We start from the raw sequence: 57,671 nt of genomic DNA, 5'->3' as shown, positions 1-57,671 counted from the left end.
ACCAATACTTCTTTACGGTATCTGCAGCAAAAACCCTTAACCCAACTGGTGCAACACATCACCAATAGTGTAGACAGTGCCGAGAAAGAACAGGGCAAACTGCCTTTAATAGAAGTACAGAATTTTGTTTTCAGCAAGGTAAAAGTCAATTACGACGACCAGGTTTCGACCACCAGGGCGGTTGCCGATGTTAACGACCTCGGTTTGGTTAACCTCAAGGTTGATTTAACCAACAGTAAATACGCCGTTGATGATGCACATTTAAACCGGTCGGACATCCTTTTTGCTTTCAAGCCGGCACCCAGTAACGATTTAAAAAAAGTAAAAGATACAGTTGTACCTGAAAAATCGACACTTGGACTCATGATTAAAAACATCAGTCTGGCCGATAATAATGTACAATTTGATAACCTTGGCGCTAAACCAGTACCAAAGGTAATGGATTTTAACCACCTTAAAATAGCCGGACTAAATTTAGGAGCCAGCAAGGTAACTTATAGTGCTGCCGGCATAAAAGCCAATGTAAAAAATGGCTCGTTAAAAGAAAAAAGCGGCTTTGTGCTAAACGAGCTTAAAGGCGATGCGGTGTATAACGACAAGCTGATTAAACTAAGCAATTTTGTGCTCAAAACCCCGAATACAACCATCGATAATGCTACCGAGCTTAATTTTACTTCAATGGATGACCTCACCAAACATCCTGAACGGGTAAAGCTTAACCTCGCCTTTAAAAACACCACCATTGGTTTAAAAGATGCGGGTTATTTCAGCGATGCAGTTCCGGCCAGTTACCGCAATGAAAAAATAAAACTTCATGCCGATGTTAATGGTTATTTAAACAACCTTAATATTCCACGTTTACAAATCAGCGGATTAAAAAATACGCAGATTGACATTAGCGGAAAGGCAAAAGGACTGCCTGATATTAAAAAAACCTTTCTCGATTTAAACATTAAGAAACTACACGTTACCAAAAGTGATATCCTGGTGGCTGTTCCTAAAAAATCACTCCCTCCTACTATTGAATTACCCAATGTGATCGATGCAAAAGGTAATTTTAAAGGATCGATGACTGATTTTAACACCAACATGAACATCCTGACGGATATGGGCGGTGCCAATGTTGTTGCCGGAATGAAAGGCCCAAAAGGTAAGGAAAGTTACCAGGCTGATATTAGCCTGAATAATTTTAACGTAGGCCGCCTGTTAAAAATGCAACCTAAACTGGGTCGTGTTTCAGCAAAAGCCCGGGTAGCGGGTAGCGGTTTAGACCCCAAAAAAATTAATGCAAAGTTTAATGCAAAAGTGTTAAGCGCCTACTACAATAAATATACCTACCGCAACTTGAATATGGCCGGTACCTATGCCAACCAGAAGGTGGCGGTAAAAAGCAGCATGCCCGATAGTAATGCCAATTTCGCCCTTGATGCAAAAGTTAACCTGGCTGGTAAATACCCAAGCGTAAAAGCTGATTTAAATTTAAAACAGCTTAACCTGCAGGCTTTAAACTTTAGCCCTACAGTGTTGAGTGCGGCCGGTTTGGTGAAAGTAGATTTAGCTACTGCTGATGCCGATTATTTAAATGGATCGGTTGATGTTACTGGTCTGCAGGTAGTAAAAGATAAGCAGCGGATTAATGTAGATACCATTTCTGTACGTGCCAAAAGCACGGCTACGGAAAATGAACTCACGCTGAAATCTGAAATCCTATCCGCCAAAATTGACGGTAAATACCAGCTAACCAAGGTTAGCAATGCCATTATTAACGAAATAAACAAATATTACGCTTTTGGCACGGTTACCAAAGTTCCCGATCAGCGCCTAAGGTTTTTTGTGAACCTGTACGATTCCAAACTGTTAAAGAGTTTTGTACCCGAATTAACTGTTTTTAAGCAATCGCAGTTTTATGGCTTAATCGATACCCAAAAAGACAGCCTGCAGATTAAAGGTAATTTCCCTCAGGTAGTATATGGCGATTTTAAAGTAGATACCACTGTTTTAAACATCAATAACGATAATAATAAATTAGATTACAGCTTAACGGTTAAAAGTTTACAAAGCCCATCCATTGCACTTTTCAACACAGAGGTAAATGGCGGTGCTGCCAACAATAATTTGGGTGTAAATATTTTCTTACGCGACAGGCAGCGCAAAAACAAATATGTTATTGGCGGTAATTTCCAATCGATTAACAAAGATTTTAAATTCACGCTCGATCCGCAAAAACTCCTGCTTGATTACCAGAAATGGGTGGTTTCGCAAGATAATTACATTCAGTTTGGCGCTTCGGGCATTTTGGTTAACCAATTTCAGATCAGCAACAGCGGCCAATCGCTGGCGATCAACAGCAACCCTACTGAGCCCAATGCACCTTTAACGGTTGAGTTTAAGGATTTCCAGCTTGAGACCCTGACTAAATTTGCAGAAACCGATACCACTCTGGTAGGTGGCCGCTTAAACGGTACGGCCAATGTGAAAGACCTGGCCAATACCCCAAAATTTGAGGCTAACCTGACTATCGATCAGCTGCGTTACCAAAAAGACGAGCTGGGCACTTTGCGTTTAGCCGTAAACAACAATACCGACAATGCCTTTGAAGTGAATGTAGCCTTAACAGGTGTACATGAACTGCGGGCAAACGGCTTCTATTACACGGCTCCCCAGAGCGCGCTTGACCTGACTGTTAATATCGATAAGATTGAAATGAAAAACATAGAAAGTTTATCGGCTGGTCAACTTAAACGAGGCACAGGTACACTAACCGGGGCACTAACCGTTAAAGGGGCATTAACGGCGCCGAAAATACTGGGCGATTTAACTTTTAACAATGCTGGCTTTAATGTGGCCTATGTAAACTCTTATTTCAGGATGCCGAACGAGAAGATTTCGTTCACCGAAGAAGGGATCAGCTTTAACAATTTTACGCTAATCGATTCTTTAAACCAGAAAGCTACCATTAACGGAAAAGTTTACACCAGCGATTTTAAAAATTACCGTTTCGGCCTGGATATCAAAACCAACAATTTCAGGGCCTTGAATTCGACCGCAGCGGATAACGACATGATCTATGGAACGGTTTTCTTAACCAGCAACATTAAAGTGCGCGGCGACCTTAACCAGCCCGATATAAACATGAACATCAGGGTAAACAAGGGAACTAAATTTTTCTTTGCCCTGCCGGCCAACGATCCTTCTATCATCGACCAGGAAGGCATTGTTCAGTTTATAGATGAAGATGCGCCACCGTTTAACGGCAAAAGAGCATTGAAAGTAGATAGCATCAGTAAGGCACCAATTAAAGGTTTAAATTTGGTTGCCTCAGTAAATATAGATCCTGAAGCTGAACTTAACGTAGTAGTAGATCCGGCCAATGGCGATAACCTGAACGTTAAGGGCGATGCCGATTTAAATGTGACGATGGATCCTAGTGGAAAAATCAGTATGACAGGCCGTTACGAAATTGTTGATGGTTCGTACAACCTTACCCTGGCCGTGGTTAAAAAAGAATTTAAACTGGTTAAGGGCAGTACCATTATCTGGACCGGGGAGCCTACCTCAGCCAATGCCAATATCACTGCTTTATACGAAGTAAACGCTGCTCCTATCGATTTGCTTAACCAGCCAGATCTTTATGAAGCCAGAACGAAACTACCTTTTCAGGTTTATTTAATGATGAAAGGCGAGTTGTTAAAACCTACCATTTCATTTAAACTCGATTTACCTGAGAACGAACGTGGTGCCTTAAGCGGTCAGGTGTACACCAAGCTGATTAACGTAAACCGCGATGAAAGTGAGTTGAACAAACAGGTTTTTGCCTTGCTGGCCTTAAACCGGTTCATTGCCAACAATCCCTTCCAGAGTCTGGCCGGTGGAGGTGGTGGGGTTTCTACGCTCGCCCGATCGAGTGTAAGCCAGCTTTTAACCGAGCAGCTCAACAATTTAACCTCCGATTTAATACAGGGCGTCGACCTCAACTTTGGGGTAAACTCATCAGAAGATTACTCAACCGGTTCGATGCAACAAAAAACCGATTTAGAAGTGGGCTTATCTAAAAAGTTACTCAACGATCGGTTAACGGTTACTGTAGGCAGTTCGTTTGCCCTCGAAGGGCCACAGGCGGCAGGAGAAAAATCGACTAATATAGCCGGAAATGTGAATGTAGAATACGCCCTCTCGGCCGATGGGCGCTACCGCTTAAGGGCGTACCGCCGTAACCAGAACGATGTTATCGTACAAGGGCAGATTATCGAAACCGGATTAGGTTTTACCCTCGTGGTAGATTACAATAAATTTAGAGAGATATTCCAGAAGAAACGAATCAGAAGAATAAGAAACATTGAACAGAAAGCACAGGATGAAAAAACTAACTAGACCGCTTTTATTTGTATTGGCCTGTTTAGTTTGGGCTTGCAGCAGTACCAAATCTTTAAAACCAGGACAGATTTTGTACACGGGTGCCGAAGTAAAGATCAATCCCGATTCTTCGGGCAAAATTGATAACGAAAAGCAAATTAAAAATGACCTCGAAGCGAAGACCAGGCCGCGACCTAACAGTTCTTTTTTAGGGATCAAATTCAAACTTGGTATTTATAACCTTGCTGGGGAGCCTACAAAACCCAAAGGTTTCAGGAACTGGCTACGCAGAAAGGGAGAGGCCCCCGTGCTGTTGAATGATGTAAAACTGAAGTACAACAATGATGTATTAACCAGCTACCTCATTAGCGAAGGCTACCTGCAGGCCACCGTTACCGGCGATACAGTGGTTAAAGATAAGAAGGGTAAGGCCATTTATACCGCCGTTACCGGGCAACGCTATAAAATCAATCGCGTTACCTTTCCACCCGATACCGGTGTGTTAACGCGAAATATCAATGCCAATAAGGATAAAACCCTGTTAAAGGTTGGCGACTATTACGATATTGATACTTACAAAAACGAGCGGATCAGGATTGATAATGACCTGAAAGAAATCGGTTATTTTTATTTCAGTCCAGATTATTTAATTATACAGGTTGACAGTACCATTGGCAAAAACCTGGTCAATGTAACCTTAAAGGTAAAAGATATTGCGCCTGATGCTGCGCTGAAACCTTATACCATTAAGAATATCAATATCTACCCTAACTATACCTTGCGCAGGGACAGTGTTTTAAGAAGGCTAAAACCGCAGGTATATAACGATTTTAACATTTACGATAACCGCAATACCTTTAAGCCTAAACTTTTCGATCGCCTGGTATTTTTTCAAAAAGGCGAACCTTACAACCGCAGAGACCATAACCAATCGCTGAACCGGATGGTAAATGTAGGCGCTTTTCAGGATGTGAGGGCTGAGTTTTTGCCGGTAGATAGTTTCAGGAACAACCAGCTTGACCTGAATATTTATTTAACCCCTTTAAAGAAAAACTCGCTGACCTTCTCGGTTACCGGAACCAGTAAATCGAATAATTTTGTGGGTTCTGAAGTGAAGGTTACCCAAACCACCCGCAACCTGTTCAGAAATGCCGAACAACTTGATATCAGTGTGAGCGGTGGTTTTGAAACACAGACCAAAGGAACCTCGTTGGGCAAAAATTCATTGTCGTTTACAGCCGAAGGAAAGCTGACCTTCCCGAGGTTAATTGTTCCATTTTACAAACCCAACAGCACCAATGCCTTTATTCCGAGAACCATTACTTCCCTTTCGTACCAGATGCTGAACAGGGGCTCTGAATATACCTTACATGCCATCAAAGGGGAGTATGGTTATAACTTTAAGGAAAACCAGTATAAGGAGCATAATTTTAACCCGATTTCGATTAGTTATGTTTCAACCAGTTTCCCTTCCGATACTACCGAGGAAAGAATCTATACACAAAATCCTTTATTAAGGTCTACATTAGAAAATCAGTTTATCGTCGGCAGCAATTACAACTTCACCTATACCAACCAGATGGAAGATAACCGCCGGAACAACACCTATTTTTATGGGGCTTTAGAAACCGGCGGAAATGTTTGGGGATTATTTACCTCCAAAAATGAAGAAGGGAAACACACCATTTTTAATACTCCGCTCAACCAGTTTATCAGGGCGGAGGCCGATCTGAGGGATTATTACAAAATCAATAAAAACCTGATCTGGGCCAACCGTTTAAATTTAGGTTATGGCTTTGCCTATGGCAACAGCACCTCGCTACCTTTTGTAAGGCAATTTTTTGCCGGTGGCAGTAACGATGTTAGGGCCTTCCCTGCCCGTACTTTGGGGCCTGGCACCTATAAAGTTCCGGATGATGCCATTTTTGCCGACCAGGGTGGAGATATTAAGCTGATGCTCAATTCGGAGTTACGTTTTAAAATCGTGAGCATACTATATGGCGCGTTATTTGTTGATGCAGGTAATATCTGGCTTAGAAAAGAAGACCTGGGAGAACCTGGCAAACCGGAAACGGCAAGGCCTGGATCAGGCTTTAAACTTAAAAATGCACTGAACGAGCTTGCCGTGGGTACTGGTGCAGGTTTAAGGGTTGATGCCAGTATTTTTGTAGTGCGCCTGGATGTGGCCTTCCCCGTTCGTAAGCCATATTTACCGGAAGGACAGCGTTGGGTATTTAACGACATTGATTTTGGAAATAAAGACTGGCGCAGGCAAAATTTAATTTTTAATATTGGGATAGGATATCCTTTCTAGTTTTAAAATGAAAAGAGTAAGAGTATTACATAAAATCAAATATTTTTTTGTTGCCATTTATCACCTCTTTATAGCTGCTGGTAAAGGCTTTATGGAAGACCGGGTAATGAAACTAAGCGCCTCACTGGCCTATTACACCATCTTTTCGCTTACGCCGCTTATCATTATTGTACTTTCGGCTGCCACTTTGTTTTTTGGCGATAAAATGCAAACCAGAGACAAGTTTTTTATGGAAGTTACCGAACTGGTTGGAAAACCTGCAGCTACCCAGATACAGGGCTTTGTTGATCATGCGAACAAAACAGGACAATCTACCATCGGTTTAATTATCGGTATTGGTACTTTAATTATAGGTGCAACCGCTATTTTTATCGAAATACAAGACAGCATTAACCTGATCTGGAAAGTAAAGGCTATGCCCAAAAAAGGTTGGATCAAAATGCTCACCAACCGGTTACTTTCTTTCTCGCTCATTGTATCAATGGGCTTTTTGCTACTCGTTTCGTTGGTGATTAACAGTATTGTGGTAGGGCTTGGCGATAAACTGGTTGCCCTGATTTCGGAGAGCAAAGTAGAGGATGTGATCCCAGTTGCCAATGATACCATGGCCCTGCTCATTTACATTTTGAACAATGCACTGACCCTTTCGGCAGTTACTGCAGTATTCACCATTATCTTTAAGGTACTGCCAGATGTAAATATTAAATGGAAATCGGCCATCATTGGCGCATTATTCACCGCAGTATTGTTTAGCCTGGGTAAATATTTAATTGGCATCTATATCGAAAAAGGAAGTACCGTTTCGGCATTTGGTGCAGCTGGTTCTATTATCATTATCCTGCTCTGGATTTACTACACTTCTATTATCCTCTATTTTGGTGCAGAATTTACACAAGCCTACGCCGAAAAATTCGATGGCGGCATATCGCCAAGTAAGTATGCCGTATTTACCAAGATCACCATCGTGGAGAAAAAGGTTGATGTACTACCACCGCAGCACCCTGAAGATACGGTTAACCTGCCAAAAGAGTAAAAATAGAATTGTGTGAATGAATCCTATCGGTTGGTGTCTCATCAACCGGTACAGGGACCACTAAGTTGTTAATCTGGTTTGTCTCTCACCAACCAATAAGGGAATTCAGCTCAGCCATGATCGTCTTGCTGAACTTGTTTCAGCATCTAATAATTGAAAGATCCTGAAATAAATTCAGGGTGAGGCAACGCTAAAAGTCAGGCTTTTTTAAACCTGACTCTATTATTATGCTACTTCAGTAATTACTTTAGGCTCTTCCGTCACCTCATCTTTCTCGATACGCAGGTTCTTGATAATATGCTGCTGCCTGTCTGGTGTATTTTTACCCATGTAATATTCTAACAGGCTTTTAATGGTCTGATCTTTTAAAATTACAGGATCAAGGCGAATATCTTTTCCGATAAACAGGCCAAACTCATCCGGCGAAATTTCTCCCAACCCCTTAAAACGGGTAATCTCTGGTTTATTGCCCAGTTTTTCTATCGCATTTTTACGCTCTTCGTCGCTGTAACAGTAAATGGTTTCTTTTTTATTACGCACCCTGAAAAGTGGTGTCTGCAAAATATAAACATGCCCCGCTTTTACCAGATCGGGGAAAAACTGCAGGAAGAAAGTCATCATCAGCAAACGGATGTGCATACCATCCACATCGGCATCTGTAGCGATAACGATATTGTTATAGTGCAGGCCATCCAAGCCATCCTCAATATTTAAAGCATGCTGCAGCAGGTTAAACTCTTCATTTTCGTATACCACTTTTTTGGTCAGCTCGTAACAGTTTAACGGTTTACCCTTTAAACTGAACACCGCCTGGGTATCTACATCACGCGATTTGGTGATTGAGCCCGAAGCCGAATCTCCCTCGGTAATGAACAAGGTAGTTTCATAACGTTTTTCGTGTGTGCTGTTGAAATGTACCTTACAATCGCGAAGTTTTTTATTGTGTAACGAAGCCTTTTTAGCCCTGTCGTTAGCCAGTTTTTTAATGCCCGCAATATCCTTACGCTCACGCTCCGATTGCATAATCCTTTTTAAAAGGGCATCGGCAACATCAGGATTTTTATGCAGGTAATCATCAAGTTCTTTTTTAACAAAATCGTTAATAAAAGTAGCTACCGATGGTCCTTCAGGCCCCATGTTTTGAGAGCCCAGTTTGGTTTTGGTCTGCGATTCGAATACCGGCTCCTGCACACGGATAGAAATGGCCGCAATGATCGACGAGCGTACATCCGATGCCTCAAACTCTTTCTTAAAAAACTCACGCACAGTTTTCACCACTGCCGCCCTGAAAGCTGCCTGGTGTGTTCCGCCCTGCGTAGTATGTTGTCCGTTAACAAACGAATGGTAATCTTCGCCGTACTGCTGCCCATGGGTCATGGCGATTTCGATATCGGGACCAACCATGTGAATGATCGGGTACCTGATTTCCTCTGGCTTATTAAATTTAGAAAGCAGGTCGTACAGGCCTCTCTCCGAAAAATATTTCTGGTTATTAAAATTTATGGTTAAACCTGTATTTAAGAAAACATAGTTCCAAACCATGCTCTCTACAAAATCAGGAATGTAATGGTAATTTCTGAAAATACTTTCGTCGGGATAAAAAGTAATCGCCGTACCGTTACGTTGTGTAGTATCGATTACCGGATTTTCATTTACAATTTCGCCTTTAGAAAATTCTACTTTTTTGGTTTTTCCATCGCGGTACGATTGAACGGTAAAACTGGTAGAAAGCGCATTAACGGCCTTAGTACCTACCCCGTTTAAACCAACAGATTTTTGAAAGGCATTGCTATCATATTTACCACCGGTATTGATTTTACTCACGCAATCGATCACCTTGCCCAACGGAATGCCCCGGCCATAATCGCGAACATTTACCTTTTGCTCAGATAGCGTAATTTCGATGGTTTTCCCTGTTCCCATTACAAACTCATCGATAGAGTTATCTACAATTTCCTTTAACAGAACATAAATGCCATCATCCTGTGCGGAGCCATCACCAAGTTTACCGATATACATACCCGGACGTAACCTGATGTGCTCTTTCCAATCCAATGAGCGGATACTGTCGTCGTTATAAATTACTTCTGCCATAATGTGTTATCTGTTTATCAATCAAAACCCGTTTCGGGCTATGCTGCAACAGCGCCCAGTGGCCCAGTTACTTTTTAATCAAATTGATAATTGTTGTAGGAATAGATCTGATGCTGTTTTTACAGTTTTCAGAAATATTATACAATAATAGATTTATTCTGCGAGGCAAGCAAAAGAAAGTTTCAACATGCTGGGGAAGATGCTTTGGTCGATAGTCAATAGTTTGATCGTTCATGGCCCGTTGGTTTAACCTTCCTGAAGAATCTGCTAAATATTCACTTAAGAAATTATTGTACACTACCAACCACGAACCATCAACTATAATCGTGAACCATCAACCATGACCATGAACCATCGACTAATATACCTCTCCCAATCTTACCTATTACATAATTTCCCTATCTTCATCACTTAATTTAAATATCCTTATTCATGCAACAGAAAAAGCAACTTTCGCTATTCGATTTATCCATGATTGTGGTAAGTCTGGTTATTGGCATGGGCGTTTTCCGCACACCGGTAAATGTGGCCGCCAAGGCGCAAATTCCGGAGTTGTTTTACCTTGCCTGGTTTATCGGAGGTTTTGTGGCTTTTTGCGGGGCATTAACCTATGCCGAAATCGGCTCACGTTTTCCGGTAACCGGGGGTTATTACAAAATATTCTCAGCAGCCTATCATCCTTCTATCGCCTTTGCCATTAACTGCATTGTAATTATTTCGAGCGCCGCATCGGTAGCCGCCATATCCATTATCGGGGCGGAATACCTGAGCAAGATTATTCTACCTCCGGCCATGCAAAACGAAACCTACCGGGTGGCTATGGCCATTACTACGATCCTGGTATTTTATTTCATCAACCTGCTGGGTTTAAAGGCCAGTTCCAAAACCCAGAATGTGTTAACGGTTATTAAAATCGGGATGATTCTAACCCTCATCTGTGCCATATTTTTTGTGGGGAACATCCCAACCGCCACTCCCGTTTTTAAAACCAACAACGGCTCCTTACCCAGCTGGACCGATTATGGCAAAGCCCTGGGCTTATGTTTAATCGCTGTATCTTTTTCTTATGCCGGTTACGCCCAAACCATCAATTTTGGCGGCGAGGTTAAAGAAGCCAAAAAGGTAATTCCGCGGGCAATTATTATCGGTTTAACCATAATTGTTATCCTGTACCTGGCCATTAATTACGTGTATGTTCAGGTTATTGGTTTCGAAGAACTGAAATCGGCAGAAAGTATAGCAGCTATACTGGCCGCCAAAATATTCGGACCAGCAGGCTTTAATGCCCTTTCGATTATTATTTTTTTCTCGGTAATGGGCTATGTTAATGTAAACTTGCTGAGTAACCCCCGGGCAATGTTTGCTATGGGTGAAGAAGGTGCCTTACCCAGGATTTTCAGCCGTATGAATAAAAAAACGGAGGTCATAACCTTAAGCCTGAGTGTTTTTACTGTTGTTGCCGTGGTGATTATTTTCTATGCCAAAACTTTTGATAAGATTTTAAACTATACCATCTTTTTAGAAAGTATTAGCATGGCCAGTTCGGCAGCCACCATTTTTATTCTGCGTAAAAGAACTGCACATCTTGATAAAAAAACCATCTATACTGTGCCATTATATCCTATATTGCCTATTATATTTATTGCCGCTTATACTTTTGTGGCCCTGAGCATTTACGCCGACGATCCCAATGCTGCATTAAATGGTTTATATATTTTTATTGGCTTTCTGGCGATTTATTTTGTGAGCAGATGGCTTAAAAAATAAAGGTATATTTTATTTGAAACTGACGATTTACCTTTGGGCTGCTCTGCGTGGCGAATGGGGTTTTAAGTTTGGACCACAGGCCTTACCCAATAAACCTGATTGGAATGAACATGAAGCGCAGCGAAATAAAATGGAAAGCAGGGCTGATTGAACCTATAAACACAGGAACCTGCTTTTCAAAAAAAAGAAATGAATTAATTTTAAGCTTTTTTAATGAATAAAACACTCTCACCAAAACAAGAAATTGCTTATGCTGCCGGTATGATTGGCTGGAGCACGATGACCAATATTATCATCGTTATGCTTCCTTATTTCTATCTGCCGCCAAGTAATGCCGGCTTACCGCCTTTGGTGCCGCAGCTTGTTTTACTGGGTGCATTTAATATCCTTTCCATTATTGCGGCCTCGGGCAGATTGGTTGATGCCATTTACGATCCCTTTATTGCGTCTAAAAGCGATGCCAGCACCAATAAAAGCGGCCGCAGGATGCCTTTTATGAAATGGGCTATTGTTCCGGCGATGCTGTTCTGCGGACTGGTTTTTTACCCCATCCAAAAAACAGAAAGCCTGCATAACGCCTGGTGGTTAACCATTACGCTTTGCTTATTTTTCATATCGGTTACTACCTATATTATTCCGTATAATGCTTTACTGGCCGAAGTAACCAATACACCAAAACAGAAAGTTAAGCTATCCAGTTACCAACAGGTAGGTTTTGTGATCGGGATTATTTTATCAGCCTGTACGAATAACTTTGCCGACCTGGTTGAAGCCCATTTTCATGTAGCCAACCGCAGTGAAGCCATCCAGACTGCAATTTGGGGTTTGTGTATCTTATCCGGTATAATGATGTTATTGCCCATTTTTTTCATCAACGAAAAGGAATTCTCAGTTGCCAAACCTACACATGTTCCTTTGTGGCCGGCAATTAAAAGTACCTTTAAAAACAGTAATTTTAAATATTACTTAATATCTGATTTTGCCTTTTATACCGCATTGAGTATTATATCGAGCGGTTTATTATTCTTCTGTACCGTTTTACTGGGTTTACCGGAATCAGAAGGAGGCAAATTTATGGGGGCCATGGTTATGGCTTCGCTGTTATTTTATCCACTTGTTAATTTTGGTTCTGCTAAAATTGGTAAAAAACCTTTTGTATTGCTTGCCTTTGGTGTATTGTGCTTAATCTTTGTGACCATTTTCTTTTTAGGTAAATTACCCTTTGGTCCGTACACACAGATTTATATGCTGGTATTATCGGCCTCTTTCCCCTTAGCCGCCCTTGGCATTTTACCCACAGCGATTCTGGCCGATATTGCCCAGAAAGATACTTTAAAAACAGGTGAAAACCACGAAGGAATGTTCTTTGCCGTGAAATACCTTTTTGTAAAACTCGGCCAAACATTGGGCATCGCCATTTTCGCCATGCTTACCGTTTATGGCAAAGATCCCGGCAATGATTATGGTTTAAGGTTAAACGGCGTGGTAGGTTTTGGGCTCTGTTTAATTGCGCTGTTGGTTTTCAGCAGGTTTAAAGAGGAGAAATAGTCTAGAGCTGGGAGAATAAACAACCGAAGATCCTTAACCAAGCAGTTACTGTATTATTCACAGTTCTGATTTTTTTTGGAAAGCAATTTCTGTGCTGCTTAGGTTACAGCAGTCCCGCCCTTTGCTTAATCCCGATAAAGTAAAACTGTAAGTTAAACCATCCTTAAATCGGGATAACGCTGTTGGTCGGGTTTATTTTACTACTGGTAGCAGCAATATTTCAGCCACCTAATCCATATTAAAGGAGAATACTCCAATTGTTTGATAAAAAATAAAAGTACCGTAGGTTCACTCCATCCCGATAGGATGGCAATGAAATGCGGGATCTGCTAAAATGATTTTGACCGCATAAGACACATCAAAACTTAGTATACTCATCGCGTAAAATACATTAGCGGAGCAATGCTCACAAACATCGCTCCGCTGTAATACACTCATTTACAAATTAATATCCCGGGCTTTGTTTCAACGCCCCCTTACTCCTATCGATCTGATCCTGCGGTAAAGGGAAATAATCATCTCTGGCTTCGATGGTAATGCCTTTTAAATAGCTGAAGTACCCGCCTTCAAAAGAAAAATAACTTTCGAGGGTTTGTTTGGCTATGCCCCAACGCACAAGGTCAAAAAACCGGTGGCCTTCCATGGCTAATTCCAATCTCCGTTCAAAACGTACCGCGTTTCTCGCATAGGTATCATTCGGAAATGACAGATACGGGCTAACTTTATAAGCTGCAGCAGGTGCCCCGTTTATAGATTGTGGTGTTATTTTGGCCGCCCTTGCCCTCACGGCATTCACCAATGTTAAAGCCCTGTCCAAATCACCTTTTTCGACCGCACATTCTGCTGCCATCAGGTAAACATCGCCCAAACGGATCAGGTTTACATTCAGTCCGGTTACATTGGTATTGCCAGGCGCTGTCCCGCTCGAAATCTGAGCAGCATCAATGGTATTTTTAACGGCCAGGAAGGGGCCACCGTTACTGGCATCACGGATCCAGGTATCCCCAGGCATTAAACCCCAATCTCGGTATGGAACACCTCGTCTTCCCAGTGTCGATTCTATTCTTGGATCCAAAGGCAAAGTTTTATCCACCACATAGTTTGCCTTATCGGCCCCGGTTAATCCAAAATCAGATTTATATGGATTATTCCGGTAACTGCCATCTAATAGCGGTAAACCTGCCGCATTCACCTTAAATGAGTTGGCCAAATCTATGGTCGGCTGGAAGAAACCGCAGCAGTTAATCGGCGCATTACCATACGGGAAGTTAAGCATATCGCCTACATTGCCATTATCGCCCCCGGTGCCATCTGTTCCAACAGAATGCTGAACAGACATAATGGTTTCTGGTCCGTCTTCTTTGGTAATATCAAAGTTATCCGAATACGGCATATCAACCAGGGATGGTTTTGCCAAAATTACGGCATTGAGCAAGTCGTATGCCTCAGAATATTTCTTTTGATATAACAGTACTTTCCCGAGATAAGCCTGGGCAGCATATTTATCTACCCTGCCTTTTTGATTTTTTGGTTTGGTCGTGCTTAAATTAGCAAGGGCAAACTGCAGGTCATCAACAATGTTTGGATAAATATCTTTATCATTCGGAACAAAAGTGCCGCTTGTAGCTTCGGTAATATACGGCACAACTTTAAATATCCGTACCAAAAAGAAATAATAATGTGCCCGGAGTAACCTGGTTTCGCCCTGAATTTCCTTTGCTCGGGCATCGCTAAATTTTGCGGTACCTTTTCCGGCCTGCAGGTTAGCCAAAATTTTAAGCGTATTGTTGCAACGCTGAATGCCCTCAAAACACCTGTCCCAGATATTCGATAAGTTATCGTTTGTACTGGTCGGCGCATGTTGTTCAATGGCATTCATAGGTGGCTGATCGCCAATCTCGCTCCCTTTATGGGCATTATCAGAAGCAACTTCGCCGAATAACCATTGACTTGGGGCTGCGCCGTAATTGCCATAAGTTCCGTTTACATTGCCATTGAGTAAACCATAAGCCCCTACCAGCAAACCTTCTACACCATCTTGTGTAGTAAGTTGTTCTTCTGTAAGTTCACCTTGTGGCTGAAGCGTTAAAAACTCCTTTTTGCAGGAAAACGTACTGCAAATCAAAAAGGAAAGAAGAATATATTTGATGTGTTTCATTTTGATCTCTTTTAATTAAAATCCAACATTAATACCGATTAAAAATTGACGTGGCGAAGGATAAACGCCTTTATCTACCCCAAGTGCCGAAAAGGTATCGGCAGGCGGACTGGCACTTCCTACAGAAGAAGCGGCATCTCGGGTTTGACTTACCTCCGGATCCAGCCCCGTATAATTGGTAATGGTGAAAAGGTTGGTAGCACTGATATAAAGCCTTACCCGGCTAATGCCCGATTTTGGTCCAAATGCTTTAGCCGTTGGAATTGAATACCCTAACTGTATATTTTTAAGCCTTAAAAAGCTCCCATCCTGAACATAATAGCTTGATGAAGCCAGCTCAACATCTGAGGCACCCACATAAGCCGATGGGATGAGACTTGAAGGATTAGACGGACTCCAGGCGTTTAACAATCTCGTACTTTTCGCACCTGCAAATGATGGAAAGTCGGTAAAATAACGGGTAGCCTCAAATAAATCATTGCCCTGCACGCCGTATAAAAATGCAGAAATATCAAAATTTCGATAAGATGCATTTAGGTTTATTCCATAAGTAAAATCCGGATTCGGATTGCCAATAATGGTACGGTCTTTAGGATCGATGATACCATCGCCATTAATATCCTGGTAACGCAGACCGCCAATCCTTGCACCTGCATACGACGGGTTGTTTTGAATATCGGCAGCACTTTGATAAATCCCGGCAGTTTTGTAGCCGAAGAAAGAGCCAAAAGATTCGCCTTCCTGTAATACACTGGTTTGCAAGCTTCGGTAATTGCCATAAATCTGATTAAAAATACCAGGTGCCAACCTCATGATCTTATTCTCATTTTTGGAGAAGTTTAGGCCAATATCGAATTTAAAAGGACTGTCTGCATTCCTTCCGTAGTGATAGGCAACATTAAATTCGACCCCTTTATTGCTCATATCGCCAATATTTACATAAGGCGAACTGCCTAAACCCACTATACTCGAAGGCAATGGCTGGTTATAAAGCATATCGGAGGTCTTTTTGTTATACCAGTCTAATGATCCATCAATTGCACCGCCAAGCAATGTAAAATCAAGACCAATGTTTAAGGCCTTTAACGATTCCCACTTTACATCAGGGTTTTGATAAGCATTTTGCCATACACCGGTAGTAAGGCCATTACCACCACCAACGGCATAGGCCGAGTTAACAATAGAACTTTGATACCTGTTGATGTATTGATACGGAGGTATCCGCTGGTTCCCCGTTTGGCCATATCCAACCCGCAGTTTTAAATCACTGATCCATTTAATACTTTTCATAAATTCTTCTTCTGATAACCTCCATGCCACACTTGCTGCCGGATAGTAGCCGTATTTATTTGCGGGCCCGAAGTTGGAAGAACCGTCGCGGCGAATGGTAACACTGGCCAGGTAACGGTCATGATAGGAATAATCTGCCTTGGCAAAAAGGGAGAACAGTGAGCCTATTGATCCATAACTGGAATTGCTGATGTTAGACGACCCCGTATTAAGGTAATAATAATCCTGGCTGCCTAAAATGAAGTAGCCATTTCTGCCTGCATTTAACTGCCTTGACCTCGATCTAATGGCTTCGGTACCCAGCAACACATTTATCCTGTGCCTTTCACTAAATACTTTGCTGTAATTTAACGTGTTCGTCCAGGTCCATTCGGTAGTATAGCCCTGGTATTCGTTCAGGCTGTTCGAATTGTTACCTTCAGAAAACTCCAGGTTCGGATAACGCATGGATAAACCGTTAAAGTTTTCATAACGTATTCCAAAATTGGTTTTCAGTACCAAGCCCGGGATAATATCGCCTTCTGCGTAAACATTTCCAAAGAAGAAATTGCTCTTATTTTTATTGTCTTTAGCACGGTACAGAAAGGCAACGGGGTTTTCGGCGTTTCCCAACTGGCTGCCACGGCTTCCGGCAAAATTCCCGGCAATGTCGTAAACCGGGATAATGGTAGGAATCCGGTATGCCCAGCCCAGCGCACTCCCCTGGTCCTGGTAATCGCCCGAAACATTCGGGTTTACCCCCAAACCAAACCCTTCAGAATAACTGTATTGCGCATTTTCACCAAAGCGAACCCTTTTGTTAAATGCCGAAATATTGGTGTTCGACCTAAAGTTAAACCGTTTAAACCCGGTGTATTTAATGGTTCCCTTCTGATCCAAGTAACCGCCCGAGAAAGTATATGTGGCATTTTCTCCACCCCCGGTTGCGCTTAACTGGTAATTTTGAACCGGTGCGGTTTCAGTAATTTCATCAAACCAGTTGGTACCTGCTTTATTTGCTTTGGTAATCTGATAAAAGAGATCAGGATCACGGCTATAATTATACTTAGACGGATCAGCATCCGCAGCAGTAACATCCTGCCCGAGTTTTAATCCGGCCACTAAATATTCAGGTAATACCGGTACCGGACCCGGACCATAATTTTTTCCTGCCTCAATTGGCTTACCTGCATTGGTATAACCATCGAATACATATTGTGCATATTGCTGTGGATTCATCATTTCAGGAAAACTGTTTTTCCGTGGAACCTGTGTGCCGTAATAAGAATCAACCGTAATTTTTGGTGCACCTGTTATCCCTTTTTTGGTGGTAATAATTACGACCCCATTATTTGCCCTTGAGCCATAAATAGAAGCCGAAGAAGCATCCTTCAATACCTGCAGGCTTTCGATATCATTTTGATTTAACCAGGATAATTTACCCTCGAACGGAACCCCATCAATAACATAAAGTGGTTCGTTATTATTAATGGTACTGATACCCCTGATCCTGATCTGCGGTGTTGAGCCCGGTGCACCATCGTTTATAATCTGTACACCTGTAGCTTTACCCTGTAAGGCCTCTACAGCACTTGCAGCAGGCTGCGCTTTTAACAGTTCCATGTTAACCACAGCAACGGCACCGGTTAAATCCTTTTTCCGTTGAGCGGAATAACCGGTTACTACCACATCGGTCAGGTTATTATTGTTGGCCTGTAACACCACCGCAATATTAGTCTGTTTGCCTACAGCCACTTCTTTAGTAGCGTAACCAACAAACGAAATGATCAATACATCAGTAGGTTTAACGGTTAAAGAAAAGTTTCCATTGCCATCGGTAGTGGTACCGCCAACGGCATCTTTAATTTTGATGGTGGCGCCGATAACAGGCAATTTATCATCGCTGGCAATAACTTTACCGGTAATTTTTGATTGGGCCATTGCACCGAGGGCAAACAGCATTCCCAAACACAAGAGAAGAAACCCCCTCTTGATACAGAATAGATTTTGTTTCATAGGTTTATATGGTTAGGTTAATTAATGCGTAATTATACTTCTGATGTTTTCATGTATTTGCAACATGGGCAACATCAGTTTACTGCATTCTATTACGAGGACCTGTTTAAGCAATCTGCTTTACCAGATTGTGCTGACACTAAAAAAAAGCAGGAATAGAAAAACAGATTTCTCCTGTTGGCAGGTTGATTTTTTCTCATAATGGGTAGATTAGATTAGTTAGTTATTCTTATTATCGTTTACATGGTACTGTTTTTTTAACTAGCAGGCGTAATCAACATACCATCTCAATAAAAATAAATATACAGATAAATAATAATTATACTACAAATAATACATTTACAAAATGCTAATTAAAAATATAATGATGTAAGATTACAATCATAAACGGGTAGTATAAGCATGGCAGCGATATACACTGTTCAAAAAAGTGTAATGCTGACGCATTTTTCGTATCTTTGCCGCCGAAGCAGGAATAAGGGCTTGCCATTCTGCATGGCATATTCTCTCCGCAAGTTAGTCCTTCAATAAATGATTGTTCTAGCTTCTTCGATAAATATTATACAGAAACATACATGTTATTCAACGAATTAAACCTCATTGAGCCAATTTTAAAGGCCCTTGAGACTGAAGGTTATACACAACCAACCCCGATACAGGAGCAATCTATCCCAACGATATTAAAGGGCAGGGATTTACTGGGCTGTGCACAAACAGGCACCGGAAAAACTGCAGCTTTCGCCATCCCGATGCTGCAATTGCTGCACGAAAAACACATTAATACCAAAGCCAATAAAAACATTAAAGCTTTAGTATTAACCCCAACACGCGAACTGGCCATCCAGATTGAGGAAAGCTTTAAGGCCTATGGTAAAAATTTAAACCTGCGCCACCTGGTAATTTTTGGTGGTGTAAACCAGTTTTCGCAGGTAGAAGCATTGAAAAAAGGAGTGGATATTTTAGTGGCTACCCCGGGTCGGTTATTAGATTTAATGAACCAGGGCTTTATCAGCCTGAATACGATCGAGCTTTTCGTGCTAGATGAGGCCGATCGCATGCTGGATATGGGCTTTATTCACGATGTGAAAAAAGTGGTGGCTAAACTGCCGGCAAAACGCCAGACTTTATTTTTCTCGGCTACCATGCCCGATGAAATCCAGAAACTGGCCAACACCATTTTATCAAACCCAACGAAGGTAGAGGTTACCCCGGTTTCATCAACCGCTGAAACCATTAACCAATCAATCTACTTTGTAGATAAACCTGATAAAAAGAAACTATTAATCCACCTGTTGCAGGATAAAAGCATTGAAACTGCACTTGTTTTTACCCGTACCAAACATGGAGCCGACCGGATTGCCAAAGATTTGGGGCATGCCGGTATTAAGGCGGCGGCCATTCACGGCAACAAATCTCAAAATGCCAGGCAACGTGCTTTAAATGATTTTAAAGACAAAAACATCAGGGTATTGGTGGCTACTGATATTGCTGCCCGTGGAATTGATATCGACCAGTTGTCGCACGTTTTTAACTACGAGTTGCCGAATATCCCTGAATCTTATGTGCACCGGATTGGTCGTACAGGCCGTGCCGGTGCAAATGGCTTTGCCATTTCATTCTGCGATGCCGAAGAAAATGAATATTTACTGGATATCCAGAAGCTGATTAAAATTACCTTGCCTATTGTTGATGATCATCCTTATCCCTTAACCTGGGAGAAAATGCTGGCCAAAAACCAGGTAAAACGCAAGCCTCAGGCGCAATCGAAAGGTGGCGGGGGTAAAAAAGGTGGCGATGGCAATATGAGCGGCAAACCCCGTAACGCCAGCAATAACAGAAAGTATGGAGGAAACAGGAGAAAAAGAGACTAGCGAGGTGGAAGGCTGGGAGGTGGAAGGCGTAAGGCTTAAAACCTACAGCTTATAAACCATTAATTTTATAAAAAAACCCAGGCTATAAAATAACCTGGGTTTTCTATTTTAAGGCAAGAGAAAGGAAAAACCATATACCTTAAACCTTCTGCCTTCTACCTTTTAAACTACCACATTAATAATCTTCCCTTTTACGAAAATGATTTTCTTAGGTGCTTTTCCATCCAAGAACTTCTGGAAGTGTTCATCGGCAAGTAAAATGCTTTCTACTTCTGGTTGGGCTAAAGTTAAGCTCAGATTCAGGTTCATTTTCATTTTACCATTGATGGAAACCGGATAAGCAAACTCATCTTCTACCAGGTATTCGGGTTTAAACGTTGGATAAGCGGCATACGAAAGTGTTCCGGCATCGTTACCCAATAACTGCCAAAGTTCCTCACAAATGTGCGGTGCATAAGGCGAAAGGATAATCACCATGTCTTCCAGGATCTGACGGTTTTTACATTTCAGATCGGTTAATTCATTTACCGCAATCATAAAGCTCGATACTGAAGTATTGAATGAGAAACGCTCAATATCGTCCTGTACCTTTTTAATGATTTTATGCAATGCTTTTAGCTCGGCTTTAGTTGGCACCACATCATTTACATGGAATACCCACTCCTCATTATGGAATAAACGCCAGAATTTACGTAAGAACTTAAATACGCCTTCAATACCATTGGTGTTCCAGGGTTTACTTTGTTCTAACGGTCCCAGGAACATTTCATACATACGTAAGGTATCGGCACCGTAACGCTCAATCAGATCATCGGGGTTAACCACGTTGAATTTCGATTTCGACATTTTTTCTACTTCAACGCCACAGATGTATTTTCCGCCTTCCAGAATAAATTCTGCATTGGCGTATTCTTCCCTCCAGGCCTTGAATTTAGCAAGGTCTAACGTATCATTTTCAACTATGTTCACATCCACATGCAATGCCGATGTTTTATATTCTTTTCTTAATCCAGCAGATACATAAGTATTGGTAGGCTTACCGTTCTCGTCGTTAACGCGATAAACAAAATTACTTCTCCCCTGGATCATACCCTGGTTAATCAGTTTTTTGAAAGGTTCTTCTTCTTTGGTATAACCCAGATCCTTCAAAAATTTATTCCAGAAACGGCTGTACAACAGGTGCCCGGTAGCATGCTCCGAACCACCGATATACAAATCAACCGCTTGCCAGTAATCAATTGCCTCTTTTGATGCAAATTCATTGTTGTTGTTGGCATCCATATAGCGGTACCAGTACCAGCTGCTGCCAGCCCAACCCGGCATGGTGCTTAACTCGTAATGCCCACCGTCTTTTGGCAACCAGTTTTCGGCCCTGGCCAATGGCGGTTCGCCGGTTTCTGTTGGTAAATATTTATCAATTTCAGGCAGTAACAAAGGTAATTCTTCTTCCTGCACGAGGTAAGGCAACCCGTCTTTAAAGTAAACCGGAATTGGTTCACCCCAGTAACGCTGACGGCCAAAAATCGCGTCGCGCTGACGGAAGTTCACTTTTGCCTTGCCTGCTCCCCTTTCTTCCAACCAGTTATTTAAAAAGGCAACAGCCTCTTTATATTCCATTCCGTTAATAAAACCCGAATTGATATATTTTCCTTCTTTTGTTGGATCTGCCTGAACATCAATATCTTTTTGTGCATCTAAAATCTGTACAATAGGCAGGTTAAAATGGGTAGCAAATAACCAGTCGCGTTGATCGCCACTTGGCACTCCCATTACGGCACCTGTTCCATATCCTGCCAATACGTAATCGGCAATCCACAGCTGCACGCGTTCGCCACTTACCGGGTTAATGACATAAGTGCCGGTAAAAGCACCCGAAACGGTTTTGGTATCGGCCATGCGGTCTAGTTCCGATTTCTTTTTGGTTAAAGCAATATAATCTTCAACGGCCTGTTTTTGCTCCGGAGTAGTTAATTCGGCTACCCACTCATGCTCAGGTGCCAGTACCAGGTAAGAAACCCCAAAAATGGTATCAACGCGGGTGGTAAAAACTTCAATATAGTCTGAAGTCCGGAGTCCGGAGTCCGAAGTCTCAATTTTAAACTTCACAGATGCACCTACACTCTTCCCAATCCAATTGCGCTGCATTTCTTTAACCGGCTCTGGCCAATCGATGGTATCCAAACCCTGCAAAAGACGATCAGCATAAGCAGTAATCCGCATGCTCCACTGCATCATTTTCTTTTGCTCAACCGGGAAACCGCCACGCTCTGAAAAACCATCTTTAACTTCATCATTCGCTAAAACCGTTCCCAATGCCGGACACCAGTTTACTGTGCTCTCGCGGAGATAAGTTAAGCGGTATTTTAACAATTCGATCTGTTTCTCCTCATCGGTAAAGGTAGCCCAATCACTTGGCAGGAAAGACTTAACATCTTCATCACAAACTGCTTTCACATCGGCTGTGCCAGATGCATTGAATTTTTCGATCAACGTAGTAATGTCTTCAGCCCTGTCGTTTTCGATGTTATACCAGGAGTTGAACAATTGCATAAAAATCCACTGTGTCCACTTATAATAAGAGGGCTCACTGGTACGCACCTCCCTGCTCCAATCGAAAGAAAAACCTATCTGGTCTAACTGACGGCGGTAGGTTGCGATATTGGCTTCGGTGGTAATGGCCGGATGCTGACCGGTTTGTATCGCATATTGCTCTGCAGGTAAACCAAACGAATCGTATCCCATAGGATGCAACACGTTAAAGCCTTTAAGGCGTTTGTATCTTGAAAAAATATCTGATGCAATGTAACCCAGCGGGTGACCAACGTGCAGGCCTGCCCCCGAAGGATAAGGGAACATATCTAACACATAGTATTTTGGTTTTTCAGAATTGCTTTCGGCTTTAAACGTTTGATGATCTGCCCAAAATTTTTGCCACTTTTGCTCTATTTCTTTGAATTGGTAATCCATTGCAAGTTTTAAATTTTTAAAGGTGCGAAAATACGGAAATTAAGGGGTTTAGTAAAACATAAATTTTAGCGCCAAAAGCATTACTTTCCGGCAAAAGACCTCAGGTTTTTAAACCTGTGAGGTTTTTAAAGTACTAAATCTTCTTAACTATTCTCAGGTGACATAGGTGGACAAGATTTTTTCTGGAAACGGGTGGTCCTGTTTTCCACTGCAGATAGCTGCCCAATAGCGGCCACCTAAACCCGGCCGGAGCGGGATGCCGGTATTTTTCAACCGGCAGAAGCGGGGGCGGGACGGCATTAACCTAAGTCTTCCTGCAACTGCTTTCCAAACTAAAAAGATATGGACCTGATCAATTATTTAAAAAAAACGCCATTGATTTCTAATCAATGGCGCATTCAAATAATGGGCTGATCGGCATATTATCTCGACAGGTAATAAACCTTTTTTATCCTGTTGTTAATGGTAGCTGTAAACTGAAATTGATTCCCGCTCAAACTGTTAACCACACAAAAATTGTTGCCATCGTTCAATTCCATGGTAAACTGATCGGAATAAATAATCTGGTAAGTACCGATAGTCTTGTTTCCTGAAAGGCTTATTTCTACCTGATCGTCGTTGTTCGATTTGTAATCAACATAATCACTGGTTTTACCATACGTTACGTCCCCATTAATTTTGGTAGGGTCTTTTAAAGTCTCATCGGCCGTATAACCTGTTGTTACAATCCTGTTTAAAGTCCAACGTCCCATCATTTGGGCCTTTAAAGAAGTGGTGTCTTTTTTACAGGAAATGACCGTACTTGCAACGATTAATAGTATAGCCATTAAGGTAAGTTGTTTTTTCATAGTTTAATTTTAGTCTTAAGTTTTATGATTAACGGCATTTTAACAAATTTCGTACCGTATTTTTACAAAACGATGAATTAATGAAAAGAATTTGAGCGCTAAACTAAAACTTAAACCTATCCGTTAATGTTGATTTAAGGCTTTTTAAATTGGTGTTTATCGGGTATAATTTATATTTTCGCAGAAACAAAAATGAAATACATGGAAGAGTTCGAAGTAAGTGATGCATCTAAGAAAACCAAAACCGTTTATATCTCCACCATCATCAGTATTGCATTGGTTTTATTAATGCTCGGGTTACTTGGGTTGGTACTGGTACATGCCAAAAATCTGTCTAACTATGTTAAAGAGAACATTGTTTTAAACATTATTGTTGATGAAGGCGCAAAAGAAGCAGATGTACTGGCTTTTCAGAAAGAGTTAAATACAAACCCTGCTGTAAAGCAGACCCAATATGTAAACAAAGAGCTTGCCGCAAGAAACTTAACACAGGATTTAGGCGAAGATTTTGTCAACTTTCTGGGTTACAACCCCCTAACTTCAACCTTTGATGTATACCTGAAAGCAGAATATGCCAACAATAAAAGCATCGACGCATTAAAAGCCAGTATTTCTAAAAACCCGGTTGTAAAAGAAGTAGTGTACCAGAGTTCTTTAATTGATATGGTAAACAAGAACATCAACACCATCGGCTTAATTATTTTTGCTTTTGCTGTATTGCTTTTAATCATATCTATCGCACTGATTAACAACACCATAAGGTTAGCGATTTATTCGCAGCGTTTTTTAATTAAAAGTATGCAATTGGTTGGTGCAACGAAAAATTTTATTCGACGTCCTTTCTTACTGTATGCGGCTTTGCATGGCTTAATTGCTGCATTTATCGCCATTATTATTTTATTGGCAACATTGATTTATGCCCGCAAAGAAGTACCGGAAATTATTATTTTAAATAACTACCAGGAATTTGGCTTTGTATTTATAGGCCTTTTGATTGTGGGTATTTTTATAACAGGTATTAGTACATGGTTTGCGGTAAGCAGGTATTTACGTTTAAAATCTTATCATCTTTATAGATAATGGCAGAAAAAAAAACAGGTCCGGTTGTTAAGGACGTTAAAAGCGAATTGGTTTTTACCAAAAAAAACTATCAGTTATTGTTGATCAGCATTGCAATTGTTGCACTAGGCTTTATCCTGATGATGGGCACAACAGGTAATATTTACGATTTCAGAAGAACTTTATTGGCTCCGATGGTAGTATTGGCAGGTTTTGCTTTTGGCATTTATGCCGTCTTAAAAAAATAATTTTATTATAAGCATTACATTTAAAACGTTTAATCTGAATTAGATTAAGCGTTTAAATATTTCCTTTCTTCCTCAAAATATGAACGCTTTTGAAGCCATTGTCCTTGCCATAGTTGAAGGATTAACTGAATTTTTACCTGTATCGAGCACTGGCCACATGATCATTGCCTCGTCGTTTATGGGCATTGCATCAGAACCATTTGTAAAGTTATTTACTATCGCCATACAGTTGGGGGCTATCCTTTCGGTCTTAGTATTGTATTTTAAAAGATTCTTTAAATCAATCAACTTTTACATCAAACTATTGGTTGCTTTTATCCCTGCAGCAGTTTTTGGCTTGTTATTAAGCAAAAAAATCGATGAACTTTTAGAAAGCCCATTGGCAGTTGGTATTTCTCTTTTAGTAGGTGGTATAATTTTGTTATTTGTTGATAAATGGTTTAATAAACCTGAGGTCGACAATGAAGAAAATGTGAGTTATTTAACAGCTTTAAAAATTGGTTTTTTCCAGTGTATTGCGATGATCCCCGGCGTTTCACGCTCAGGAGCAACCATTGTAGGTGGTATGAGCCAAAAATTAAGCAGAAAAGTGGCTGCCGAGTTTTCATTTTTCCTGGCTGTACCGACCATGTTTGCTGCAACCGCCAAGAAACTGTACGATTTTTACAAAGAAGGAAATATCATCACCCACGAGCAAACCAACCTGCTGATTATTGGGAACGTAGTGGCATTTGTTGTGGCACTTTTGGCGATCAAAAGCTTTATTGGCTACTTAAACAAGCATGGGTTTAAAGTTTTTGGTTGGTACAGGATTGCTGCAGGTTTAATCATTATCACCCTGTTGCTGAGCGGACACAACTTACAGATTATATAATTCATGTAAATATTTTAACCACAGCTAAAAAGCCTGTCCAGCCGTTCAGGCGGGATGCACATCTGTGGTTAAAAAAACTTAGGCAAACAACATGGAATCCGTATCTTTGCGCAAAAAAGATTTGTGAGTACCGAAAATTCAAAATTCAAAGATTTCAATTTTGCTGAAGGCGAATTGCTTTTAATTAACAAACCCTACAAATGGACTTCATTTGATGTGGTGGGCAAAATCCGTAATTCTTTAAAACCACTAAAATTAAAGGTTGGCCATGCCGGCACTTTAGACCCCCTTGCCACAGGCCTGCTAATTATCTGTACCGGCAAACTAACCAAACAGATCGACACTTTTCAGGCCGAAGAGAAAGAATATACCGGCACCATGATTTTAGGGGCTACTACCCCATCATTCGATATGGAAACAGAGGTTGATGAAACATTTGATATCAGCAACATTACCGAAGAAGAAATTTATGCCGCCTGTAAACCCTTTATTGGCGATATTGAACAATATCCACCGGCACACTCGGCAGTAAAAATAAATGGCGAACGTTTATACGTAAAAGCAAGATTAGGGGAAGAGGTTGAGTTACGCAAGCGTTTTGTAAGCGTTCCTGAATTTGAAATCACCCGTATCGCACTACCCGAAGTTGATTTTAGGGTGGTATGCAGTAAAGGCACCTATATCCGTTCTTTAATATCCGATTTTGGTAAACAGCTTAACAATGGTGCTTATCTTTCTAAACTTACCCGTACCCGGAGCGGAAACTTTTTGCTAAAAGATGCGTTTGAGGTACTAGAACTTGTTAGTTATATTCGTAATAAGAAAGAAGAAGCTAAAACTCAGGCAGAAGTATGAACCACATTAAAAACAAAGGCACCAGGTTTGCAAAAGAAATTTTCCTGATTATTGCAGGGGTAACTTCAGCCTGTTTCGGCCTAAAAAGCTTTTTAATGCCAAGTCATTTTATAGACGGCGGGGTTACCGGTATTTCTCTTTTGGTAAGCACCCTAACCGGCTGGAATTTATCGTACCTGATTGCCATCATCAACATTCCTTTCGTTATTTTAGGTTATAGGCAGATTGGCAAAGGCTTTGCCCTTAAAACGGCTATTGCCATTGCTGCGCTCTCATTGGCTTTAATTATTCTGCCTTTTCAACCCATTACACACGATAAATTGCTTATTGCTTTTTTTGGCGGTTTGTTTTTAGGCGGAGGAATTGGATTGGCCATGCGGGGTGGATGTGTAATTGATGGAACAGAAGTTTTAGCCCTTTACATCAGCAAAAACAGCATATTAACCGTTGGGAACATTATCCTGATCTTAAATATCATTATTTTTGCATTTGCAGCTTATTTCCTGAATATCGAAACAGCGCTTTATGCCATCTTAACCTACCTGTCAGCATCAAGTACCATTGATTTCATTGTAAACGGTATTGAACAATATACCGGCGTTACCATCATCTCCGAACATCAGGAAGAGATCAAAAACTTTATTATCAACGAGATGAAACGTGGTGTTACCCTTTATAAAGGTGAGGGTGGTTACGGGGAAAAAAAAGATATCGATATTATTTTCACCGTTGTGACCAAACTGGAAATGAGTAAATTACAAACCGCCATCCGCCAGATTGATGCGGATGCATTTGTAATACAACAACAAATTGCCGATTTAAAAGGTGGAGTTGTAAAACGCCACGCGTTACACTAATTTATTATCCCATTGAAGATATACCATAACCTTTCCGAATTTAAAAAATTAGCTAATGCCATTGTTACGATTGGCACTTTTGATGGTGTGCATTTCGGACATCAAAAAATCATTAAACAACTGGTAGAAAAGGCAAAAGCCGATAATGGTGAAAGTGTAATCTTAACCTTTTTCCCGCACCCCAGGATGATTATTGATCCTGAAAACCAGGATTTAAAAATGATCAACACCATTAATGAAAAAGCAGAGATTTTAAAAAGCTTGGGTGTGGATCACTTGATTATCACTCCTTTTACCCGCGATTTCTCTAACCAGTTACCGGAAGATTATATCAAAAATACCCTGGTCGACAATATTGGCACCAAACACATTATCATTGGATATGATCACCGTTTTGGTAAAGACCGTTCTGGCAATTTAGCTATTTTAAAAGCTGCTGGCGAACATTTCGGCTTTACTGTAGAAGAAATTATGGAACAGGATATCCACGATGTGGCAGTAAGCTCCACCAAGATCCGCCAGGCACTTTTGGTGGGCGATGTAAGCTTGGCCAACGATTACCTGGGCTATCCTTTTTCTATTTTCGGCAGGGTAATTAAAGGCGACAAAATTGGCCGTACCATCGGTTTCCCTACAGCCAATATCTTTGTAGAAGAAACCTATAAACTCATCCCCGGCGATGGTATTTATGCAGTTACCGTAGAAATGGAGTCCGAAGTCCGAAGTCCGGAGTCCGAAGTCCTAAACCCTAAACCCTCAACCTTAAACCTCCAGCCTTACAAAGGTATGGCCTATATCGGACAACGACCAACCATTAACGGAATGACGAGAAATATTGAGGTTAATATTTTCGATTTTAACCAGGAAATCTATGGCCAGGATATTAAAATGAATTTCTTAAAATTCTTGCGACATGATGTAAAATTTACCGGGTTAGAGGCATTAACGGTTCAATTACAAAAAGATAAGGAAGCTACTTTAGCTTTTTTTAATGGGTAAAATTATTTGAATGTATCCTTGGCGACTTTTTTACGAATGCTAAGTTAAGAAAGGATTCAGCTTCATTTTAATCCATATTTACCTTTCAAAAAAGCCTTATTTTCGTTATATTAGCGGCAATGAGGCTTTTTTACATCATCTTCTTCCTATCCATCACTATAAATTTTGCGGGTACCGCATCGCAGGGAAAAAGAAATGATGTACAATCTAAAAACACTCAAATAAGTTTCCTTACGGGTAAAAAAAGCATCAGGCAGAATTCCGGTTTCAACCAGGATAAGGAAAGCCTTCAAAAAGATTTTATTAATAGTCCTGGTGTAAAAATATCTTCCAGCTCTTTTGTACTCATCACTTTTTTGCTGTTTCTTTTTTTCAAGAACAAAACCATCGATAAAGTTGTAATCAAAAGGTTAAAACATAATTATTGGTGTTCGTTTAAGATGCTGTATCCAAAACATTTTTTTTGGTAAATACTTTCTGTTTCACCACTTCGAATGTGGGTTTTTTAATAAAAATAAAATACCAGGTATTAAATTATACCAGGACATAAATTATTTAAAAATCATTACCCTTATATAAATGCATTTACCTGATTTAATAGCCGATTTAGGATTAATTCTTGCAGCTGCAGGAATAACCACACTCATATTTAAGAAAATTAAACAGCCTTTGGTTTTGGGCTACATATTGGCTGGCCTGCTGGTTGGCTCACATTTAGATTTTTTTCCGTCTGTTACCGATACCAAGAGTATAAACATTTGGGGCGAAATTGGCGTAATTTTCCTTTTATTCAGCCTGGGTTTAGAATTTAGCTTCAAAAAACTGGTTAAAGTGGGGGGCTCAGCTTCTATCACCGCGATTGTAAAAGTTTTATTTATCATTTTGGCGGGTTACCTTGTTGGTAAAGGCATGGGCTGGAAGGATATGGACAGCCTGTTTTTAGGCGGAATACTGTCTATTTCTTCGACTATGATTACCATTAAAGCCTTTGAAGAACTAGGATTAAAACATAAAAAGTTTGCCGGGCTGGTTTTCGGTGTCTTAATTGTAGAAGACCTGGTTGCCATCTTGTTATTGGTATTATTCTCTACCCTGGCGGTAAGCCAGCAATCGGCAGGGACAGAAATGCTGTATTCTATATTAAAACTGGCCTTCTTCCTGGTACTTTGGTTTTTAGGCGGAATATTCCTGGTGCCTTCATTTCTTAAAGCAACCAAAAAGCTAATGAACGACGAAACCATGTTAGTGGTATCTTTAGCATTATGTTTGGTGATGGTATTACTGGCGGATAAGGTTGGTTTCTCCCCTGCGCTGGGTGCGTTTATAATGGGTTCAATTTTAGCCGAAACTACACAGGCAGAAAGAATAGAACACTTAACCAAATCGGTAAAGGATTTATTCGCTGCTGTATTTTTTGTTTCTGTAGGGATGCTGATTGATCCTTCTATGCTGGTTAAATATGCTGTTCCCATTTTAGTAGCTACCGTGGTTATTATCTTCGGAAAAATCATCTTTACCATTTTAGGTGCATTATTGTCCGGTCAGCCTTTAAAAACTTCGGTGCAATCGGGTATGAGTTTGGCCCAGATTGGTGAGTTTTCGTTCATCATTGCTTCATTGGGTTTAACGTTAAAAGTGACCAGCGATTTTCTATATCCCATTGCTGTAGCTGCCGCAGCCATAACAACTTTTACCACACCTTATCTCATTAAACTTTCTGAACCATTTTACGAGTTTTTAAAACGTGTTTTACCCAAAAAGTGGCTGGATGGAATCGAGCGGTATAGTTCGAGCACCGAAGGGATTACAACTTTAAGCGATTGGAGAATTTTATTGCGTTCATACATTTTTAATACCATTATCCATTCGGTAATCATCATTGCCATTATCTTTTTGGCTTATCGGTACATTCAACCGTTTATCGTGAGCAATATTGCCAATAGTTTAACTTCCATTATCATCAGTGTGGTGGTATCTTTTATATTAATGTCGCCATTTTTATGGGCATTATCTATCCGGAGAATTCAGCGCACTGCGTATTCGCACCTTTGGCTGAATAAAAAGTATACACGTGGTCCGCTGATTGCTATCGAAGTTTTCAGGATTGCCCTGGGAATTTTTTTCGTAGGTTTTTTGATGTACGAATTTTTCGATACCTGGGTGGCAGCCGTAATTGCCCTTGTATTGATTATCCTGGGAATGATCATCTTTTCGAGAAAACTCCAATCGTTTTACGATAAACTCGAAAGGCGCTTCATGTTGAACTTAAATGCACGGGAGAACCAAAAACCCGATATTTTACCCTGGGATACCCACTTAACCGAACTTACCGTCTCCCCGGAATCGGAAGTGGTTGGAAAAACACTCAGCGAGTTAATGATCAGGGAAAAATATGGGGTAAACATTGCACTGATTGAGCGGGGAAGAAATAACATTCCAACACCAGGAAGAGATGAGCGGCTGTATCCTAACGATAAATTGTTATTAATTGGTGCCGATGATCAACTGGCAGCCGTTAAAGCCCTTTTAGAAGTGGATACTCCGGAGACAGCCGAAGAGAGCAATTTTCCAAACAAGGAAATGACCTTACAGAAAGTGGTTGTTCATGCCGAATCTCCGGTTTATGGGCTGAGTATTAGAAATGCAGGAATCCGCGAAAAGGCCCAGGCATTGATTGTGGGTATTGAACGCGGTACCGATCGTATCCTGAATCCTTCATCCGATTTTGTTTTCGATACAGGTGATGTAATTTGGATTGTTGGAAACAATAAGAAGGTTAAGGAGGTTATTTAGCTATAATTGTCATTGCGAGAAGGCTTTTCCTGCCGGCGAAGCAATCTTAAAGCAATAGCTGTTGGCGTTTACCCTCTAAGATTGCTTCCTACCTCGCAATGACGATCAATTTTTATATCTTCGTGTAGAACCCAAGCTATGAAAGTCGATAGAGAAAAGAGTGAGTTTCTGGATGATATGATTGAGCAATGGCAAAGCGATGGCTTAATTACCGAAGAAACCGGCGATAAGCTCCGTAAAAGTTATGAGGCCAAAAATTTCGACTGGTTACGCCTGGCTCAGTATGCTTTTTGGGTAGCCTTAGCCTGTGGTTTTATTGCACTCGGCTCTTTATTGATCGATAATTCGATATTAAATTACCTTAAAAGGGTTTATAATACGCCAAATATCGTAATCGCTATTGTTTCGGGTGGTTTGGCTGCATGGCTTTATATTCTCGGCTTCAGACGTAAAAAGAAACTGCCGCATCTCAAATTCAGCAACGAAGCCATTGTTTTCTCGGCCATTTTGCTTACTGCAAATGCCATTGCCTATTTTGGTAAGGTACTGGATAACGGATCGGGCAATTTTTCCATCCTCATCCTGATTTCTGTTTTTATTTATGGCAGCCTGGGATACCTGTTCAACTCCAGGCTGATCTGGATTTTTGCCTTAATCTCACTGGGGGCCTGGTTTGGAACCGAAACCGGCTACCTTAGTCGCTGGAATTATTACTTTCTCGGGATGAATTACCCCCTTCGCTTTGTGATTTTTGGGGCTGTTTTAACTGCCTTATCTTTCCTGATGAAAGCCATTCCAAAAACACAACATTTTTTCCAGGTAACCTACATCGCCGGGATGGTGTATCTGTTTGTATCGTTATGGGCCCTGTCGGTATTTGGAAACTTTGCCAGTCTCGATGAATGGTATAAAGTGAGGCAATTGAGCTTATTTTACTGGGCTTTAATTTCCGCAGCCATTTGTGTAGCCAGTACGCTGTTCGGTTTAAAATACCGCGATGATATTGCCCGCGAATTTGGTATCACCTTTTTGTTTATCAACCTCTATACCCGCTACTTTGAGTACTTTTGGGATAGCTGGCACAAAGCCCTGTTTTTTTCTGTGCTGGCCGCTTCTTTTTGGCTTATTGGAAGAAAGGCAGAAAAGATATGGAATGTAGAGTTTTTGAAATAAACATTAAGGTTGATTTGAATAATACGTATGACAGACAGGTCTTTCGATCGGCTACAATTGACAGATCCTGGAGAGGGCTGTCGCCCATATTGATTTTTATACAATAATTATCTCTCGGGATGACAATTAATTCAGTTCAGGATAAGATCTTGTTTTTAAAAAATTTAACCTTATTTCATGAATCTGAAAGCATATTCCGATACAGTGTTTCGGAAATTTAAACGAGTTAAAATCTATGAAAATATACCAGCAAGCATTAACCCTTAGAGAAAGAAGAAGGGGTTTCCATATCATTACCGGTGAGATTGAAGAGGCCTTACCGCAGCTTGATGAGATTAACACCGGTATCTGCCAGGTTTTTATCCAACACACTTCTGCCTCGCTAACCATTAACGAAAATGCTGATCCTACCGTTAGAATGGACTTTGAAATGTTCTTTAATAAAACCGTTAAAGAAAATGATCCGGATTACGAACACGATTATGAAGGATCAGACGATATGCCCGCACATTTAAAATCAGCAATTTTAGGGAGTTCAGTTACTATTCCAATCAGGAATGGCCGATTGGCTCTTGGTACCTGGCAAGGAATTTATCTTTGTGAACACCGCAACCGTGGCGGACAAAGAAGATTGATCATTACCGCCTGGGGCGAATAATTTATGCCTTTTTTGCCTCTTCTTTAATTTCAGGGTGATTATCCTGGATAGATTTACCTTCTGTTTCCACTTCAATCTCTTTCGTGGTAACCGCATAATGTGAAGGGTAAATCTCTGAGCCAAAAGCAACTGCATAAGCCTTGGTAAATTCGGCCCCAAAATATAAAATGATTGAAGAATAATAGGTCCAAAGGAGCACCACCACGAGTGATCCGGCGGCACCGTAAGTACCGCCAACATTGCTTTGGCCGATATAAACCGAAATGGCAAATTTACCGATCATAAAGAGCAATGCCGTTACAATTGCTCCGGCAATAACATCGCGCCACTTTATAATTGCATCGGGCAATACCTTAAATATTACCCCAAATATTAAAGAGATAACAGCAAGGGTAACCACCTGATTCATGATGTAAAATACAATTACCGACACCTCGGCAAACCTGACCTGCAAACGGTTGCTAAAAGCATCCAGTACCGAAGTTATGGCAAGTGAAACCAACAATACAAAGCCTAAACTGATGATCACAGAGAAAGACAGAAACCTGTTCTGCAGCATTTTTACCCAGCCCCTTTTGGGTTTTGGTTTTAAACCCCAGATCATATTGATAGAATCCTGAATATCTCCAAAAACAGTAGTAGCCCCAAGCAGCAGGGTAAAAATACCGATAATTAAAGCGATAGTGCTTTTTCCATCCAAATAAGCATTTTTAATCAGCTGTTGCAGAGAAGTTGCCGATTCTTTTCCTAAAAAGCTCTCCAGCTGTGCATAAACCTGGCCTTCAGCAATTTCGCGGCCTAAAAATATACCGCATAAAGAAATAATTACGACCAATAAAGGAGCCATAGAAAAAACGGTATAGTAAGCTAATGAGCCACTTAACTTGGTTACCTTATGATCGGTAAACCCTGCAAACGAAGCTTTTAAAATAGTCCAGATTCCTTTTAAAGTAATTTTATTCTTTGCCATAATAAACAGTTAAGATGAGATTCTCTAATTTAAACCCTGATTTTTTTGAATAGTTTTTATTCACCTGCAAAGCCATAAAAAAAGCCCCGGTATTTCGGAGCTTTTAATAGTCAGATTGTACCGGTAATGCGGCTATTTTGCTTTAATCCAAAGTACAAGATCGTTTATCAGAACATCAGATACGCTTGCTGCCGCCTGGTATTGGGCCATGGTTCCTTTTCCGCTTTGCGGACTTAACAAGTGATTTAAATCCGGGTAAAATTTAAGGGTTACATTTTTCTTCTTCCCCAAAGCCTCATTCCATAAATCGAAATCCGTTTTGCTTACCTGAAAATCATTTCCACCCTGTAAAACATATATACGCGGTTTCGACAGGCCTTTTGCGGTTGCCACCTGGTTATAGCTGTTTAAATCTGCCCAGTATTTTGCCGGCAGTCCTAAAATAATAGAATCGGGTTTTACCGTAGTTCCCAATTGGGAAATCCTGCTTTTATCAATTTCTATCATAGCGTCGGCCAATTGTTTTTTAAAGGCAGCAGTCGTATCGTTGGCCTGATCGAACATGTATTGATTCTGATCAACAATTACATCGGTTAATTTTCTGGCGGGTGCAGCTGCTAAAATAATTCCGGCCAGATCAGGCGAAAGTGTTGCCATTTTAGGCGCTAACATCCCACCCAGGCTATGCCCAAATACGAAAATATTTTTAGGGTCGGCACCTGCGGCCGTTCTGGCAACAGCAATAGCAGCACTGGCATCGTCCAAAACCTCTTCCTTTACCGTAAAGGGCCCCGCAAATTCATTCGGATAAATGAGCGTTCTTTTAACGTACCGAACAGATCCAATCCCTTTAGAAGCCAGTCCGCCGGCTAAATCTTTAAACGGTTTATTGGCCCCTACCGTTTCATCCATATCTGCCGGACCAGAACCGTGTACCAGAACAACCATCGGAAAATTTTTAATATTTTTTGGCGTGGTAATAACGGCTGCCACCTGTTTACCTGCCGGACCTATATATACCGATTTTTCTACATACAATGCCGTATCAACATACGGCGGTTTTAAATAGGTGGTTACTTTTTTGGAAGGTGCAAGGAAAATCCCTACAATCTTTTGCATTTTATTAAAGCCGAGGATAAAATTCTGATTACCGTTGGCAAATTTACCTTCAACGGTTACGGCAAAAAATTCGCCCTGGGCCTTACTCTGAATGGCATCAAAAGATTCGGCCTTACCATATTTTGCCCCTATATCGGTCCAAAGTTTTTTTAAATTTTCTTCTGTTAATTTGGTTTTTAAAGTATCGTCAAAAAAAGCATGTGCATCGGTAAATTTCTCTTCCTGTAATAGCTTAAAAAAATCATTTGCACCATTAAACAGCTGGATAACGTTTTGAGAAAATGCTGAAGTTGTAAATAATAAAGCAATTATGAATAAAAGGCTCTTTTTCATTCGTGTAACATTGTTTTTAGGGGTGATTAAACGGTTATGATTCCTGATCAACCTGAACCATAATCGTTTTAGGTAATTTGTCTGGTTGTTTTACAATACCCAAAGTTAACAATATTTGCTTCTCAAAAGCCTATAACAAAACTAATTATTTAGTTTTAACTCTTTTTAACATTTTCCTGCAGTTTTTTCCATAACACATAGGGAATAAACATAATAACCAAGGCCACAAGTGGTGGAATCAGGAGCGAAACCCCATCTCCTACAAATGCCCTTGAAACAAAGGCACCAATAAAATTGATGGCAAAACCTGCGTAAGCCCACTCTTTAATGACCGTATACTTATTCTGTAAAATGGATACTGCCCCAAGCAATTTTGCACTGCCTACAATAATGAGCAAATACATAGGATAACCGAGGTGTTTAAACACTTCTTTACCGGCTTCCTGTTGTGTTATTCCTCCAAAGCCATCCATAACCATCATCAAGGCGAAAATAATGGTCGTAATCCAGTACCAGGTTGTTAACTTCTTCATATTATCTGTTTTTATCATAATTAATTAACCAGTTATTCCCGAAACGATCGGTTAAATCGCCAAAAAATACCCCGCCAAAATTTTCCTGCAAAGGATGCGAGGCCCTGCCGCCCTCAGAAAGTTTATGGTAAAAAGCTTTTGCCTCTTCTTCAGAACTACAGTTAAGCATCATCGAAACGGAGTTTCCTTTTACAAGCCCTCTTTCTTCAACCATGTCAGTCCCCATGATAACCATTTCGTCCTTCGCTAAAACGGCGTGCATAATGCTCCTTCGTATAATATTTGGCATTTTTTCAGCGTGGGCTGACTCCCCTATGGTTTCCAGTGTCAGTTCTCCACCGAGGCAATCCCGGTAAAAGGTCATTGCTTCCCTGCAATTCCCATTAAAAGTGAGGTATGAATTTATGCTAGCCATTTGTCGCTATTTTTTGATGCCATACAGCAATCGGTTCCTTCATTATATATTTTGGCATCAAGCCCTTAACACTACAAACATACAGGGAGATTACAGTAAGTGGAACACGCAGAAACGACAATTGCGGGGGTTGTTTACGACAAAGAGCCTTGCTATATTTGAGATATGAAACATGTATCTATCTTAATCCCAGAGACTGCCGTGATCGAGGCCATTGCAGATCCACGTTATTTATTTACCGCTGTTAATGAATTTTTACAGGCATCGGGCAAATTGCCGCTTTTTAAAGTAGAGCTTGTAGCCATGACTAGAGAGGTAAAGCTGAACAATAATCTTTTCTCGGTACATGCCGATAAATTATTGCATGAAATTGAACATACCGATCTCATTTTTGTTCCGGCAATAAGTGGTAATGTAAACTACGCGATGGAGGCAAATCAGGAGCTGATCCCGTGGATGGTAAAACAGCATGCAAAAGGTGCCGAAGTAGCCTCACTTTGTTTAGGTGCATTTTTATTGGCCTCAACAGGTTTATTAAATGGCCGTAAATGTTCTACACACTGGTTGTTTGCCAATCAGTTCAGGGAAATGTTTCCTGATGTAGAACTGGTTGATGGCAGCATTATTACCGATGCACAGGGATTATATTCGAGCGGTGGTGCAAATTCATATTGGAACCTGCTTTTGTACCTGGTTGAAAAATATACGGATCGCGATACCGCAATTTTAGCAGCAAAATATTTCGCTATTGATATTGATCGCGAAAGTCAGCTGGCTTTCATGATGTTTCAGGGCCAGAAAGGCCATGAGGATGCAAAAATTAAAAAGGCTCAGGAATTTATTGATGGAAATTACCAGGAACGGATTACGGTAGATCAGCTGGCAGATATGCTCGCCCTGGGCCGGAGGAGTTTTGAACGCAGGTTTAAAAGTGCAACCAAAAATACGGTAATTGAGTACATACAAAGGGTTAAAATTGAAGCGGCAAAACGGAGTTTCGAATCGAGCAGAAAAAACATTACCGAAGTGATGTTCGATGTAGGCTATACCGATACCAAATCATTCAGGGATGTTTTCAAAAAAATTACCGGTTTAACGCCAATCGAATACCGCAATAAATACCATAAAGCGGCCCCCGTTTTACAGGTTTAGCAAAAAAAAATAAAAAAATTTAAACGCAACACAATATATTCCAATTACAGCGTTTATGTATGTGAGAGCGTTAATTTAGATGACGGGGATACTGCCTAAGGGTGGAATCCCCGTTTCTTTTTTGTGTTTGTCAACCTGGGCGCAATCGAAGGATTTCTTCAACAGATTTCTCCCTCGGGCTTCACTTCAGTAGAAATGATTAACTCAACACAATATATTTCAATTACAGCGTTTATGTATATGAGAGCGTTAATTTAGATGACGGGGATACTGCCTAAGGGTGGAATCCCCGTTTCTTTTTTAGCAGAGGGCAAGGTGCTTGGAGCAGCGCCTATGGCGATCAAATCTCTACGCCCTGCTGCTAAGCATAAAAAAGGGACACCTGTTAAAAAAATGTCCCTTTCCAAAATATATGATAGAGTTATAATTTTTTATTCTGCTTTGTTGCTAAAGTCAACAGGTTTCTTTTCAAAATATTGATCAAAGTTTTGAACCTTTTTAGGTTTCATGACCATATACAAACCTAAACCGATTAACACTAAAGGAATACTGATTCCCGATAGATTGAAATCAAAAATGCTGATTGATCTAAAGGTGAACAAACCACCTATAACGGTTAATGCCAGCCAGCCATTTCCCTGGAAATTTTTGCGGTAACCCATCCACAAACCTGCACCCAACATAATGGTATGCCATCTTAATATCCAGTGAGGAACGTCAACCCCAGTGTTTCTAAGTAAGTATACCGAACCGATTACCAGGATTAAAATGCCTAAACCTAATTGCTTATCAGCGTGATTTTTTTTGATGAAAGTTTCCATGACTGTTTGTTTTTATGATTCAAATGTAGCACAGAAATACAGGCAGGGGAATGCTTTTTCCTCCAGTTATGATATTTTATCGGTGAGTGAAATAAAACCACCGGTAAAAATTTTCGGAAAATTTAAGAAGAGATGATTTTATCGGTGAATGGAGTGGAAGCGGCTCAAAATTAGCGATAATCAATTTTTATTAGATTAATAACAATGAACATGGGATAAGATTGCTTCACGCCTACCCCCTCCCTGCCCTTCAGTTCACAATGACGGATTTGCTTATAAACCAACGAATTATTGAACCATTGCCAACTATTCAAATACAATGATTTCCATCCCCTCGCTCATCACTACTTTTGAGGTGAGGTTTATAAACAAACCATGCGCCAGTATACCATTAATCTGGTTGAGATCGGAAGACAGTTTCGCTGGGTTATCAATCAGGCCAAAATCAGCATCGATAATCACATTTCCATTATCGGTAATAAAGGTTTTATTTTCTTTTATCCTGAGTTTGCCTTGCCCACCTAATAAGGCGATCTGATCGAAAACATATTGGTAGGCCAATGGAATTACTTCAACAGGTACAGTAAAGGCGCCCAGCTTTTTTACCTTTTTCGAGGCATCAGCAATTACGATGGCGTTTTTACTTAGAGAAGCAATAATTTTCTCCCTGAAAAGTGCACCACCCCCACCTTTAATCAAGTCGAGCGATTCGGTAAATTCGTCGGCGCCGTCTATACTGATATCGATTTTGCTTAAAGTGCCCAAATCGAGGATTTCGATGCCTAATGATTTAGCCAGTTTTTCAGTAGCAACAGAACTGGCAGCAGCAGTAATATTTAAACCTTCCTGCACCCGCTTCCCCAACGCTCTAATGGCAAAAGTGGTAGTAGATCCTGTACCTAAGCCCACTACATCACCCTCTTTAACGTATTTTACAGCCGCCAGTGCCGCAGCCTGTTTTTCGGCATCCTGCTGGTTTTGATTGGTATTTTCCATAAAGTAAAAATAGGAGTTAAATGTTACACATGATGAAAACATTTATTTTGTTTCGGTTGGATACATACCAATGCGAAAAATGAAAAAAAATTTAAAGCTGACGCAATAAATCGTTTTTACAGCGTTAATGTATGTGAGAGCGTTAATTTAGATGATGGGGATTCTGCTATTGTGGAATCCTCATTTCTTTTTAAAAGGGATTGTATTATCATACTTATCTAAATAAATAACCTCCTTTTTATGTAGCAGATTCTGAAATAAATTCAGGATGGCGTACAAATCCATAAAAAAACGGCTGATGTTTCCATCAACCGTTCCTTTTATTAAGTTATTTATTTCAATGAATTAATCCAGCTGGCAATTTTATATGCTTCAGCTTTGGTTACCTGAGGCATTGGAGGCATCTCTGTTGAGTAACCTGGCCAGTTTTGCGGCTGGGGGTTGTGGATCAACTGAAATATTTTCTCAGGTGAATATTTACGCTTTGCAATTTCCGCAAATGGAGGACCAATTTGTCTTTTGGTCTGATTGTGGCAAGCCAGGCAAGTATTTTTAGTTAATAAACCTTCAACTTCTTTAAATGTTGGCGCTTTTGCAGGAGCCGTAACAGCCGCAGGCGCTTTGGTTGCTGCTGTTTTTGGAGCAGCAGTTTTAGTCGCTGTAGTTTTTTTAGCTGGTGCAGGTGCAGCCTGGCTGGCTTCTGAGTTTTTAGTACTCACTTCGCTCATGCTAAGCTTGGTTCCATCAGGAATCTGATTTAAGGTATAATAAGCTACCGGATGAATCAACGAATAGAAACCATCCTGCGAACGGATACCATCTAACGTTAAAGTATGGATGTAATATTGACGCAGGTTTTGAACGATAATTCTTGCTTTCAATCCATCAGCCGAAACTTTAACGCCTGAAATTTTTAATTTCTCGGTATTTACCGGTGGCGAACCATAAACCGGGTGGTATTTATAAATAAAACTTTCCGCATTATAAGAAGCTAAATCTTCTGCAGATTTACGATCTACCGGCATGGTAAATTCCACTTCGAAACCATCAGGCATTGCCCTGACCGCTTTCATCTCAAAAGGGGTTTTATTGTTGTAAACCAATCTTTCTAAGCCTTCATTGGCATCACCTGCTGATCCCCAGCCACGGTTGGTTTCTCCAACAAATAAAGAACCATCGGTACCCCACTCTAATCTTAACACACCTGAACGGAAACCTTTACGAAACAAGAAGGCAGCACCTTGCTCTTCACCTTTCACGGTTTCCATAAAAATTCTCGAAATGATACTCATACCCTGGTCGCCAACTAAAATCTGGCCGGCAAATGGCCCGAATGTATTCTCAGGAATTTTAACCGGCTCAGCAGAAGAAATACCTAAGATACCGTAAGGTAACCAAACCGATGGCAAACGTAATTCAGGGAATACCTTTTTCATATCGAACAAGGTTTTAAAGGTTTCATTAACCCTGTTTTCAGGCTTAATGTATCTTCCCTGCTCGTTTTTGGTTCTGCGTTCGTCTATTTGCGAATAAAAGAAATCAGACTGTAATTTAACCGGAGAGTTTGGCAGATTGGTCCACCTTAAACTTGCAGGATGTCCCATAAAATCGCCTTTGTTTACTTTCCATAAACCACCCGATCCTACCCAGTCGCCCTGGTTTTCGGTATAATAAAACTTACCGTCGATTTCGCCAATACCGGCAGGCGAACGGAAGCCCGCAGCATAAGGGCTCATTTTACCATCTTCGGTAATGTTCATGGCCCAACCCCGCATCGGCACCCGGCTTTCTGCACGCCACCATTCCTCATCGCCGAAGGCCACGTTTGCAGTAACCATAAAAGTACCATCAGGCATTAATTTAGGTCCGAAGCTATATTCGTGGTAGTGACCACTTAAAGGCCATGCATATACGGTTTCGTACACATCGGCCTTACCATCCTGGTCTTTATCAACCAGTTTGGTTAACTCGCCACGCTGTGCTACATAAATAGCACCATTTTTATAGGCAATACCCAAAATTTCGTGTAAGCCATAAGCAAATCTGCGCCAGTAAGGTTTGGTTGTGGTTGGGTTTTCTACGATAAATACTTCTCCCCTACGGGTAGAAAGGGCCAAATCGCTATTAGGTAAGGTTATTAACCCGCCAACCTCTAAAATAGGCCCTTCGGGTACGCGTACTTTATTTATTTTGAAAAAATCTTCTTCTTTAGGTGTTTCCTGTGCAAAAACTGTGGTAAAGCTAAAACTTAATGCCAGTATTGCTAATTTCTTACATGTATTTCTCATTACTATCACAATTAAAACAAAATGGTATAATTTAACTTACTTCCAATGGCCACCACCATTTCCTTCTTGCCATCCACATCCCTGATTACCGGTTTGGCCGTGCCATCAGCCAGCTGGATATAATAAGATTTATCATCAACCAGGTATAAACCTTTCGATACTTCTTCGATATCTGAAGCAGTAGCTAAAAGGAAATACAGCTCTTTTGAAGCATTGCCGACAGTAATTTCTCTGGTTAAACCTTCCCCGTTTTCCATCACTTTTACGGCATCGGTTACGGTAGTGCCATAAATATTGTATTTAAATGTTGGTCTTTCCTGTTTATCGAGTACATATCCTTTTGTGCGGAAACCTGTACCTGCCGTATCAGTTACCCATTTATCCTGTGCATTTGCCAGTTTCGAAATGGCTAAAACCGGCTTTTTGGTAAAACGGGTTACACTACCCAATGCGCGCGAGGTACCGTTACCGCGGCCATCCCACATGGGTGTTGCATCAATGAAATCACCATGCCAGCCTTGCAATAAGGTTCCGTTATCCAAATCATAGCTATAGGCTGTTTTTTCTGGTCCACCTACTGAAATGGCATGTACCGAACGTACTCCCGGCAATACATCAACAAAACTTCTGATCATGTTGTTGCTGGCTGCTTCGATATAAATCGGATCTGCTCCTCCTCTTTGGTCTGACTTGGGAATATCGGATAGTGCGGTAACTACGATGTTTCTAAAAGCAACGCTACCATGGTCGCCTTGTAAACGCAATGGTCCGGTAGCTTTTTCGGCACCTGCAGCGCCACGGGTTGCACCAAACAATTCTACGTTCTCATGGATGGTTACGCCGTTAAGCACCACACTGATTACTTTAGCGTTTTGTGTTTTCTTGCCCAAAGCATCAAACTTAGGTGCCTGGAAAACAATTTTAATGTGCTGCCATAAACCAGGTGCTTTACTTGCGTTCTGTCGTGGTGCTACACCGCCAAAACCTTTTTCGGCTTCGGGTTTGGTATCATCCCAGCGTTGGTAAATGCCACCGTTATTAGAGGAGGTTGCATTTCTTAATCCCCAGGCATCATCAATCTGGATTTCGTAATTACCTTGCAGGTAAATACCAGAGTTTGCACCTTTAGAAGTTAAATAATCAAGTTCTACTGCTACGTTACCATATTCGTTTACGGTAAACAAATCAGATCCGGCTTTTTTAGCCGAAGACTGGTTAACCAGGATCCCTTCGCCTTTCGTTGCTTTTAAAACATTTTCACCGTTTAAATCGGCTACGACATTTCCGGCCAGCGACCACGAATTTCCGGGGTTCCGGAAAGCAGACAGGTCTTTTAATTCAATGCGCTGACTGTAGGCCAGCATGGTTCCACAAAGCCAGAGCATGGCTGTAAAACCCGTCTTTGAGACGTTTCTTATCATATTTGGTTTCATGTTGTGCCCGCCCTTGTGGGCAAGCTGTGTTTTAAAATTTCCATTGAGCAGGTTTTTACTACTCAGTGGAAAGATAAAATTAATTACTTTTCTGTTGATAATGAATATGGAAAATCGGCTGGATTTGAACCCCTTGTTTTATTTGGCGTTGCCGACATATTAAAGTTTAACACGGCACCTTTTTGCATACCACTATGGCTGATCCAGTTTTTAGAATATGGCTTACCATTAATCTGCAACGACTGTACGTAACGGTTGTTATCGCTGTTTGCAGGTGCATTGATCACTAGCTGCTTGCCATTTTCTAAAGTAACGGTTACTTTTTTAAACAAAGGTGCACCCAACACATATTGATCTGTAGCAGGGGTCACCGGATAAAAGCCCATTGCCGAAAACACATACCAGGCAGAAGTTTGGCCGTTATCTTCATCACCGCAATAACCGTCAGGCGTTGCTTTGTACATCCTGTTCAGGGTTTCGCGAACCCAATACTGGGTTTTGTAAGGTGCGCCACCATAGTTGTACAGGTAAATCATGTGCTGGATCGGCTGGTTTCCGTGTGCATATTGGCCCATGTTGGCAATTTGCATTTCTCGGATTTCGTGGATCACACCTCCATAAGCACTTTCATCAAATACCGGAGGCATAGAGAAAACCGAATCCAGTTTGGTTACAAATTTTTGGTGACCGCCCATTAGTTTAGCTAAACCATCAATATCCTGGAAAACCGACCAGGTATAGTGCCAGCTGTTACCTTCGGTAAATGCACCACCCCACTTAAACGGACTGAACGGGCTTTGGAAAGTTCCATCCTGGTTTTTACCACGCATTAAGCCCGAAGCCGGATCGAAAAGGTTTTTATAGTTCATTGCCCTTTTCTTGTAAATATCAATTTCAGATGCAGGTTTACCCAATGCTCTTCCCAACTGGTAAATGGTGAAATCATCATAAGCATACTCCAAGGTTTTAGCTGCATTTTCGTTCTTCTTAACATCAAAAGGTACATAACCCAATTCGTTGTAGTATTTAACGCCATCGCGGCCAACGGCTTCCATAGGGCCTTCGTTGTTGGCACCATGTTTTACTGCCTGCCACAAGGTTTCGATATCATAACCGCGCATACCTTTAATATAAGCATCAGAAACTACCGAAGCAGAGTTGTTACCTACCATGATATTGGCATAACCCGGACTGCTCCACTCAGGCAACCAGCCTCCTTCCTTATAGTCGTTAATTAAGCCTTGCTGCATTTCTTTATTGATTGAAGGATAAACCAGGTTTAAGAAAGGATACAATGCCCTGAAAGTATCCCAGAAACCTGTTCCGGCAAACATATACCCAGGCAATACTTGTCCATTATACGGGCTCCAGTGTACAATCTGGTTCTGTGCATCAATTTCGTACAATTTGTTCGGGAAGAACAAGGTGCGGTACATGGCCGAGTAAAAAGTACGCGTTTGATCGATGGTACCGCCTTCAACTGCAATTTTGCTTAAGGTTTTGTTCCAGATAGCACGACCTTTTGCTTTTGTAGCCTCGAAAGCATCATTGGCCAGCTCTCTTTTTAAGTTTAAATCGGCTTGCTCGAAACTGATAAATGAAGAAGCTACTTTTGCAATTACCTGCTCGCCTTTTTGAGTGGCAAAACCGATAACAGCACCCGCATGATCAACGGTAAGCTCTAAATCTTTATCGTTTAGTTTCTTATCATCCCAGGTTTTTGCCAATTTGAAATCTTTGTTAAAATAGATTACAAAATAGTTTTTGAAATTTTTAGGCAAGGGGCCACGAGCATACTTGGAAGTATAACCAATAATTTTTCTTTCGGCCGGAATAATTTTAATGTAAGAACCACGGTTCTGTGCATCAATTACCACATACGAACTATCGGTTTTTGGGAAGGTGAACCTGAACTGGGCAGCTCTTTCTGTTGGCGTAATTTCGGTGGTCACATCTGCATCTGCCAAATAAACGCTATAATAATAAGGTTTAGCAACCTCTGCTTTATGGCTGAACCAGCTTGCGCGGTCATCGTCAGTAAATTTTAATTTACCGGTAACAGGCATTAAAGAAAAAGCGCCATAATCGTTCATCCATGGCGACGGCTGGTGCGTTTGTTTAAACCCCCTGATTTTATCGGCATCGTAAGTATATGCCCATCCGTCGCCGTTTTTACCGGTTTGTGGCGTCCACATGTTCATTCCCCAGGGCAAACCAATGGCTGGATAGGTATTTCCGTTTGATAATGCCGGTTTGGATGCAGTTCCCATCAGCGGATTTATCCAATCAACCGGATCGGTAACCTTACCAATGGTTTGAGCGAAGCTGGTTGTTGCTGCAAACCCCAATAAGGCGATAAATAGTCGTTTCATCTGTTTTGTCTGTGTTTTTTATATGCGTGTGTAATTATTAGCTAAACTTGCGAATTTTTAACATAATCTGCCCAAAGTGCATCTAAATCTTTACCGGTTAGCTTAGTCCAGATTTCTTTGGTATAGGTATGGTCTCTTAAAGAAGCGTCAACAGCTTTAATGGTGCCTGGCTTTACGCTTTTCTCTATCCAGGCAAAAAATGCGGCCGTAATGCGGTAGCTGTTCTTATAGCTATGCTCAGGTTTTAATGCAGGCAGCGACCATTTTGCACCGGCATTATCAACACCAAATTTATAGCGGGCATAATCGGCTATCCCTTCGGTTAACCAACCCGGCCCGACGCTACGGCCATAATCCTGTACGATGTGCATTACCTCGTGGGTGACCACATCGATATCTTCCGGGTGTTTTACCATCCAAAGCGAGCTAAACGTCACTTTACCGTTAGCTGTTGCTGCAACACCTTTGTAAGCCGTATCAACAAAAAATTTCACTTCTTTTATGGTAGCCGGATTGTACTCTTTCGCCAGTTTGGGATAAACTTCGAAAAATGTTTTAACTAAACGCTTTTTCAGTTGTGGATCCAGTTCGGCAAAATTGCTTTCAAAAGATAAAGTATAGCCGCCTTTTTTGATAATTTCCTGTGCCTTTAGCTGTGCAGAAAAAGCCGAAATCAGCATTGCACAAATTGAAATGTTAAATATTTTTTTCATTTATCTGAGATTTATCGCTTTGGTTAGCACGTTTGGTTCTGCAAAATAGATATAATATGTAAAACGTTTTACTAAACGATCAAAAATTTTACTTATGTGATTATATTTTTTACAAATTCCTCTTCTTCTACCTGTTATTAAATTTTATTTACTGCTATAAGTAAGTGTTACTTTGTCTGCGGCTTTACCATAATCTTCCCAAAGCTGATCGATCGTTTTACCGGTTAAAGCCGACCACGATTGCTCGTTATATTGATGCGCCCTTAACTGCTGATCTAATGCAGCAATTAATCCTGGCTTTACATTTTGCTCTAACCAGGCGAAAAAACGTGCAGTAATGCGGTAACTGTTCTTATAACTTTGTTTCTCCTGATAAGCAGGCAGGCTCCATTTAGAACCTACGTTATCTACACCGTATTTGTAGCGCACATAATCGGCGATGCCTTCAGTTAACCAAACCGGACCGGCACTGTAGCCGTAACCTTGTACAATGTGCATGGTTTCGTGCGTTACTACATCAATATCCGTAGGATGTGCTTTCATATACCCTGCGCTGAAAAGAATCCTGTTTCCACTGGCTTCTGCAACCGCCTTGTATGCCGTGTCGACTACAAAAAGTACATCATGAGTAGATTTGGTGTTAAAGGTTTTAACCAAAGTAGGATAAATTTCGAAATAGGTTTTAATCAGGTTTTTTCTAACCACAGGATCTAAATTAGGGTCTTTGCTGATGAAAGTTAAGGTGTAGCCCTTGTGTTTTTCTTTGCTGTAAGAAACCCAGTTTTGAGCAAGTGCGGAAAACAATTCTTTTTCTATTTTCTTTTGCGATTTATTTTTTACCCATTCGCTGTTTACTTTGATTTCTCCGGCTTTAGCCTTAATGGTTGATGTTTCGTTAGTTACAAAATCAAGTACCACATTTCTTTTCGTACGGTAACCATCTGCCTGTGCAAAACCTGGATAAACGTTTAAAAAAGCAGCATTCAATTTGGCATCCATAATGGCATTTGCAGCACTATCTGGATCATTAATGGTTAGCTTATACCCTCTTTCCCTATTTTGTGCAGCAGCAGAAAATACCGAGCAGGATACCAATGCGAAGATTAAAAATTTCTTGATCATTTGTTTTATTTGTGTATTGATGATTAAAAAGAAAAGATTCAGAATAATAAGCCTGAATCTTTCCTGATAATTAAAATTTAGTAGTTAATGTTGGGAAAATCAGTTTTAGCTTTTGCAAGCATCGGTGCCCAATCAGCTCCTTTTTCATCTTTAGACCCAAAAGCGGCTAATGCCAGAGGTGCCAGATCAGCTTTAGCTGCACCGCTCCAAAAGTGGATAAACTCACCAAAATTCATTTTCCTTGTATATTGCTGATAATTCTTTCCTTGCACTGTAATGGCCTGTTTAGGAAAATATAGCGACAATAAAGTAAAAAACCCGTTTAACACTTTAGTTTTTCCATAGTTTTCATAAATGGGTAAAAACCAATTTTTAAACCATTGCGTACCCGCCCTTGGGTAATTATCGGTGGTTGTCATCATTTTGTTTGACCAACGTTGCGCATCGGCAGGCCTGTTTAAACCCAGATACACATCGTATTGATAAATTTCCATCCATTTACTATCATGCCAGATATCGAAAGCAGGAGATTCTTTTACTCCCTTTGATGCTCCCTCTACAATGTGACCAATCTCATGGGTCGACAAATCAATATCATTATCCACACCTGTTACCCAGGCATTAAGGTCGTTAGCGCCACAATCGGTTACGTTCCGGTAATCGTGACCGGCATCGAGGTAAGTACCTGGATGGCCACCTCCATATTTACCAGCATGATATATTACAAACAAACGGCTGTCATCACCAAATTTTCCATATACCTTTTTAGTATAGTTCCAGGCTTCAGCCATGTAAGTTTTGGGCCATGTAACGGTAGGTTTAACATCGCCGTCATAATAAACCACTACGCTGGTATCATAATATATCCGGTTTAGCAACTGAACATGTTCAAACCAATGTTCTTTCCAGGTTTTAGGTGGTGCATCTGCAGGGTCTACCGTTTCTATAAGCGGAGGGGCCGGGCTTGCCGTTTCAACAGGTGCCTTTTTAGTATTGCATGCCAAAACAGCAAAAACAATGATCGTAAATAGTAAAAAAATGTTTTTCATAGCCTAATTTTAAGGGGTTAAAAAAAGGCACCTGGTATAATACCCGGTGCCTGGCTTGTGTTACCATCCTGTATTTTGTACAATTACAGGTACTTTTTGGATTTCGCCACTTGGTATTGGCCATAAATAGTGTTTCTTTTGGAAAACCCTGTTTTCAGTTACAACCGGTGTAAAAAATCCTGGTGCATTTTGAGTAATATTTAATCCCCTGATCTGGGTATCAGTAGTTTCTGCAATTTTCCATTCCCTGGTATAGAAATAACGATCTAGCTCGAAAGCCAATTCTACTCTTCTTTCTCTACGGATGGCATCTCTCATATTTGTTGGTACAGGTAAACCACCGTTTCCATAAACAGGGATGCCGGCTCTTGTACGGATTCTGTTTAGGTAGATTAAAATATCAGGATCAGAAGGATTTGATTCCTGCAAAGCTTCGATGTAATCCAGGTAAATTTCAGCAAGTCTGATTACAGTAAAAATTGTTCTGCCACTTGTCCAACCGGCAACAGTTAAATGTTTTCTGGAAGTATAACCTGTTTTGGTATAATCATTATTAGCGATAGCACTTTTACCGGCATTACCGTTAAACTCAAAACTGGTAACAATATTCGATGACGGGTTTATCCATTTACGGCCGCTATAGGTAATATCGGCATAAAAGCGTGGTTCGCGGTTAACATACATATTACTAATGTTTCTGCTAACCCCCTGATCATTCGGATCTGGCGCCTGATAACTTGAAGTTCCATTTGCCGAATAAGTGGGATCACTTTCTATTGGCAAACCATTTGCAGTAAAAAATGCATCGACTAACTGTTGAGATGGCGACAAGAACGAACCCCCTTTATCTCCCCCGGAAGCACCACTATGATTAGGGGCTAATGAATATTGATAGAAAGTTACATCGCCACCCCTTCCAAAAATAACCTCCGAATTCCAACCATTTAAAAACACATCCCTGGTGGCTATAAACGCCCTGTTAAATGCCGTATTTGGTAAGCCTGATGGTGTGGCCGTAACAGTATACAATGCATAGCCAGAATAATTAGGATTGTTTAAAAATGCTTTGGCTGCTGTCGCTAATCTTGTCCACTTTGCCACGTTATAGGTCTGGTTAATTAGTTGCTTACCATCCTGATTTTTAAGATTAGCATAATCAGTATTTCCATTAAATAACGGACGTGCAGCAGTTAATAATGCTTTGATTTTATAGGCATCGGCTACAGAAGCGGTGATGTGACCATAATCTTCATTAGCCTGTGGCGTAGCTGGTAACCTTTGGCTGGCGGCTTCCAATTCGCTCACAATATAGTCAATACACTCATCCATCGAATTACGTGGTTTACTGATTTCAGCTAAAGGCGCATCTGAAGCAATTGGATCATTCCCTAATAAAACAACAGGTCCGTATTGCCTCACTAAATAGTAATAATAAATGGCCCTTAGTGCTCTTGCCTCGTTATAATAACGATTTACAATGTCAATACCTCCAATATTACAATCGGTACATTTCGTTACATTGGCCATAAATGAACTGGCTGCCTGTATTCCACGGTAATAACTTTGCCAGTGGTAATTTACTTGCCCACTGGTTGCATCCCAGGCACCCGAATTCACATTTTCAGTGAAATTAGGTAACGTGTAGTCTGCTTCATCAGAAGCTGCTGTCCACGGGCCTATGTTCCCACTTGCAGAGGCAGAACGATCCTGATTCTGATCAGGTAACGTTGAATAAACATTGGCCAAAGCCTGGTCAACAGTTGCTTTTTTTTGATACATCTGATCGAAAGTTAACCGATCATCAGGTACCTGATTTAAAAATTTCTTACAACCATAACTACCTGCAATAAGTAATGCTCCGGCTGTATATATTAATATTTTTTTCATTCCTTTTATTTTAAAAATTAGCGGTAAGACCTAAAGAATAATTAGATGTTAGCGGATATCTTGTACCGTTGTTGGTTAAAAGCTCAGGATCCCAAAGCTTAAATTTGCTTATGGTAAATACGTTATAGCCGGTTGCATATATCCTTAAGCGCTTAACACCTAAAGATTTAATGCCGTTTTTCAGGGTATAACCTAAATCCGCATTTTTCAATCTTAAGAAACTGATATCCCGTTTCCACCAGGTACTTGGCTGATAGTTATTGTTGTTGGTACCTCCATAAGATAAACGTGGGTAAACAGCATCCTGACGAGGATTGGTTGTAGTCCAGCGGTCGGCAGCAACGGCTAGCATATTACCCAAACCACCTGAATTGGCAAATGAGGGAATGTTTAGCAAAATATCTGCATTGTCCTGCCCCTGAAAGAACAGACCAAAATCGAAGTTTTTATAGGTTAAAGAAAAACCAAAACCATAAGTCATACTTGGCAGATCGCCTCTTCCAATTACAGTTTGATCGAATGAATCGATCTTACCATCACCATTTAAATCTTTGTACTTAATATCGCCTGGCATGAGTGTTCCAAATTGTGTCGGACTTGCATTAATTTCTGCCTGGCTATCAAATAATTTCTCGGCGATGTAACCCACACGTGTAGAAGCTAACACATTTAGGCCACGTTGTTCCATCCACGGATAAGGTTTCGGTGCCTGATCATTTTCAATCACCTTATCTTTATTGAACGTAAAGTTAGCCCTTAAATTAAGCGACCAGTCTTTACCAAACCGCGCATCGTACTGTAAGGTACCATCAATACCTTTATTTTCTACAATACCCAGGTTACCAATTGGGGTGTTCGCTAAACCGATATAATTTGGAACAGTACCTCTTTGTATAAACTGATCTTTTCTTCTTTCTTTAAAGAAATCGACAATTAATGATAAGTTGTTATTTAATGTTTTTAATTCAAATCCTAAATCCTGTTTGCGGGTTTCGGCCCAGGTTACATCTACTCCGTAAGCTGTTACGCCCAAACCACCTGGCGAAATGTTTCCGTTTTGCCCGAATGTATAACCACTTGCACTACCTACTTTTGTTAAATAATAGAAACGGTCGCCTTCGCTACCCGCATAACCAGAACCACTGCCACCACTACCTACTATACCATCTGAATAACGGAATTTAACCATCTGAAAAGCATCTTTAAGTGGCTCAAAAAATTTCTCGCTTGATAATAACCACCCAATACCCAATGCCGGGAAGAAACCATAACGCTTATCTGGTGCAAAGTTTTCTGAACCATTGTAACCAACATTAAACTCAAAGAAATACTTATTGTCGTAAGCATAAGTAGCACGACTGGCAATACCTTGCAGGCGGTATGGAAGAGAGAGGGTTAAATTACCTGCAAATGGTGTGGTATTATCGTTTTGGTTATATAATAACAAACCGGTTACTGCATGTTTGCCAAATGTACGGTTATAGTTAATGGCAGCCTCAAAATACATTTTTTTATCACCACCATTTCCGATACTGTAGTTCAGGAAATCCTGTCCTTGCAATACCAAACCGTATTTATAACCTGAAGCGGGGTTTCCTGCAACAAGGTAAGGATCATTGGGGTTTATCCTGTATATCGTTTCGCGCTTTGTTCTGGCGATAGAATTGTTGTTGTTTACGTCAAAAGAAAACATTGTAGTAACCGACAAACCAGGAGTCAACTCTTTTAAATCCTGGGTTAAACGAAGATTAGAATACAACTGATTGTTATAGCCAACTCTGTAACCGTTTCTGGTAATGTCTCCATAAGGGTTACGCTGATCAGCCTGTGGGCTGATACCCGGTAAACTACCATTTGGATAAAGAACCGGGAAAGAAGTAGGGTTAATCAGGAAAGCCTGACTAAAAATATCCTGCGCCCCTAAGTTACTTGGATAGTTGCTTTGTGCCAAAATACCTTTGATACCCAAATCCATTTTAGTCGTTCCGGTAATATCCCAGTTTAAATTGGTGCTTACATTATAACGGCTAAAATTTTGTTTAACAGCTGAATTTACAGCTTCATCTGTTTTAAACAATCCATCCTCGCCATAATATCCTAACGAAACATAATATTTGGCATTGCTAACGCCACCTGAAAGGTTAGCAGTTGCCGATCTGTTTCTACCAAAATCATTGTAGATGGCATCAAACCAGTTCACATTTGGATAAAGAACCGGATCGGTGCCTGCTGCAGTTTTTTGAATGGCATCTATTGAATAAGCTGGTGTAAAAGCACCTGCTGCACCTCCCCTCAAATAATCAGAATACTTGGCCTCATTAGCTAAGTTCATGTAGTCTACCCCATCAATCAATTGTGGTTTTTTAGTAAAACGGCTTATCCCCTCATAATACTCCACATTAATTCGCGGCGACCCGGTTTTTCCCTGTTTAGTATTAATTAAGATTACACCATTGGCACCCCGAATACCATATACTGCCGTTGCAGCAGCATCTTTTAATACGGTGAAGTTTTCAACATCATATACGCTAATATCATTTAAGTTACGGTTAGGTACCCCATCAATAATAATTAGCGGGCCCCTGTCACCTGATGTTAGCGACGATATACCACGAATGAAGATATCCGAGCCGGTTGCACCTGGCTCCCCATTTCTGGATACGTTTACCACACCTGGAATACGACCAGCCAATAACTGGCTCATACTCGAAACGGGTTGTTTTAATTCGTCGGCCTTAACTGATGATTGCGCACCAACAAGACTTTCTTTTTTCTGTGTTCCAAATCCTACGATTGCCACTTCTTGCAGGTTAGCACCGGTTGTTTCTTTTAACCGGATATCCAACGTGGTTTGCGTGCCAACAGGAATTTCCTTTGTATCGTAACCTACGTATGTTACAATTAAAATAGCATCTTGATTTGGAACAGTAATGGTGAAGGCACCGTTAAGATCGGCAGCAGCACTTGTAGAACTGCCTTTTACTTTTACGCCAGCACCAGGCAGTGGTAAACCTGCCTCGTCTTTAATAATACCACGAATCACAATATCGGCCTTCGATTGATTGATTGAGACTGCAGGGTCTATATTAACAGCAGCAGCACGGGCTGTGGTATAAAAACCACTGCTTAAAGCCAAAGTGAAAGCTATAGCTTTAAAAGCACAATCTTTAAACCTGAGCCTGCCTCCGGTTAAATTTGTATTTTTTTTCATCATAAATTTTTTATTATTAACAGTATACTGTTGGTCTGTTTGTTTGGTTGAAAATCTTGTAGTCCAACCTTTTAGCCTGGACGAATAAATTTTGATCTGTCTGATTTACAGAGATAGATTATTGTTGTTCCTCAGGTACCTCAATTACCCTCCACTCTGATAACTGGAATAGAGAACCACCATTGTTCAAAGTAATACTAAGCCTGTAATACTTGTACAATACCTTATTTTTAAAGTTGTACGTTTTGGTTAAGTTACGTCCCGAAAATGTTTCGCCTGTTCTGGTATCCAGGTCTACCCAATTGCTACCATCTGTAGAACCACTTAGTTTCCAGTTTTTAGGATCCCGGTCAGGAGCATCACCCCCTGATGTTAGCGTATAAGATGCCACTTGTTGAGCTGAAGGAAACGTTAATTGCATGTAAAGACTTGCCTGATAAGGGTTGATCAGGAATTTTGAGTTGATGTCGTTATCAACCAACTTTAATGATCCTTCGCCAGCTGATGCGCCGCCCGGGTTTTCGATGTTAACTGTGAGCGCAGCTTTTGCCGTCACATCAACTTTGGCTTTCCAGGTAAAAAGATCCACAGCAGGGTATTCTTCTTTACCACATCCAAGAAGTAAAACCGCAGCTAAGCATAGCCCGATAGCGCTCCTTGTCATTTTTAAAACATTCATAATTAATTTAAGGTTTATTAGTTAGTAAAAGTGTTACAGTTTGCGGCAGCTTAATAAACAGTGTAGCGCATTGATTAAAGGGAAAGTAAATTGTAATGGTTTAACTGCATTCCAATCCCAATAGCCCTGGCAAGAACTCATTTTTATGATCTGCTTATTTTTTCCGTAATGCCTGTTATTCAGATTCGTATTGTATATGAAATGCCCGGCATTTACTGCAGTTAAAATTTGGCCTTCTTTTTCAGGTATCTGAAATACATTGCCTGCCAATTCATGGTTAAAGTTGGTTTAGTCGGTTTTTTGTTTGGTATTATTGGTTGTTTAGTTTGGTTGTTTGTTTGTTTTCGTTGAGAACGATAACTATTGATTTAGTGGTGTAAAATTTTCTTCGTATAGGAACTCCTTTGCTTTTTAATGAATAATCAGTGATTTATAGTTAACTAAAACGTTTTAGCATACTTACATAAAAAAAAGCTTCAATGCTATTAAAACTCCCTTCCTTTGGCTCGTTAAAAGATTGAATCCCAGCAGGAAACAACCCCTCAAACATTACTAAAACGTTTAAGTAAGCAATTATAAGCATATTATTACAATTCCAAAATTATTTTTGCATTTTTTGAACAAAAACTTTAAAAAATGTATTTTATGAATTACTTAGCAGTAAAACAGATTACTTGAAACACCGATAGAACACATCTGTTCAGAAATCAGAGAGAAAAAGAGAAAATTAACTACAGAATTAATAGAATCATTAATCCTGTAGTTAAAATTAAACCAGTTATTTACCCGGAAGCTTAAATTAAGCTTAAATCGCAGCAACTTGCGGCACCAATAAGGGCTGCATGTTCTTTCAATTCCGATATTTTTATTTCCGTTTCAATGTCATTCCCTTTTAGTGTAGCAATTAATTCGGGTGCAAAGGCATTAAACGACTGTGCAATGTTACCACCAATAATTACGGTGTCGATTTTATGCTGCCGGATGATCGGGATTAAAAAATGGGCCAGGTTGTTACCAAATTCCATAAAAACCATGGTTGCATGGTGATCGGTTTCCACCATTTCGACCAACTCTTTCACCCCTGCCACTACCTTACCGCTAAGCTGGTTAAAACGTTTTACGAACCAGCGCGTAGCTAAGTAATCTTCTGCAATTCCGTCTAAAAATTCGGAGTTCCAGAGGTCAGCATCAAAGGCTTTATAATTGAGGCATAAAGACGAACCCAGGCCGGTGCCAAGTGTTAAGCCCAATACATTTGTATTCCCTTTAGCGGCACCTGCAAAAACCTCTCCCTGTAAAAATCCCGCTGCATCGTTTATGAAATGAATTTGATCAGCAGGGATGTCCAATCTTTTGGAAAGTTCTTTTTTAACGTTAATCTGATAAAGTGCCTTAAATTTATCCTGTTCTTTAATTAACGAAATGCCTTCATTGTAATTAAACGGACCTGGCATGGCAATACCCACGTTGCGAGCGCCATTTTTAATATTTTTAAAAGCCTTGTTAATAATATCGCACCATGCCGATAAAATTACTTCTTTACTCTCCTGCGAATCCACAGGGCTACGTTTGATGGAGTCTTTCACCAAAGTTCTGGTTTCTAAATCCACCAATGCGGCCGTAATATGCGAGCCACCGATATCTACACCTAATGCAACAGGCTTTTCCATTCTATATTTTCAGTTATTTGTTCTTTCTACTTCTGATAATTTTGCAAAAGTAGCATTTCATTTCTATTTGCTAAGCGAAAATGGCTTATCTTCAGCCGACAACCCTCTATTTAACGAAGGTTTAACATTCATTTCTAATTTTAATACCCCACCTTTTAACAAATCGCTGTGTTTGATGAAGTTTTTAGTAAAGTTTTTACCGTTGAGGGTTGCCGATTTAATGTAAACATGATCAGCATCATTGGCTGGCGCATCGATCACGAATTTTTTACCGTTTTCTAAATTAATGGTCGTTTTTTTAAATACCGGGCTCCCCAAAACATATTCGGCGGTACCCGGGGTTACACTGTAAAAACCCAGTGCACTTAGTACATACCATGATGAGGTTTGCCCCTGGTCTTCATCGCCGGGATAACCATTTTCGGTAGCATCGTAAAGTTTACGCATAACCTCGCGCGCATAAAATTGCGATTTCCAGGGTTGGTTGGCATAATTGTACAGATACACCATATGTTGTATAGGTTGGTTGCCGTGGGCATACTGCCCCATGTTGGCCATCACCATTTCGGTCATTTCGTGTATCATACCGCCGTATGTGCCTACCTTTACCTTATTGGGCTCGCTAAAAACAGAATCGAGTTTAGAGGTAAAATTATGGTATCCGCCCATGAGGTCAATCAAACCTTTGGTATCCTGAAAAACCGACCAGTGATAATGCCAGGCATTGCCTTCGGTAAAAGGCCCACCCCACTCTGTAGGGTCGAAATTAGGTGACCATTTTCCGTTCGCATCTTTACCGCGCATAAAGCGGGTAGAAGCATCGTAAACATTTTTGTAATTGTACATGGGTTTCTCAAACACTTCCATGTAGTGCTTATCACCAATCATTTTGGCCAGGTGGTAAGCACAATAATCATCGTAGGCATACTCTAAGGTTTTAGCTGTTGCTTCTCTGTATTTTGGATAAGGCACATACCCCAGCTCGTTATATTCCTTGACACCATCCCTCCCATTTGCTGGCCCCCAGGGTCCTTTGTTCATGGCTTCGTGGTAATAAGCATCCAAAGCTTTTTTAGGATCGAATGTCCTGATTCCTTTTGCCCAGGCATCGGTTAATAACGAAATGGCATGATTTCCGATCATACTTCCGGCTT

The 57,671-nt window shown here is 40.7% G+C and carries 38 protein-coding genes (2 of these 38 cut by a window edge); 16 read left to right on the top strand and 22 right to left on the bottom strand.

Annotated elements, in window-relative coordinates; genetic code table 11:
• The 3 genes in view from GGQ60_RS21510 to GGQ60_RS21500 are tightly spaced (at most 7 nt apart) and all read left to right on the top strand, a layout consistent with a single transcriptional unit that may run on beyond the window.
• Positions 1 to 4,371: the 3' portion of a translocation/assembly module TamB domain-containing protein gene (locus tag GGQ60_RS21510; RefSeq protein ID WP_183768229.1), read on the top strand. 621 nt of this gene lie to the left of the window's left edge; the window shows 4,371 of its 4,992 coding nt (coding positions 622-4,992); its start codon lies beyond the left edge, outside the window; its stop codon occupies positions 4,369 to 4,371.
• Positions 4,355 to 6,667 (top strand): translocation and assembly module lipoprotein TamL, encoded by a 2,313-nt coding sequence (gene tamL, locus GGQ60_RS21505; RefSeq protein WP_183768227.1) that lies wholly within the window; start codon positions 4,355 to 4,357, stop codon positions 6,665 to 6,667. The genes GGQ60_RS21510 and tamL overlap by 17 nt, the downstream gene beginning before the upstream one ends.
• A 7-nt stretch (positions 6,668 to 6,674) precedes the next feature.
• Positions 6,675 to 7,700 (top strand): YihY/virulence factor BrkB family protein, encoded by a 1,026-nt coding sequence (locus GGQ60_RS21500; RefSeq protein WP_183768225.1) that lies wholly within the window; start codon positions 6,675 to 6,677, stop codon positions 7,698 to 7,700.
• A 225-nt stretch (positions 7,701 to 7,925) separates the two neighbouring features.
• On the opposite strand, the gene GGQ60_RS21495 is transcribed toward GGQ60_RS21500, so the two are convergent.
• Positions 7,926 to 9,794, bottom strand: a complete 1,869-nt coding sequence (locus GGQ60_RS21495; protein WP_183768223.1) for a DNA topoisomerase IV subunit B — start codon at positions 9,792 to 9,794, stop codon at positions 7,926 to 7,928.
• A 432-nt stretch (positions 9,795 to 10,226) separates the two neighbouring features.
• Here GGQ60_RS21495 and GGQ60_RS21490 point away from each other — a divergent pair, with 432 nt between their 5' ends.
• Together GGQ60_RS21490 and GGQ60_RS21480 are read left to right on the top strand one after the other, a co-directional pair.
• Positions 10,227 to 11,561, top strand: coding sequence for an APC family permease (locus tag GGQ60_RS21490; RefSeq protein WP_183768221.1), 1,335 nt, complete (start codon positions 10,227 to 10,229; stop codon positions 11,559 to 11,561).
• Positions 11,562 to 11,774: 213 nt separating this feature from the next.
• Positions 11,775 to 13,109 carry an MFS transporter gene (locus GGQ60_RS21480; protein ID WP_183768217.1) on the top strand — a complete coding sequence of 445 codons (1,335 nt, stop codon included), beginning with the start codon at positions 11,775 to 11,777 and terminating at the stop codon, positions 13,107 to 13,109.
• A 445-nt stretch (positions 13,110 to 13,554) separates the two neighbouring features.
• Here the strand turns inward: GGQ60_RS21480 and GGQ60_RS21475 are convergent, their stop codons facing one another.
• Both GGQ60_RS21475 and GGQ60_RS21470 read right to left on the bottom strand, forming a co-directional pair.
• Entirely contained in the window at positions 13,555 to 15,267 is a 1,713-nt protein-coding gene (locus GGQ60_RS21475; protein ID WP_183768215.1) for a RagB/SusD family nutrient uptake outer membrane protein, read from the bottom strand.
• Positions 15,268 to 15,282: 15 nt separating this feature from the next.
• The gene (locus GGQ60_RS21470; RefSeq protein WP_183768213.1) at positions 15,283 to 18,552 is read right to left on the bottom strand and encodes a SusC/RagA family TonB-linked outer membrane protein; all 3,270 of its coding nucleotides are present in this window, start codon (positions 18,550 to 18,552) and stop codon (positions 15,283 to 15,285) included.
• A gap of 575 nt (positions 18,553 to 19,127) precedes the next feature.
• On the opposite strand from GGQ60_RS21470, the gene GGQ60_RS21465 reads away from it, so the two are divergent.
• Positions 19,128 to 20,423, top strand: a complete 1,296-nt coding sequence (locus tag GGQ60_RS21465) for a DEAD/DEAH box helicase (RefSeq protein WP_183768210.1) — start codon at positions 19,128 to 19,130, stop codon at positions 20,421 to 20,423.
• Positions 20,424 to 20,585: 162 nt separating this feature from the next.
• Here GGQ60_RS21465 and leuS read toward each other — a convergent pair whose 3' ends face one another.
• Together leuS and GGQ60_RS21455 are read right to left on the bottom strand one after the other, a co-directional pair.
• Complete coding sequence (gene leuS / locus GGQ60_RS21460; protein ID WP_183768208.1) at positions 20,586 to 23,390, bottom strand: leucine--tRNA ligase; 2,805 nt, start codon at positions 23,388 to 23,390, stop codon at positions 20,586 to 20,588.
• 422 nt (positions 23,391 to 23,812) lie between these two features.
• The gene (locus tag GGQ60_RS21455; protein ID WP_183768206.1) at positions 23,813 to 24,238 is read right to left on the bottom strand and encodes a hypothetical protein; all 426 of its coding nucleotides are present in this window, start codon (positions 24,236 to 24,238) and stop codon (positions 23,813 to 23,815) included.
• A gap of 201 nt (positions 24,239 to 24,439) precedes the next feature.
• Here GGQ60_RS21455 and GGQ60_RS21450 point away from each other — a divergent pair, with 201 nt between their 5' ends.
• The 9 genes from GGQ60_RS21450 to GGQ60_RS21410 all read left to right on the top strand — a co-directional run bounded on the left by GGQ60_RS21450 (position 24,440) and on the right by GGQ60_RS21410 (position 33,754).
• Entirely contained in the window at positions 24,440 to 25,318 is an 879-nt protein-coding gene (locus tag GGQ60_RS21450; protein ID WP_025145075.1) for a cell division protein FtsX, read from the top strand.
• A complete protein-coding gene (locus tag GGQ60_RS21445) occupies positions 25,318 to 25,545 on the top strand; it encodes a DUF3098 domain-containing protein (protein WP_183768204.1) in 228 nt (75 codons plus the stop codon). Before GGQ60_RS21450 ends, GGQ60_RS21445 begins: the two co-directional genes overlap by 1 nt.
• 79 nt (positions 25,546 to 25,624) lie before the next feature.
• Positions 25,625 to 26,419, top strand: a complete 795-nt coding sequence (locus GGQ60_RS21440) for an undecaprenyl-diphosphate phosphatase (RefSeq protein WP_183768202.1) — start codon at positions 25,625 to 25,627, stop codon at positions 26,417 to 26,419.
• Between the two features lie 123 nt (positions 26,420 to 26,542).
• Complete coding sequence (gene truB, locus GGQ60_RS21435; protein WP_183768200.1) at positions 26,543 to 27,274, top strand: tRNA pseudouridine(55) synthase TruB; 732 nt, start codon at positions 26,543 to 26,545, stop codon at positions 27,272 to 27,274.
• A complete protein-coding gene (locus GGQ60_RS21430; protein ID WP_183768198.1) occupies positions 27,271 to 28,131 on the top strand; it encodes a YitT family protein in 861 nt (286 codons plus the stop codon). The genes truB and GGQ60_RS21430 overlap by 4 nt, the downstream gene beginning before the upstream one ends.
• A 12-nt stretch (positions 28,132 to 28,143) precedes the next feature.
• Positions 28,144 to 29,130 (top strand): bifunctional riboflavin kinase/FAD synthetase, encoded by a 987-nt coding sequence (locus GGQ60_RS21425; protein WP_183768196.1) that lies wholly within the window; start codon positions 28,144 to 28,146, stop codon positions 29,128 to 29,130.
• Between the two features lie 579 nt (positions 29,131 to 29,709).
• The gene (locus tag GGQ60_RS21420) at positions 29,710 to 31,923 is read left to right on the top strand and encodes a cation:proton antiporter domain-containing protein (protein WP_183768194.1); all 2,214 of its coding nucleotides are present in this window, start codon (positions 29,710 to 29,712) and stop codon (positions 31,921 to 31,923) included.
• A gap of 138 nt (positions 31,924 to 32,061) precedes the next feature.
• A complete protein-coding gene (locus tag GGQ60_RS21415; protein WP_183768192.1) occupies positions 32,062 to 33,096 on the top strand; it encodes a DUF2157 domain-containing protein in 1,035 nt (344 codons plus the stop codon).
• A gap of 235 nt (positions 33,097 to 33,331) precedes the next feature.
• Positions 33,332 to 33,754, top strand: a complete 423-nt coding sequence (locus GGQ60_RS21410) for a secondary thiamine-phosphate synthase enzyme YjbQ (RefSeq protein WP_183768190.1) — start codon at positions 33,332 to 33,334, stop codon at positions 33,752 to 33,754.
• 1 nt (position 33,755) lies between these two features.
• Here GGQ60_RS21410 and GGQ60_RS21405 read toward each other — a convergent pair whose 3' ends face one another.
• The 4 genes from GGQ60_RS21405 to GGQ60_RS21390 form a co-directional block, all read right to left on the bottom strand.
• Entirely contained in the window at positions 33,756 to 34,724 is a 969-nt protein-coding gene (locus GGQ60_RS21405) for a YihY/virulence factor BrkB family protein (RefSeq protein ID WP_183768188.1), read from the bottom strand.
• A gap of 132 nt (positions 34,725 to 34,856) precedes the next feature.
• Positions 34,857 to 36,176, bottom strand: coding sequence for an alpha/beta hydrolase (locus GGQ60_RS21400; RefSeq protein ID WP_183768186.1), 1,320 nt, complete (start codon positions 36,174 to 36,176; stop codon positions 34,857 to 34,859).
• A 155-nt stretch (positions 36,177 to 36,331) separates the two neighbouring features.
• Positions 36,332 to 36,709, bottom strand: a complete 378-nt coding sequence (locus GGQ60_RS21395; RefSeq protein ID WP_183768184.1) for a DoxX family protein — start codon at positions 36,707 to 36,709, stop codon at positions 36,332 to 36,334.
• 1 nt (position 36,710) lies between these two features.
• Positions 36,711 to 37,124, bottom strand: coding sequence for a VOC family protein (locus GGQ60_RS21390; protein WP_183768182.1), 414 nt, complete (start codon positions 37,122 to 37,124; stop codon positions 36,711 to 36,713).
• A 165-nt stretch (positions 37,125 to 37,289) separates the two neighbouring features.
• On the opposite strand from GGQ60_RS21390, the gene GGQ60_RS21385 reads away from it, so the two are divergent.
• Complete coding sequence (locus tag GGQ60_RS21385; protein WP_183768180.1) at positions 37,290 to 38,276, top strand: GlxA family transcriptional regulator; 987 nt, start codon at positions 37,290 to 37,292, stop codon at positions 38,274 to 38,276.
• Positions 38,277 to 38,707: 431 nt separating this feature from the next.
• Here the strand turns inward: GGQ60_RS21385 and GGQ60_RS21380 are convergent, their stop codons facing one another.
• The 13 genes from GGQ60_RS21380 to GGQ60_RS21320 form a co-directional block, all read right to left on the bottom strand.
• Positions 38,708 to 39,097, bottom strand: coding sequence for a LiaF transmembrane domain-containing protein (locus GGQ60_RS21380; RefSeq protein WP_183768178.1), 390 nt, complete (start codon positions 39,095 to 39,097; stop codon positions 38,708 to 38,710).
• A gap of 306 nt (positions 39,098 to 39,403) precedes the next feature.
• Entirely contained in the window at positions 39,404 to 40,093 is a 690-nt protein-coding gene (gene rpiA, locus GGQ60_RS21375) for a ribose-5-phosphate isomerase RpiA (protein WP_183768176.1), read from the bottom strand.
• A gap of 332 nt (positions 40,094 to 40,425) precedes the next feature.
• A complete protein-coding gene (locus tag GGQ60_RS21370; protein ID WP_183768174.1) occupies positions 40,426 to 42,381 on the bottom strand; it encodes a c-type cytochrome in 1,956 nt (651 codons plus the stop codon).
• A gap of 11 nt (positions 42,382 to 42,392) precedes the next feature.
• Positions 42,393 to 43,802, bottom strand: coding sequence for a 3-keto-disaccharide hydrolase (locus GGQ60_RS21365; RefSeq protein WP_183768172.1), 1,410 nt, complete (start codon positions 43,800 to 43,802; stop codon positions 42,393 to 42,395).
• 95 nt (positions 43,803 to 43,897) lie between these two features.
• Entirely contained in the window at positions 43,898 to 46,186 is a 2,289-nt protein-coding gene (locus tag GGQ60_RS21360) for a GH92 family glycosyl hydrolase (RefSeq protein WP_183768170.1), read from the bottom strand.
• 41 nt (positions 46,187 to 46,227) lie between these two features.
• Positions 46,228 to 46,899: a basic secretory protein-like protein gene (locus GGQ60_RS21355; RefSeq protein ID WP_183768169.1), complete on the bottom strand. Its 672-nt coding sequence runs from the start codon at positions 46,897 to 46,899 to the stop codon at positions 46,228 to 46,230.
• A 144-nt stretch (positions 46,900 to 47,043) separates the two neighbouring features.
• Positions 47,044 to 48,021, bottom strand: a complete 978-nt coding sequence (locus tag GGQ60_RS21350; protein WP_183768167.1) for a basic secretory protein-like protein — start codon at positions 48,019 to 48,021, stop codon at positions 47,044 to 47,046.
• 77 nt (positions 48,022 to 48,098) lie between these two features.
• Positions 48,099 to 49,070 (bottom strand): hypothetical protein, encoded by a 972-nt coding sequence (locus GGQ60_RS21345; protein WP_183768165.1) that lies wholly within the window; start codon positions 49,068 to 49,070, stop codon positions 48,099 to 48,101.
• Positions 49,071 to 49,130: 60 nt separating this feature from the next.
• Positions 49,131 to 50,957: a RagB/SusD family nutrient uptake outer membrane protein gene (locus GGQ60_RS21340; RefSeq protein ID WP_183768163.1), complete on the bottom strand. Its 1,827-nt coding sequence runs from the start codon at positions 50,955 to 50,957 to the stop codon at positions 49,131 to 49,133.
• A gap of 10 nt (positions 50,958 to 50,967) precedes the next feature.
• A complete protein-coding gene (locus GGQ60_RS21335; RefSeq protein ID WP_229685182.1) occupies positions 50,968 to 54,171 on the bottom strand; it encodes a SusC/RagA family TonB-linked outer membrane protein in 3,204 nt (1,067 codons plus the stop codon).
• A gap of 115 nt (positions 54,172 to 54,286) precedes the next feature.
• A complete protein-coding gene (locus tag GGQ60_RS21330) occupies positions 54,287 to 54,832 on the bottom strand; it encodes a discoidin domain-containing protein (RefSeq protein WP_183768161.1) in 546 nt (181 codons plus the stop codon).
• Positions 54,833 to 55,641: 809 nt separating this feature from the next.
• Complete coding sequence (locus GGQ60_RS21325) at positions 55,642 to 56,517, bottom strand: ROK family protein (protein WP_183768159.1); 876 nt, start codon at positions 56,515 to 56,517, stop codon at positions 55,642 to 55,644.
• A gap of 63 nt (positions 56,518 to 56,580) precedes the next feature.
• On the bottom strand, positions 56,581 to 57,671 hold the 3' end of the coding sequence (locus GGQ60_RS21320) for a GH92 family glycosyl hydrolase (RefSeq protein ID WP_183768157.1). The gene runs 1,177 nt beyond the window's last position; the window shows 1,091 of its 2,268 coding nt (coding positions 1,178-2,268); the start codon falls outside the window, past its right edge; it ends in the stop codon at positions 56,581 to 56,583.

It is taken from the genome of Pedobacter zeae (assembly GCF_014196715.1).
GTDB classification, from domain to species: Bacteria; Bacteroidota; Bacteroidia; order Sphingobacteriales; family Sphingobacteriaceae; genus Pedobacter; species Pedobacter zeae.
Note: the sequence above shows the minus strand (reverse complement) of the source record. Positions and strands in the feature narration are given on the sequence as shown.

Bases quoted from the DNA above. Each gene is read 5' to 3' on its own strand.
- GGQ60_RS21430 (WP_183768198.1), top strand. From the start codon at position 27,271: ATGAACCACATTAAAAACAAAGGCACCAGGTTTGCAAAAGAAATTTTC.
- GGQ60_RS21470 (WP_183768213.1), bottom strand. From the start codon at position 18,552: ATGAAACAAAATCTATTCTGTATCAAGAGGGGGTTTCTTCTCTTGTGT.
- GGQ60_RS21385 (WP_183768180.1), top strand. From the start codon at position 37,290: ATGAAACATGTATCTATCTTAATCCCAGAGACTGCCGTGATCGAGGCC.
- GGQ60_RS21400 (WP_183768186.1), bottom strand. From the start codon at position 36,176: ATGAAAAAGAGCCTTTTATTCATAATTGCTTTATTATTTACAACTTCA.
- GGQ60_RS21335 (WP_229685182.1), bottom strand. From the start codon at position 54,171: ATGATGAAAAAAAATACAAATTTAACCGGAGGCAGGCTCAGGTTTAAA.
- GGQ60_RS21340 (WP_183768163.1), bottom strand. From the start codon at position 50,957: ATGAAAAAAATATTAATATATACAGCCGGAGCATTACTTATTGCAGGT.
- GGQ60_RS21330 (WP_183768161.1), bottom strand. From the start codon at position 54,832: ATGACAAGGAGCGCTATCGGGCTATGCTTAGCTGCGGTTTTACTTCTT.
- GGQ60_RS21480 (WP_183768217.1), top strand. From the start codon at position 11,775: ATGAATAAAACACTCTCACCAAAACAAGAAATTGCTTATGCTGCCGGT.
- GGQ60_RS21395 (WP_183768184.1), bottom strand. From the start codon at position 36,709: ATGAAGAAGTTAACAACCTGGTACTGGATTACGACCATTATTTTCGCC.
- GGQ60_RS21495 (WP_183768223.1), bottom strand. From the start codon at position 9,794: ATGGCAGAAGTAATTTATAACGACGACAGTATCCGCTCATTGGATTGG.
- GGQ60_RS21440 (WP_183768202.1), top strand. From the start codon at position 25,625: ATGAACGCTTTTGAAGCCATTGTCCTTGCCATAGTTGAAGGATTAACT.
- GGQ60_RS21360 (WP_183768170.1), bottom strand. From the start codon at position 46,186: ATGAAACGACTATTTATCGCCTTATTGGGGTTTGCAGCAACAACCAGC.
- GGQ60_RS21450 (WP_025145075.1), top strand. From the start codon at position 24,440: ATGGAAGAGTTCGAAGTAAGTGATGCATCTAAGAAAACCAAAACCGTT.
- leuS (WP_183768208.1), bottom strand. From the start codon at position 23,390: ATGGATTACCAATTCAAAGAAATAGAGCAAAAGTGGCAAAAATTTTGG.
- GGQ60_RS21370 (WP_183768174.1), bottom strand. From the start codon at position 42,381: ATGAGAAATACATGTAAGAAATTAGCAATACTGGCATTAAGTTTTAGC.
- GGQ60_RS21455 (WP_183768206.1), bottom strand. From the start codon at position 24,238: ATGAAAAAACAACTTACCTTAATGGCTATACTATTAATCGTTGCAAGT.
- GGQ60_RS21465 (WP_183768210.1), top strand. From the start codon at position 19,128: ATGTTATTCAACGAATTAAACCTCATTGAGCCAATTTTAAAGGCCCTT.
- GGQ60_RS21500 (WP_183768225.1), top strand. From the start codon at position 6,675: ATGAAAAGAGTAAGAGTATTACATAAAATCAAATATTTTTTTGTTGCC.
- GGQ60_RS21405 (WP_183768188.1), bottom strand. From the start codon at position 34,724: ATGGCAAAGAATAAAATTACTTTAAAAGGAATCTGGACTATTTTAAAA.
- tamL (WP_183768227.1), top strand. From the start codon at position 4,355: ATGAAAAAACTAACTAGACCGCTTTTATTTGTATTGGCCTGTTTAGTT.
- GGQ60_RS21365 (WP_183768172.1), bottom strand. From the start codon at position 43,802: ATGATAAGAAACGTCTCAAAGACGGGTTTTACAGCCATGCTCTGGCTT.
- GGQ60_RS21410 (WP_183768190.1), top strand. From the start codon at position 33,332: ATGAAAATATACCAGCAAGCATTAACCCTTAGAGAAAGAAGAAGGGGT.
- GGQ60_RS21380 (WP_183768178.1), bottom strand. From the start codon at position 39,097: ATGGAAACTTTCATCAAAAAAAATCACGCTGATAAGCAATTAGGTTTA.
- GGQ60_RS21420 (WP_183768194.1), top strand. From the start codon at position 29,710: ATGCATTTACCTGATTTAATAGCCGATTTAGGATTAATTCTTGCAGCT.
- GGQ60_RS21475 (WP_183768215.1), bottom strand. From the start codon at position 15,267: ATGAAACACATCAAATATATTCTTCTTTCCTTTTTGATTTGCAGTACG.
- GGQ60_RS21325 (WP_183768159.1), bottom strand. From the start codon at position 56,517: ATGGAAAAGCCTGTTGCATTAGGTGTAGATATCGGTGGCTCGCATATT.
- GGQ60_RS21345 (WP_183768165.1), bottom strand. From the start codon at position 49,070: ATGAAAAACATTTTTTTACTATTTACGATCATTGTTTTTGCTGTTTTG.
- GGQ60_RS21350 (WP_183768167.1), bottom strand. From the start codon at position 48,021: ATGATCAAGAAATTTTTAATCTTCGCATTGGTATCCTGCTCGGTATTT.
- GGQ60_RS21490 (WP_183768221.1), top strand. From the start codon at position 10,227: ATGCAACAGAAAAAGCAACTTTCGCTATTCGATTTATCCATGATTGTG.
- GGQ60_RS21390 (WP_183768182.1), bottom strand. From the start codon at position 37,124: ATGGCTAGCATAAATTCATACCTCACTTTTAATGGGAATTGCAGGGAA.
- GGQ60_RS21355 (WP_183768169.1), bottom strand. From the start codon at position 46,899: ATGAAAAAAATATTTAACATTTCAATTTGTGCAATGCTGATTTCGGCT.
- GGQ60_RS21445 (WP_183768204.1), top strand. From the start codon at position 25,318: ATGGCAGAAAAAAAAACAGGTCCGGTTGTTAAGGACGTTAAAAGCGAA.
- GGQ60_RS21415 (WP_183768192.1), top strand. From the start codon at position 32,062: ATGAAAGTCGATAGAGAAAAGAGTGAGTTTCTGGATGATATGATTGAG.
- rpiA (WP_183768176.1), bottom strand. From the start codon at position 40,093: ATGGAAAATACCAATCAAAACCAGCAGGATGCCGAAAAACAGGCTGCG.